Raw genomic sequence first — 56,094 nt, 5'->3', positions numbered from 1 at the left:
TGACACTAACCATCATCATTAGCTAAAGGAGCGTAGGAAAAATGGAATCCGCCACTGAGCATCAAGGCCGCATTCTGCTGGTAGACGATGAGTCCGCCATCCTGCGTACCTTCCGTTATTGCCTGGAAGACGAAGGCTACAGCGTCGCCACCGCCAACAGTGCCGCGCAGGCCGATGCCTTGCTGCAACGCCAGGTGTTTGACCTGTGCTTCCTTGATTTACGCCTGGGTGAGGACAACGGCCTCGACGTATTGGGACAGATGCGTATCCAGGCGCCCTGGATGCGCGTCGTCATCGTCACCGCCCACTCGGCTGTGGACACTGCCGTCGATGCGATCCAGGCCGGGGCCGCCGATTACCTGGTCAAGCCCTGCAGCCCGGACCAATTGCGCCTGGCAACCGCCAAGCAACTGGAAGTACGCCAGCTGTCCGCCAGGCTCGAAGCATTGGAAGGCGAAGTGCGCAAGCCAAAGGACGGCCTCGATTCCCACAGCCCGGCGATGAAAGTGGTCCTTGAGACTGCCCGTCAGGTTGCCAGCACCGACGCGAACATTCTGATTCTCGGCGAGTCCGGCACCGGTAAGGGCGAACTCGCACGGGCCATTCATGGCTGGAGCAAACGCGCGAAAAAATCCTGCGTCACCATCAACTGCCCGTCGCTGACCACCGAACTGATGGAAAGCGAACTGTTCGGTCACAGCCGCGGCGCGTTCACCGGAGCCAGCGAAAGCACGTTGGGTCGGGTCAACCAGGCCGATGGTGGCACGCTGTTTCTTGACGAGATCGGCGATTTTCCCCTCGTTTTACAACCAAAGTTGTTGCGTTTCATCCAGGACAAAGAGTACGAGCGGGTCGGTGACCCGGTAACCCGTCGTGCCGATGTACGTATTCTCGCGGCCACCAACCTCAATCTTGAGGACATGGTGCGCGACGGGCGCTTCAGGGAAGACCTGCTGTATCGCCTGAACGTCATTACCTTGCACCTGCCGCCACTGCGCGAGCGGACCGAGGACATCCTGACCCTCGCCGACCGCTTCCTGGCGCGCTTCGTCAAGGAGTACGCGCGCCCTGCGAGAGGATTCAGCGATGAGGCTCGCGAAGCCCTGCTAGGCTATCGCTGGCCAGGCAATATTCGCGAGCTGCGCAACGTGGTGGAGCGCGCCAGCATCATCTGCCCGCAGGAAAAAGTCGAAATCAGTCATTTGGGCATGGCCGAGCAACCGACCAACAACGCGCCGCGCATTGGCGCCGCGCTGAGCCTGGACGAACTGGAAAAGGCCCACATTGGCGCAGTATTGGCCACCGCCGACACACTCGACCAAGCGGCCAAGACCCTGGGTATCGACGCCTCTACGCTGTACCGTAAACGCAAGCAATACAACCTGTGAGCGGCACCTTATGAAACTGGCGATGAAGCTCCGTACCCGGCTGTTTCTCAGCATTTCGGCGCTGATCACCGTGGCATTGCTGGGATTGTTGCTTGGCCTGGTCAGTGTGTTGCAAATGGCCAATACCCAGGAACAATCGGTACGCGACAACTTCGTATTGCTGGACCTGGGCCTCAAGTTGCGCCAGACGCTGGGCGATCAACTGATGATCATGCTTGAGGAAAAGCCCGACCTGGCGGCGCTGGAAGAGTCCAAACGCGAGTATTTCGAGTTGTTGGACGAAGGTATCGCCCATGAGCGGGAACTGGATGACCCCGCAACCAGCTTCACCCGCGCCAAAGCCGACTACGTCAGTTTCCTCCAGGCCTTCGATGCCTCTCGCCAGCAACCGACACAGCTGACCGGCATCCAGGACCTCACTGAAAAATTCAACGTATTGCGTGGAGGCCTGATCGAGGGGTACCGACATGCCCTTAATAAAATCGGCGATACCCAGGACCGCGCCCGCGAACGCGCGCTACTGATTTCCGCCTTGCTGGGGCTGGTGGGATTGGCAGTGCTGATTATCGGCTTCGTGACCGCCCATGGCATCGCCCGACGTTTCGGCGCACCGATCGAAGCCTTGGCTGCTGCGGCCGACGACATCGGCCAAGGCAATTTCGAGGTGACCCTGCCGATCTCGTCAGCGGCGGAACTGAATCTGCTGACGCGCCGCTTCGGCATCATGGCCCAGGCGCTGCGCGAACATCAGGCGACCAATATCGATGAATTGCTCGCCGGGCAGCAGCGCCTGCAAGCGGTGCTCGACAGCATTGACGACGGCTTGCTGATGATTGATCGCCAAGGCCGGCTGGAGCATTTGAACCCGGTGGCCCAACGTCAGCTGGGCTGGGACGAGGAGCGCCTGGGCCAAGGCCTGGGCGAGGCGCTTGGACGTGTGGAATTGGATGAAGAGCTGCAACTGGTGTTACGCGGAGGCACACAAGAACGCGCGCCTGATGACTTGGGCATTGAGGTGGATGGCGAATCGCGAGTGCTGACCTATAGCCTGACACCGGTGATCCACACCCAAGGCCAAATCCTCGGGGCAGTAATGATCTTGCATGACGTCACCGAGCAACGGGCCTTCGAACGCGTGCGCAGCGAGTTCGTCCTGCGGGCGTCCCATGAGCTGCGCACCCCGGTGACAGGCATGCACATGGCGTTCGGGTTGCTGCAGGAGCGCATGCATTTCGCCGAGGACTCCCGCGAGGCGGACCTGCTCAACACGGTCAATGAAGAAATGCAGCGGCTGATGCAGCTGATCAATGACCTGCTTAATTTCTCCCGCTACCAGAACGGCTTGCAAAAGCTCACCCTGGCGCCTTGCTCCATCGAGGAACTGTTGGAGGCGGCGAGGATGCGGTTTGCAGCGCAGGCCGAGGGCAAGGGCATCGAGTTGCTTGTGGAAATCCAGGGTCCTTTGCCGCGCCTGCACGCTGACGCCGCGCAGTTGGACCGGGTCCTGGACAACCTGATCGATAACGCAATGCGCCACACCAACGACGACGGCCAGATTCGTTTGCAGGCCCGACGCCATGGCGAGCGGGTGATTATCAGTGTTGAAGATAACGGCGAGGGGATTGCCTACGGCCAGCAAGGACGAATCTTCGAACCTTTCGTCCAGGTCGGACGCAAGAAGGGCGGTGCCGGGCTCGGGTTGGCGCTGTGCAAGGAGATCGTCCAGCTCCACGGTGGACGCATGGGCGTCTATTCCCGGCCAGGGCAGGGCACCCAGTTTTATATGGCCCTGACAGTCTGAGCAGGCGTCAGGCTTCGTCGTCCAGGCGTCGTACAAGCCGACGCCGCCCGCGGGTAATCAATTCGATCAGTTGCACCGCGCTGAGCGCATGGGCGAACAACCACCCCTGACCAAACTTCACGCCTTCGCTGCTCAAATACGACGCCTGGGCCTCATGTTCGATGCCCTCTGCAATCACCTTGAGCTGCAATGCATGGGCCATGCGAATGATGTGCGGGGCCACGCCACTGCTGGCGGCATCATGACCCAGGGCGTCGATGAACGCCTTGTCGATCTTCAGGCAATCGACCGGCAGTGTTTGCAGGTAAGCCAGGCTGCAATAACCCGTGCCGAAATCATCGATCAGTACCTGATGCCCTACATCACGCAACGACTGCAGGTTGTCCCGGGCGACCAGCGCATCGACCAGCCCGCGCTCGGTCACTTCAAAGGCAATCTGGTGCGCCGACACGCGATGCAGCGCCAGCAAACGGGCGATCACTTCGCCGATGCGCGGCACCATCACGTCACATGCCGCCAGGTTCACCGAGATGTACAAGTGGGGATTGGCCCGCAATAGCTGGCCCAACTGATCGAATAACCGCTGGAGAACAAAATCGGTTATCTGGCGGATCTGCCCGGTGTCTTCAGCCATCGGTATGAACAAGTCTGGACTGGTGAGGGTCCCGTCGGGCCGACGCCAGCGCAGCAGGGCTTCGGCGCCTACGCAGTTGCGGCTGTGCAGGTCGAAAATCGGTTGGTAAAGCACCTGCATTTCACCGCGCCGGATGGCCCCGTGCAGTTCCGCGTCCATGGATTGGCGCTGACGAGCCAGCAACAGGACCTGGAAGCCAATGCCCAGCCCCAGCATCAGGCTGATGGGCAGCATCCACCAGGCTTTGGTCGGAATCTGCAGGCTGCTGCGCGGCGCTATCAACACCAGTTGATATTCCGGATTGTCGGTCGACATTCTGTAGATCAGCCGGGTCTGCGTGACTTGCAAGGCGCTTTGGCTTTTGGGTGGCCAAGGTTCCGTCGGCGGCCAACGCTGCGGGGTGCCCAATACCGGAATGGCTCGCTCACCTTGATCAAGAACCACCAGCAGACTGCTGCCCGGGGGCAGATCGACAACGTCGGTCAGGTGTCCGCGAGACGTCGCGACCCGGAAATTGCCGCGCCCCAACATCAACGCCGCGCGATTTTCGTCAGGCTCCGTGGTGGTGTTGAGCCAGTAACTGTAGGCCGGACCCCGCAAGTCAGGTGGGCGAACCCACGACAAACCGCTCTGGCGCGGGCGATTGGAGCATACGCCGCTGCTGTCGATATAAGCCGCCTCGTAGACAAAACGATAGTTGAAGCTCACCTGTTGCAGGGTGGCGATCATGTCATCGTTGCAGCCGCGCAAGGGTTGAGCCTGCAAGTCGTCGAGGCTTTCGCGCAGTTGCCCGAAAAGCTGTTCCAAGCGTTGCAGGAAGCGTTCGCCCTGGGCATTCATCTGTTCGCTTTCACGCTGCTGGATCTGCTGTACTACCACGAACAGGCTTCCCGCCAGCAACAGTACCGTACTCAGGGCAGCCGCTATCATCGCCAGTAAGATAGGGCGATGGAGCCAGCTTTGCAGAGTCTCGCGGGCAGCCGTCATTATTGGTAATCCGAAAGTTACCAATGAGTTATAGCTTCTGTTTTGAATTTAGCCCGGCCAGTCAGACGGGCGTCATTATTTTGTCTGGTTGAGCACCTGCAAAATCGCCGCGCTTTGCGCGTCTGGCACGCCGTCGAACCGGGCCGGGCGGTAGCGCATCTGGAAGGCCGCCAGGACCTGATGAGTGGCAACGTCCCATTCGCCAGTGCGTGGAGTGGGGTAGCCGAGGCGGGCCAGCTCGGCCTGGAACCAGCTGGCGCTCGGTGGCTGCTCGGCGTAAGCGGCTTGCTGCCGTGCCACAGCCAGCTCGTCTGGCCAGACGCCCAGGCCGGACTGTGCCAGGCGCTTCCACGGAAACAACGGCCCCGGATCCAGCTTGCGCATGGGCGCAATGTCGCTGTGCCCAATGATATTGACGGGGTTGATCGCGTTACGTCGGGTGATGTCCTTGAGCAAGGCAATCAAGGATTGCACTTGGGCCTCGCTGTAGGGGAACCAGAGACGCCCGGTCGGCGTGTCGATATAGCCCGGATTGACGATTTCAATCCCGATGGAGCTGGAATTGAGCCATGTCCGGCCCTGCCATTCGCTTTCGCCGGCATGCCATGCGCGCCGGCTTTCATCGACCAGCTTGTAGATGGTCGCGTCCTTATCGTCGCCGATGAGGTAATGGGCACTGACTTCGCCGTGGGTCAGCAGCGACAGGGAACGCTCAAGGGAAGCCGAGGTGTAGTGCACCACGACAAACTGGATGCGGCTGTCATGATTGACGGACGGATGGCTGGTGTCGAGCTGGGGACCGCTCGCGCAACCGGCCAGGACAAGCAACGCAACGAGGAGCGGGAGAAGTTTCATGGCGAAGGCGTACACGCAGGGAAATAATGCAACAGTGTAACGTATAGCCTCGTGGATGACCGACCGAAGCCCAGATATTAAACAAAATGGAACAATGGCCTCAGCCTAGCTCCACTCGGTTACGCCCGGCATTTTTGGCACGATAAAGCGCTTGATCGGCTCTTTTAAGCACCGTATCGCTGTGCTCTCCCGGCTTGAACGCCGTCATGCCCATGGACACCGTGACCGTTACCGGTTCGCCCTTGAAATGGAACGGACAGGCTTCGATGGCCGCACGCAAGGCTTCGGCCAGTTTCGCCCCCGCCGCCAGCGGCGTATCCGGTACCAGCAAGACAAACTCCTCGCCGCCAAAGCGGGCGATGAAGTCCCCGCCGCGCACACGCTTGCGCAACACCGAGGCGATGAGTTTCAGCACACGATCGCCGGCCAGATGGCCATAGTTGTCGTTGATCCGCTTGAAGTGATCGAGGTCGAGCATGGCAATCAACAAGCTGTTGCCGTGTTGCTGCCACTCGCCAACTTCCCGTTCGAGGCGCTCGGTCCAGGCCGCCCGGTTAGGTAAACCGGTCAGCGGATCGACCAGCGCCTTTTGCCGCTGCTCTTCCAGGTTTTCCCGGACGATCAGCGCGTCCTGCTCCATCAGCGCAACCCGCTCGGCAAGGCTTTTCAGGCGAGCCGAGACCTCATGCTCACGCTGGGCACGCTGCTTCTGATGCTGGTCCATCGTGCCGAGCAGGCCTTCGAGGTGATTTTCCAAAACTTGCTTGAGGCCTTCCAGATCGTCGGCTTGCTGCATACTGCTCTGCAAGCCATCGACCTGCTCGCGGATCTGCGTGTCCATTTCCATGGAGGCGGACAGATTGTCGGCATGATCTTCGCTGGCGGCCTGCAAGGTGCTCTGGAATGACTCCAACCGATCATTGAGTCGCTGCAGATAGGCTTCGAATTCATGCTGGCCGCTGTCGGTGATCGCCAGCATCAAGACCGCAAGATCATCGAGGATCGGCAGCAGTTCATACCAGTTCAAGCCGTTTTGCAGGCGCTCACGCATGGCTTCCGCTTGGGGTCGGTGACGCTCGGGCAGCGTCAGGTCACCCAGCAGGCCCAGCAGGGTGTCTTCGATATGCCTGGCGACCGAGCTGTAGGAGGGCTCGGGGGAGTCGGGCAGGGCATAGTGAGCCTCTTCGGAATCAACCGTTGCGGGAAGCTCGGTCGGTTCTGCGGGCGCAACCGGTGTCTCGTCGAGCGCAGGCGCCTCTGGCGTCAACTCGTCGGGATTTTCTTCCGGTGTCGGCGCTGGTTCGACGTGTTCACTGCCGGTTAGCGCCGGCTCCAAGCTCGGCGGCTCCACTGGCTTGGCCGATACCGGCGCAGGGGCGGGCTCCTCGACGGGCGCGGTGGATATGACCGGCTCGGGCGGCGTATCGGGCGCGTGGACTGGCTCCGCTATCGGTGAGGGAGCGGGCGCAGGGGTCTCGGAGATTGCGCTGGCTTCCGGCTGTGGAGGGGCGAGCGGTGCGGGGGCCGGCAACGCTGTTTCTATTGCGGACGCTGCGCTCGTCTGCACAGGCGCGGGCGGCTGGGGCGGCACCTCTTCATGGCCATGGCCACCGAACAATCGTTGCAGCAGGCCCGGGCGGCTCGGCTCATCAGGCGTATCCAGCACGCTCAAGGCCTTGCCCTGCAAGCTACTCAATTCGCTGAGCAACAGGGGGATTTCCCGAGCCTGGCCGACCCGCGCCTCCAACTGCTTGGAAAATTTCTTCAAGGGCCGGCTGACGTCCTTCGGCAGCGGCAACGTTTGCAGCTGGGCGACCAAGGCGGTCAGGGCGGCGCTCATTTGTTCGACCCTAGTCTCGCGGCGCTGCTCGGAATCGAGTACGGCTTTCTCCAGCCGCGGCAACAGGGCGGCGAGGGCCGCGTCCATATCGTCGGTGCGCACCACTTCGCGCATCTCTTTCATACACTGGTCTACAACCCGGTCAGTGCCCTCGGCGGCCAACGTACTGCGCACCAGGCCGCGACGCAGCAAGTCGAGCCGAGCGTCCCAACGGCGCTCAAGCTTTTCCTGCTGTTCGATGCTCTTGAGGTATTTCTCTCTCCAGCGTTCGGCGTCGTCGCTCATTCATCGGATCCGCGAGGGGCAGGACTCAGGGCGGGAAACGCGTCAGCCGTGAGCGAACCCGGCAAACGTATTTCAACCGCGACTGGCAGGTGATCGGAAATCGGCTGGGCCAATACCTCGAAACGTTCGAGGGTCAGGGTCGGGCTCAGCAGGATATGGTCCAGGCAACGCTGGGGGCGCCAGCTGGGAAATGTCGCTTCCAGTTGCGGGGCAAGCAGCCCAAGGTCGCGCAGAGGAGAGGTCTGCAGCAAATCGTTGGCATGGGTATTCATGTCGCCCATCAATACCTGGTGCTTGTAGCCACCAATCAGCTCACGAATATAGGCCAGTTGCATCGTTCGGGTACGAGCACCGAGGGCCAGGTGCATCATCACCACGACCAACGCCTCCGGCCCTTCGCCAAAACGCGCCAGGATCGCTCCGCGCCCCTTGGGGCCCGGCAACGGATGGTCTTCGATCGCCCACGGCCGCAGGCGACTCAGCACGCCGTTACTGTGCTGCCCGAGCCGGCCGAGGTTACGATTGAGTTGTTGGTACCAATAAGGAAAGGCGCCCAGTTGGGCGAGGTGTTCGACCTGATTGACGTAGCCGGACCGCAGGCTTCCGCCGTCGGCCTCTTGCAGCGCGACCAAGTCGAAGTCCTTCAACAGGTCGCCGATTTTCTGCAGATTGCCGGCACGTCCGGTGTGCGGCAGCAAATGTTGCCAGCCGCGGGTAAGGTAATGCCGGTAGCGCTCGGTACTGATGCCGACCTGAATATTGAAACTGAGCAACCGCAGGCGGCTGTCAGCCGGCAGGCCCGTGGATGCGACATGATGCTCGTTGACCCGTGGTTCATGTAGGCCAACGATGCGTTCGGTACTCCAGCGGGCCATGGGCGAGGGCCGCGCTTAGTTGGCGGCAGCCTTGGGGGCCGCTCGCTCTTTGGCGATCAGCTTGTCGGCCAGTTGCAGCGCTTCATTCGCACCGCCAGCAGAGCCGATGTCAAAGCGGTATTTGCCATTGACGACCATGGTCGGTACGCCGGTGATTTCGTATTTCTTCGCCAGCTCTTTGGCCTTGTTGATCTGGCCCTTGATAGCGAAGGAGTTGAAGGTTGCCAGGAATTTGTCCTTTTCGACGCCTTGGGTGGCGAGGAACTCGGCCATGTCCTCAGGATCGGTCAGGCGCTTCTTTTCGTTCTGGATGGCATTGAACACTGCTGCGTGGACTTGATGCTCGACACCCATCGCTTCAAGGGTCAGGAACATCTGGCCGTGGGCATCCCATGGGCCACCGAACATGGCCGGGATGCGCACGAAGTTGACGTCCGAAGGAAGCTTTTCAACCCATGGGTTGATGACCGGCTCGAAGGCATAGCAATGCGGGCAACCGTACCAGAACAGCTCCACCACCTCGATTTTGCCAGGCACGGCAACCGGTACGGGGTTGGCCAATTCTACATACGGCGCGGCGGGGGCTTCAGCCGCTTGGGCAGTCACGCCAAACAGGCTGGCGGCGACGAGCGCGGCGCTGATGATCAGATTACGCATGCTTTACTCCTGGACAATGAGGTGGCCTCGCGGGGCGTGTTTTTCAGACAGGCCGCCGCGGGTTCAGTTTCGCTAGTGTAACGGCAGCGGCCACAAAAAAGGGCGGCCAAAGCCACCCTTTTGATGTTTGCATCGACAGATTAATCGAGCGTTAACGTTGCAAGGGGCATCCCTCGCAACGGCCTTAGTGCAGGCCCTGGATGTAGCTGGAGACGGCCGCGATATCTTCGTCGCTCAGCTTGCGAGCGATGGTGCGCATGGTCATCGCATCGCCATCATTGGCACGACCGCCTTCTTCCTTACGGAAATCGGTCAGCTGCTTGGTGATGTATTGGGCATGCTGGCCGCCCAGGTGCGGGAAGCCGGCGGCAGCGTTGCCTTTGCCATCTGGGGAGTGGCAGCCCGTGCAGGCTGGCAGGCCTTTTTCCAGATTGCCACCCCGGAACAGTGCTTCGCCGCGCGCAACGAGTTTTGGATCGGCAGCACCTACGCTACCCTTCTGACTGGCGAAATAAGCCGCCATGTCCGCCAGGTCCTGATCGTTCAGATTGTTCAGCAGGCCCGTCATTTCCAGCACGACACGCTTGCCGTCCTTGATTTCCTTAAGCTGCTTGGTCAAGTAACGCTCGCCCTGGCCCGCCAGTTTCGGAAAGTTGGGCGCCATGCTATTGCCATCCGGGCCGTGGCAGGCCCCGCATACGGCCGCTTTCGCCTGACCGGCAGCGGCATCGCCAGCGGCGTGGGCTACGCCGGATATCCCCAAGGTCAACAGCAGACTCACGATCAGTTTGTTCATCAGCTAATCCAACTACGGCTAAGGGTTAAAGAGTTATGGGCCGGGTTTACTCGCTCATCCACTGGATGATGGCTCGGTAATCCTCGGCACTGCAGTCCATGCACAAACCACGCGGCGGCATCGCCTTGAAACCCTGGGTCACGTGTTGCACCAGCGTCTCCATACCTTTCGCCAGCCTCGGCGTCCAAGCTGCCTGATCACCCTTGCGGGGCGCCATGGGTAGTTGGCCGGAATGACAGGCACCACAAACACGGTTGTACACAGCTTCCGGATCCTGTGTAGCCTGAGCGCTGTAAAGCGGCATCAAGACACCGGCAGCTAGCAGCCATTTCGTCATAAAACGACCTTTTCAGGGTTGAGAGCGAGCTGCGTTCTAGTGCGCAATTTCGGTCGGTCGCTCCCGTGAGCTTCATCCTACGCTGGGACAAAGCGCACACAAAATCTGCGGCATTATATACTGGCGTCACTGAAACGGAAACGACACAGCTTGCCGCGTCCATTCCCGACGCCGCCCACATCGGAAATCCCATGCAACTGAAGAACCCCATCCTTGGCCTGTGCCAACAGTCCACCTTCATGCTCAGCGCCGCCAAAGTCGACCAGTGCCCCGACGACGAAGGTTTCGAAGTGGCCTTTGCCGGGCGTTCCAACGCCGGCAAGTCCAGCGCGCTAAACACCCTGACCCATGCCAGCCTGGCACGCACCTCGAAAACCCCAGGCCGCACACAGCTCTTGAACTTCTTCAAGCTAGACGATGAACGGCGTTTGGTCGACCTGCCCGGTTACGGTTATGCCAAAGTGCCGATTCCGCTCAAGCAGCATTGGCAGCGCCACTTGGAAGCCTACTTGGGCAGTCGCGAGAGTTTGAAAGGGCTCATCCTGATGATGGACATCCGCCATCCGATGACCGACTTTGACCTGTTGATGCTCGATTGGGCAGTCGCCAGCGGCATGCCGATGCACATTTTGTTGACCAAGGCCGACAAGCTTACTTACGGCGCAGCCAAGAACACGCTGCTCAAAGTGCAATCGGAAATCCGCAAGGGATGGGGCGACGCGATCACCATCCAGCTGTTTTCGGCGCCCAAGCGTATGGGCCTGGAAGAAGCCTATACGGTGCTGGCCGATTGGATGGAACTGGCCGACAAAGGCAGCGACGAAGCTGAATAAGCCAAATCGCAGGCAAAAAAAACCCCGGACTTCTTATGGGGAGGGGGAAGTTCGGGGTCCAAGTTCCGGACCGCTAGGGCGGGGTCCAGATATCTGCCAACACTTAACACAACATAGGAGCATTGAAGGGCTTCACCAGCCATTCAGAACCTCTGAGTAGGATTTCACGGTTTTAGTTCAGATTATTTTTGGAAATATCCCTAGGAATTTTCCGACCTAACGAAGGAATCCCTGGCTTTGCAGGGATTCCAAGTGGCAAGGAGGCTCGTTCTCTCACCACAAGAAACCCGAGACTCAGTGCGCCTCGTCCCAATTATTTCCCACCCCTACTTCCACCAGCAGCGGTACATCCAACGTGGCCGCGGCGCTCATGTGCAGGCGAACCTCCTCGCGCACCTGATCGACCAAGTCTTCGCGCACTTCCAGCACCAATTCGTCGTGTACCTGCAGGATGACTTTCGCATCCAGACCTGACGCCGTCAGCCAGCGATCCACAGCCACCATGGCCTTCTTGATGATGTCGGCGGCGGTACCTTGCATCGGTGCGTTGATCGCCGTGCGTTCAGCACCTTTGCGCAGCGCCGGGTTCTTCGCGTTGATGTCCGGCAAGTACAGCCGACGGCCGAAGATGGTTTCGACGAATCCTTGCTCGGCTGCCTGGGCACGGGTGCGCTCCATGTATTCCAGCACACCAGGGTAGCGGGCGAAGTAGCGGTCGATGTAAGCCTGGGACTGCTTGCGATCGACACCGATCTGCTTGGCCAGGCCGAAGGCGCTCATGCCATAGATCAAACCGAAGTTGATCGCTTTGGCACTACGACGCTGATCATGGGTGACGGCGTCCAGCTCGACCCCAAAGACTTCGGCAGCGGTGGCTCGGTGTACGTCAAGGTCGTTGCGAAACGCGTGGAGCAACCCTTCGTCCTTGGCGAGGTGGGCCATGATCCGCAGTTCGATCTGCGAATAGTCCGCCGCCAGCAGCTGGTAGCCTTTCGGCGCGACGAACGCCTGGCGGATGCGCCGGCCTTCGGCAGTGCGAATCGGAATGTTCTGCAGGTTCGGGTCGATGGACGACAGCCGCCCGGTCGCGGCGACCGCTTGCTGGTAATTGGTATGGACGCGGCCGGTGCGGCTGTTGATCTGCTCGGGAAGGCGATCGGTGTAGGTGCTCTTGAGCTTGCTCAGGGAGCGGTACTGCATCAACACCTTGGGCAGCGGGTAATCCTGCTCCGCCAGTTCGGCGAGTACCGCTTCGGCAGTGGAGGCCTGGCCCTTGGCGGTTTTGCTGAGCACCGGTAAACCGAGCTTTTCGTACAGGATCACGCCCAACTGCTTCGGCGAGCCCAGGTTGAATTCCTCGCCGGCGATGGCAAACGCCTCACGCTCCAGCGCCACCAGTTTTTCGCCCAACTCGACGCTTTGCACGCCCAGGAGGTTGGCATCGACCAACGCGCCCTGGCGCTCGATGCGCGCCAGGACCGGCATCAACGGCATTTCGATTTCGTTGAGGACTTTGTCCAGGCTCGGCGTGGCGGCCAATTTTTCCTGTAGGGCCTGGTGCAAGCGGAAGGTCACGTCGGCGTCTTCAGCGGCGTAGGGCCCGGCCAGTTCCAGGGAGATCTGATCGAAGGTCAACTGCTTGACCCCTTTGCCGGCGATGTCCTGGAAATCCGTCTTGCTTTGGCCCAGGTATTTCAGCGCCAGGCTGTCCATGTCGTGGCGAGTCGCGGTGGAGTCCAGCACATAGGATTCAAGCATGGTGTCGAAAACGATACCTTGCATGAAAACGCCATTGCTCTGATCACCGCCAATGGCGCAATTGGCCAGGATGTTGGTTTCGAACTTGGCATGCTGGCCGACCTTGAGCTTGTTCGGGTTTTCCAGCAACGGCTTGAGAGCGTTGAGCACCGTGTCGCGGTCCAGCTGCTCCGGCACGCCCATGTAGGAATGGGTCAGCGGGATATAAGCCGCCTCAAAAGGGGCCACGGCGAACGACAAGCCAACGAGCTGCGAATGCTGGGCATCGCCACCGTTGGTTTGCGTGACCAGGGAAAACAGCGGCGCCTGTTCAAGCTTGGCCAACCAGGCATCGAAGCTCGGCTGATCGAGAATGACCTCGTACTTCGCCTCAGCGCCCCCCGGGAGCTCGTCGGCAACTTCAATGATTTCCTGCCCGGCACGCTTGGCGTCACGCTGGTTATCTTCGAACCAGCTCTTGAACTCCAGCAGCGTGTACAACTCGGCAAGCTTCTCGTGATCCGGCGCGCCCATCTGCAAGTCGTCGAGTCCGATGTCCAAGGGAACGTCGGTCTTGATAGTCGCCAACTCGTAGGAAAGAAGCGCCATTTCCTTATGCTCTTCCAGCTTGGCGGCCAACGTCTTGGCGCCCCGAATCGGCAGCGTCGCAACGATATCCAGTTGCGCATACAACTCGGCCAGGCCACCGTTGACTCCCACCAACAGGCCGGAAGCGGTTTTTGGCCCGATGCCCGGCACACCCGGAATGTTGTCGGACGAATCGCCCATTAATGCCAGATAGTCGATGATCTGCTCCGGAGCGACGCCAAACTTCTCCTTCACGCCAGCCACGTCCAGTGAGCTACCGGTCATCGTGTTGACCAAGGTAATGTGGCCATCGACCAACTGCGCCATGTCCTTGTCGCCAGTGGAGATCACCACTGGACGGTCGGCGGCGGCGCTACTGCGGGCCAGGGTGCCGATCACGTCGTCGGCTTCGACGTTGTCCACGCACAGCAGCGGGAAGCCCAAGGCTTTCACACTGGCGTGCAGCGGCTCGATCTGCACGCGCATGTCGTCGGGCATGCTCGGACGATTCGCCTTGTACTCAGCGTACAGCGCATCGCGAAATGTCCCACCCTTGGCGTCGAATACCACCGCGAACGGGCTGTCCGGATACTGCTTGCGCAGGCTCTTGAGCATGTTCAACACGCCCTTGACCGCGCCGGTCGGCAGGCCTTTGGAAGTGGTCAGCGGTGGCAGCGCGTGAAAGGCGCGATACAGATAAGAAGAACCGTCCACCAGGACGAGGGGGGCTTGGCTCATGAGCAGGATCAACCTTTTCGGCGGGTCCGGGGCTAGAATAGCGGGACCGTTGACGACAAAGGGACAAGGTTATCATGCGTACACTAAATCGCCTGTTACTGGCTGGCTTGTTTGCATTCACCCCGCTGGCCGTCATGGCCGCGGACGAAGCACCTTCGGCGGACCCGGATGTCACCATCCGCACCGAAGGCGACAGAACCATTCAGGAATATCGGCAAAACGGCTTTTTGTACGCGATCAAGGTCACGCCCAAAAACGGCAAGCCTTACTTCCTCGTGCGCGCTGACGGCACCGATGCAAACTTCATCCGATCGGACCAGCCGGATATGCTGATCCCTTCGTGGAAAATCTTTGAGTGGTAATACCGCTCTCGACTTCAACCGGCGCTCGATGAAGAGCGCCCGTACTGGCAGTTTTAACCATGTCTGTGTTCACGCCCCTGGCTCGGCCCGAGCTGGAAACCTTTCTCGCCCCTTATGGGCTCGGCCGCCTGCTTGATTTCCAGGGGATTGCCGCTGGCAGCGAAAACACCAACTTCTTTATCAGCCTGGAACGGGGCGAATTTGTCCTGACCCTGGTCGAGCGCGGCCCTGTGCAGGAGATGCCGTTCTTTATCGAGCTGCTGGACGTCCTGCACGACGCCGACCTGCCGGTGCCTTACGCCTTGCGCACCACCGACGGCGTCGCGCTGCGGGAACTGGCGGGGAAGCCGGCGCTGCTGCAACCGCGCCTGGCGGGCAAACACATCAAGCAGGCCAACGCCCAGCACTGCGCCCAGGTCGGCGAATTGCTCGCGCACCTGCACCTGGCCACCCGCGACAACATGATCAAGCGCAAGACCGACCGCGGCCTGGACTGGATGCAGGAGGAGGGCGCCAAGCTGCTCTCGCACCTCGATGCCGAGCCCCGTCGGCTGCTTGAGGCGGCGCTTGATGAAATCACGCTGAAAAAGGTCGGCATCCTGGCGTTGCCGCGCGCCAACATCCATGCCGATCTGTTCCGCGACAATGCGATGTTCGAAGGCACGCACCTTACCGGCTTGATCGACTTCTACAACGCCTGCTCCGGGCCGATGCTGTATGACGTCGCCATCGCCTTGAACGATTGGTGCTCGGATGACGACGGTGGGCTCGATGGCCCCCGGGCGCGAGCGTTGCTGGGCGCTTATGCGGCGCTACGGCCGTTCACCGCCGCCGAGGCCGAGCTGTGGCCCACCATGCTGCGCGTGGCGTGCGTGCGGTTCTGGCTGTCACGGTTGATCGCCGCCGAATCGTTTGCCGGGCAGGATGTGCTGATTCACGATCCGATGGAATTCCAGCAGCGGTTGGCGCAGCGGCAGACGGTTCATACGGTGTTGCCGTTCGCCCTATAACAACCAGCGGACCTGAATGCCTTCGTGCCGAGGGAGCTTGCTCCCGCTGGGCTGCGCAGCAGCCCCAAGATTTTGCGGTCGCTGCGCAACCGAGCGGGAGCAAGCTCCCTCGCCACAGGTTCGGCATTAGCAGACTATAGCGACTCCAGGCACCCCGCCAAATCATTCCCCAACTTCTCCAACAACTGCTCATACCCCTGCGCCGTCGCCGGGGTGTAACCCCCAAGTGCATCCAGCTCCGCCAGTTTCACCGGCAGGCCGGCCACCAGGGTCTCGGCCAGGCGCGGGCGCAGGGGCGGTTCGCTGAAGACACAGGTCTTGCCCACGGCTTGCAAGCGCGTACGCATCGCCGCCACGTGCTGGGCACCAGGCTGGACTTCGGCGGCCACGGCGAAAACCCCGGCGTGCTTGAGGCCGTAGTTGTCTTCGAAATAATCGAACGCTTCATGGAAGACAAAATACGGTTTGCCCGCGACCCCAACCAGACGTGCCTTGAGACGCGCATCCATGGCATCGAGGCGCTGATTGAAGCCCTTGAGGTTGCTCTGATAGCGGGCCGCGTTTGCCGGATCCGCTGCGCTCAGGTCAGCTGCCATCTTGGCAGCGATCACCCGCGCATTAAGCGGAGAGAGCCAAAGATGAGCGTCCACCGTGCCGGGGCGATGGTCGTGATCATGCTCATCGCTGCCGTGATCCTCATCTTCGTGGGAGGCGCTGTCGTCGGCGAAATGACGCAACTTGAGCCCTGGCAGGTCCTGCACTGCAACGGAAGGCAGCGTACGACCGTTCAACACACGCGGCAGGAAACCTTCCATGTCAGGGCCGATCCAGTACAACAGGTCCACCGACTGCACCTTGCGTACATCCGATGGCCGCAACGCATAGTGGTGCGGCGAAGCCCCTGGCGGCAGCAATACTTGCGGAACGGCCACGCCGTCCTGCACGGCGGCGGCAATCAGTTGCAGCGGCTTGATACTGGTGAGGACCTTGACGTCGGCCTGAACCGAGCCAATCAGTAGAAAATTTACGACAAAAGCGACAAACAGCGAAAAAATTCGGGACACGATGACCACTCGGAGAGACGAGAACGGGTAACATAATAACGTCTCTCACTAAACTCGTCGCTGCCCATGCCCATTACGCCCCTTGCCAGTCGTCCACATGATCACTCCCACTGCGTGCACAGCGCCTTGTCCGAGGCCGACGCCATCTGCGCGCGCCAAGGGTTGCGCCTGACCGCCCTGCGGCGGCGCGTGCTGGAATTGGTCTGGCAGAGCCACAAGCCGCTGGGCGCCTACGACATTCTTGCCGTGCTCAGCGAGCAGGACGGTCGCCGCGCCGCGCCGCCAACCGTCTATCGGGCGCTGGATTTCCTCTTGGAAAACGGCCTGGTGCATCGCATTTCGTCCCTGAACGCCTTCGTTGGCTGCAACCATCCGGAGCACGCCCACCAAGGCCAGTTCCTGATCTGCCGTGAATGCCACGCCGCCATCGAGCTGGAACAGAAGTCCATCAGCGATGCCATCATCGCCAGTGCCAAGGACGTCGGCTTTGTGGTCGATACCCAGACCGTCGAAGTGGTTGGCCTCTGCTCCGGCTGCCAGGGGGCCTGATGAGCAATGCGTTGATCCACCTCGAACAGGTGGCCGTGACGTTCGCCGGGCAGAACGTGCTGGACAACATTCACCTGAGCGTCGAACCGGGGCAGATCGTGACGTTGATCGGCCCCAACGGTGCCGGCAAGACCACCCTGGTGCGGGCCGTGCTGGGTCTGCTCAAGCCCGACAGCGGCAGCGTCTGGCGCAAGCCCAAGTTGCGTGTCGGCTACATGCCGCAAAAGCTTCATGTCGATGCGACCTTGCCACTGTCGGTGCTGCGCTTCTTGCGCCTGGTGCCTGGGGTGGATCGCGAACGAGCCTTGGCGGCCTTAAAGGAAGTCGGTGCCGAGCAGGTCATCGACAGCCCGGTGCAAAGCGTTTCCGGTGGCGAAATGCAGCGCGTATTGCTGGCCCGCGCCCTGTTGCGCGAGCCCGAATTGCTGGTGCTCGACGAGCCCGTACAAGGCGTTGACGTGGCCGGCCAAGCCGAGTTGTACAGCTTGATTACCCGTTTGCGCGACCGCCACCGCTGCGGCGTGCTGATGGTCTCCCACGATCTTCACTTGGTCATGAGCACCACCGACCAGGTGGTTTGCCTCAACCGTCACGTCTGCTGTTCCGGGCATCCCGAGCAAGTCAGCAGTGATCCGGCGTTTGTCGAGCTTTTCGGAAAGAACGCACAAAGCCTGGCGATTTATCATCATCACCATGACCACGCCCATGATCTGCATGGCTCGGTGGTCAGTGCCTCACCTGTTTCTACCCACGCTCACGGAGATGGCTGCAAGCATGGCTGATTTTCTGTTGTATGCCCTGCTCGCAGGCCTGGCCCTCGCACTGGTGGCGGGCCCCCTGGGTTCATTCGTGGTCTGGCGGCGCATGGCCTATTTTGGCGACACCTTGTCCCACGCAGCGCTGCTCGGCGTGGCGCTGGGGTTTTTGCTGGATGTCAGCCCGGCTATCGCCGTGACCGTTGGCTGCCTGTTACTGGCGGTGGTGCTGGTCACCCTGCAACAGCGCCAGCCGCTGGCGTCCGACACACTGCTGGGCATCCTGGCACCGAGCACGCTGTCCCTCGGGCTGGTGGTGCTCAGCTTCATGCGTGACGTGCGGATCGACTTGATGGCCTATCTGTTCGGCGATCTCTTGGCGATCAGCCCGACGGATCTTTCATGGATCCTCGGCGGCAGCGCAGCAGTGCTGCTGTTGCTGGTCGCGCTGTGGCGTCCGTTGCTGGCGGTCACCGTCCATGAAGAGTTGGCACGGGTCGAAGGCTTGCCCGTGGTGGGCTTGCGGCTGGCGCTGATGTTGTTGATCGCGGTGGTGATCGCCGTGGCGATGAAGATCGTCGGTGTGTTGCTGATTACTTCATTGCTGATCATCCCGGCAGCTGCCGCGCAGCGTCACGCCCGCTCGCCTGAACAGATGGCCCTGGGCGCGAGCCTGCTGGGCATGCTCGCCGTGTGCGGCGGGCTGGCGTTGTCGTGGTTCAAGGACACCCCGGCCGGCCCGTCGATCGTGGTCAGCGCCGCGGCGTTGTTTCTGCTGAGTTTTGTCCTGCCTCGTCGAGGGGTGTAGACTTGCTCGCTTTTTGCGCAAATAGAGAGTCGCAGGAATGAACCCGTTCGCCTCCCGTTATCTGCTCCTTGTCGCGTTTTCCCTGTTGCTGGGCGCCTGTCAGAGCACGCCGCCGGTCACCCAGGCTCCCGATACACGGGGCCCGGCCATCGCGCAGCTTGAACAAAGCCTGGCTGCCAATGAACTGGCCACCGCCGAAAATCAATTGACCGCGTTACAGGCTCAATCGCCCGAAGATCCCTCGCTGGAACCCTATCAGCGCCAATTGGCCGAGGCGTATTTGCGCCGCAGCCAGATCGACCTGCAAAAAGGCGACGTGAACGCCGCCGCCACGGCGCTGAGCCGGGCACGTGCGCTGATGCCAAAAGCGCCAGCGCTCACCGGCGAAGTCAACAGCGCAATCGCCGAAGCCCGTAAGGCCGAACTGGAAAAAGCCGAAGCCGCGCTGCAGGCCGCCGAAGCAAAACCAGTCGCCAAGGTGATCGATCCGAGTGCGCAAAGCACCACGGTTGCATTGAACATCGGCGATATCCAGAAGATGCGTCATCAACTGGACGCCATTGCGGCAGATGTAGTGAATTATCAATGTGATGTCAGCATCCAGGCGCCGCGCACCGATGATTACCCTTGGCTGGCCACCTTGCTGACCAAGCGGGTCAAGAAACTTGATCCGGGATTTGATTTGAAACTGCAGAAGCAGATTTTGCGCAGTGTGCCGGCGCAGGTTGTTCTAACGCCGCGTAAGCAGTAAAAGCATCGCGAGCGGGCTCGCTCGCGATAGCGCCCTACCAGACAGCAAATCTCCTTAAGCTGGAACTGCCTTCGCCTTCGGCTCCCGCGTCCAGACCCGATGCTGAGCAATCGCCGCAAAAAACCGCGAAAAACCGCTCGCATCCGCATCTTCGATCAACCCCGCGTCCACCTCCAGCTTCAACTCCACCAACAACTGCCGGGCCTCACCATGAAGCCCAATGGCTTTCAGATGCTTGTAGGCCTCCAGCACGTAGTGCAACGCCACGCCGTCGCGACTCAAGGCCTTGATCGACTCCGCGCCACCGGGCACGAACACCGCGTCGAAGGCAATCGACGGCAACCCTTCCATGGACGCATCTACCGCCAACGTCTGCCCATCGGCGGTGGTGACCGGCGCCGAAGTTGGCCCCAGCACTTTGGCGTGGGCGCCCTCAGCCTTCAGGGCCTGCTTGAGCGCATCGATGATCGCCCCATCGACACCGTTAGCCACCAACACCGCCACTTTGCGCGTCTTGATGTCGCCGGACAGCAGGTTCGCCTGGCTTAAGGCGGGGGATTGCTCCAGCGAAGGCGTCGGAACATCGACAGTACCGGCGGTCGGTGCCGGCAAGCCGAGGTTTTTCGCGACCCGCCCGGCCAGTTTCAAGTCAATGTTGGCGAGGATTTCATTCACCTGCCGCGCCCGGATGAACTCCCGCTCCACCTTCCCCAGCTCGAAACTGTAGGCCGCGATGATGTGCTCTTGCTCGTGGGGGCTCATGCTCTTGTAGAACAGCCGCGCCTGGGAGAAATGATCACCGAACGAATCACTGCGTTGGCGGATCTTGTGGGCGTCGATGCGCTCCGGATAACTTTCGAAACCGCCATCCTGCGGGCCGGGCGGAGTTTCCTTCGGCCAGCCGCCGTCAATGGAGTTCGGCTCGTAGGAAGCGCGCCCCTTGTCGATAGTGGTGCGGTGCATGGCATCCCGCTGGCCGTTGTGCACCGGGGTGATTGCCCGGTTGATCGGCAGCTCATGAAAATTCGGCCCACCGAGTCGGCTGATCTGCGTATCGGTGTAGGAAAACAGCCGGCCTTGCAGCAATGGGTCGTTGCTGAAATCGATGCCCGGCACGATATGCCCGGGGCAGAACGCAACCTGCTCGACTTCGGCGAAAAAGTTGTCCGGGTTGCGGTTCAGCACCATCTTGCCCAGGGGCGTGATGGGCACCAGCTCTTCGGGAATGATCTTGGTCGGGTCGAGCAGGTCGAAGTCGAACTTGTGCTCGTCTTCCTCGGCGACAATCTGTACGCCAAATTCCCACTCGGGGTAGTCGCCCATCTCGATCGATTCCCACAGATCGCGACGGTGGTAGTCAGTGTCCTTGCCCGCGAGCTTCTGGGCTTCGTCCCATACCAGGGAACAGGTCCCGGCCTTGGGCCGCCAATGGAACTTGACGAAGCTGCTGCGGCCTTCGGCGTTGATCATGCGGAAGGTGTGCACGCCGAAACCCTGCATGGCGCGCAGGCTTTTCGGGATTGCCCGGTCGGACATCGCCCAGATCACCATATGAGCGGATTCAGGCACCAGTGACACAAAATCCCAGAACGTGTCATGGGCCGAACCGCCGGTAGGAATTTCGTTATGGGGCTCGGGTTTCACCGCGTGGACGAAGTCTGGAAACTTCACCGCATCCTGTATGAAAAATACCGGCATGTTGTTGCCGACCAAATCGAAGTTGCCTTCGTCGGTGAAAAACTTCACAGCAAAGCCACGCACGTCCCGCACGGTGTCGCCGGAACCCCGTGGACCTTGCACGGTGGAAAAGCGCACGAACACCGGGGTTTTCTTGCTCGGGTCTTGTAGGAAACCGGCCTTGGTCAGTGCTGAATGCGCTTCATAGGTCTGAAAATAACCATGGGCGCCGGTGCCACGGGCGTGAACGATGCGCTCGGGAATACGCTCATGGTCAAAATGCGTGATTTTTTCACGCATGATGAAGTCTTCAAGCAGGGACGGCCCACGCGGTCCGACGTGGAGGGTGTTCTGGTTGTCGGCGATTTTCACGCCTTGGTTGGTACGCAAGGCCTGTTCGGTGGCGTCGGAGCGAAACTGCTCAAGACTCTCGAGCTTGGCGTTGGTATTGCTGCGATCCAGCGTGTCAGTCCCGGCCATTTGGCTGGGGGCGGCAGGTTTTTTAGTGCTCATCAGGCATGACTCCTCGTTGCGATCCCCGCCGTGGCCAGGACCCGTGAGTTCGATGCGCCAGGCACGGTACCCGGGCATATGTGGAGTTGCTTAATGAGTGACCGATGCCGTTTCGCTGTGTTCCTTTTTTATGTCCTTTGATCGCCTTATTGCCAAATGACTGGTCCTATCTCAAATAAATGCTAAGAACCTCTATACGGACAGGCTAAAATGCGCGCCCGGCTTACCGCTGATCCTTTTCCAACGCGCCCCACAAGGTTCGCTACGTGATCGAGTTTCAAAACGTCCATAAAACCTACCGGGTTTCCGGTAAGGATATCCCCGCCCTGCACCCAACCAATCTGACGATTGAGAACGGCCAGGTCTTCGGCCTGATTGGCCACTCCGGTGCGGGAAAAAGTACCCTGCTGCGTCTGATCAATCGCCTGGAAGATTCCACGGGCGGCAAGATCATCGTCGACGGTGAAGAAGTCACTGCCCTGGACGCCAGCAGCCTGCGCCGCTTCCGTCAGCAAGTCGGGATGATCTTCCAGCACTTCAACTTGCTGGCGTCCAAGACCGTGGCCGATAACGTCGCGCTACCGCTGACGTTGGCCGGTGAATTGTCCCGCAGCGAAATCGACCGCCGCGTCGCCGAGCTGCTGGCACGGGTGGGCTTGTCTGACCACGCCCGCAAATACCCGGCACAATTGTCCGGCGGCCAGAAGCAGCGCGTCGGCATCGCCCGCGCCCTGGCGACCAAGCCAAAAATACTATTGTGCGACGAAGCCACCAGCGCCCTAGACCCGCAGACCACCGCCTCGGTGTTGCAATTGCTGGCGGAGATCAACCGTGAGCTGAAGCTGACCATCGTGCTGATCACCCATGAAATGGACGTGATTCGCCGCGTTTGCGATCAGGTGGCGGTGATGGACGCCGGCGTGATCGTCGAGCAAGGCCCGGTGGCCGAGGTGTTCCTACATCCGAAGCACCCGACCACCAAGCGTTTCGTCCAGGAAGACGAGCAAATAGACGAAAGCGAACAGCGCGACGACTTCGCCCACGTGCCAGGGCGCATCGTGCGTCTGACGTTCCAGGGCGAAGCGACCTACGCGCCGCTGCTCGGCACAGTCGCCCGGGAAACCGGCGTGGACTACAGCATCCTGGCCGGTCGTATCGACCGCATCAAAGACACCCCCTACGGGCAACTGACCCTCGCCATTACCGGCGGTGACATGGAGGCGGCGTTTGCCCGCTTCACCGCGGCCGATGTCCACATGGAGGTGCTGCGCTGATGGAACTGTTGAATTCGTTTTTCTCCAACATCGACTGGCTGGAAATCTGGCTGGCGACCGGCGACACTTTCCTGATGCTGTTCGGCTCGCTGCTGTTCACCGTGCTGCTCGGCTTGCCGCTGGGGGTGTTGTTGTTCTTGTGCAGCCCGCGCCAACTGCTCGAAGCACGGGGTCTTTATGCGCTGCTGTCGCTGATCGTCAACATCCTGCGTTCGTTGCCGTTCATCATCCTATTGATCGTGATGATCCCGTTCACGGTGTTGATCACCGGCACCTCCCTGGGCGTAGCCGGCGCGATCCCACCGCTGGTGGTCGGCGCGACACCGTTCTTCGCCCGCCTGGTGGAAACCGCACTGCGAGAAGTCGACCGCGGCATCATCGAAGCGACCCAGGCCATGGGCGCCACCACGCGGCAGATCATCGTCAACGCCTTGCTGCCGGAAGCCCGCCCAGGCATTTTTGCAGCGATTACGGTGACAGCGATTACGCTGGTGTCCTACACGGCCATGGCCGGTGTGGTCGGCGCCGGAGGTTTGGGTGACCTGGCGATCCGCTTCGGCTACCAGCGTTTCCAGACCGACGTCATGGTGGTCACGGTGGTGTTGCTGCTGGTGCTGGTGCAAGTCCTGCAAACCGTGGGCGACAAGTTGGTTGTGCATTTCTCTAGAAAATAAGGCCTCGCGCCAATAAACATGAGCCGGCCATTCGCTGGCAGGCGCCGAGAGCAGGCGCCCCTCAAGGAGTTAGCTGAATGAAAAAACTACTGGTTGCCTTCGCTGCCGCCGCAGCGTTTTCCGCCCACGCCGCCGACACCCTGACCGTCGCGGCCACGCCGGTGCCGCACGCGGAAATCCTCGAGTTCGTCAAACCGGCATTGGCCAAACAAGGCGTGGACCTCAAGGTCAAAGTCTTCACCGACTACATCCAGCCGAACGTACAGGTTGCGGAAAAGCGCCTGGACGCCAACTTCTTCCAACACCAGCCGTACCTGGATGAGTTCAACAAGGCCAAGGGCACGCACCTGATGAGCGTGGCGGGTGTGCATCTGGAACCACTGGGCGCGTATTCCAGCAAGTACAAGGCGCTGACAGAACTGCCGGGCGGCGCTAACGTGGTGATCCCGAACGACGCTACCAACGGCGGCCGTGCGCTGTTGTTGCTGGCCAAAGCCGGGTTGATCAAGCTCAAGGATTCGAACAACATCCTGTCGACGACCAAGGACATTACCGAGAACTCGAAGGATTTGAAGTTCCGTGAGCTGGAAGCGGCGACTATTCCGCGAGTGCTGACCCAGGTGGATCTGGCGTTGATCAATACCAACTATGCGTTGGAGGCCAAACTTGATCCTTCCAAGGATGCGCTGGTTATCGAAGGTAACGATTCGCCTTATGTGAACATCCTGGTGGCTCGTGAGGATGATAAGGACAGTGAGGCGATGAAGAAACTGGTTGCAGCGCTGCATACGCCGGAAGTGAAAGCGTTTATTCTCGAGAAGTACAAAGGCGCGGTTTTACCGGCGTTTTGAGCTGATCGGGTGTGAAAGACGGGACTGCGTGAAAACGAGGTCCCGTTTTTTTATCTAACGGCGTTGCGCGCAACCTGTCACAGCCATATGGACAATCCCATTCGGCCAATAAGGAACACCAATAAAAAGAGAAACAAGATACGAATTAATCCACTCCCATAGCGCAAAGCCAAAAAAGTGCCTGCCAGCGCACCCACCATATTACACACCGCGACCAGTCCACCAATTACCCACAGCACATGACCTGAAGGTATGAAAAATAGCAGCGCCGCGCTAAACGTTCCCAGGTTAACCAGTTTTGCTGAAGCGGATGCATTCAGAAAATCGTAGCCAAAATATTTAACGAAAACAAATAACAAAAAACTACCACTGCCGGGTCCAAAAACTCCGTCATAAAATCCTATTAAGGCTCCAAAAAAAACCCCAAGTAGCACTTCTCTGGATCCGCACTGAGCGTCCGAGTGAACAAGCCCTAGATCCTTTTTTGCGAATGTATAAACAGCCATTACCACCAATACAAAAAATACAAAATACTCCATTATCGTCTTGGGAACGAGCGAGACGGAAAAAGCACCCACAAACGAAAATACAAAAGCCGAGAGCATCGTTGGAAGCATCAGCTTCCACACAATTTTTATCCGTTTAACGTAACTAAATATAGAAGAAAGATTTCCTGCAAGTACAGCCAGCTTATTCGTGCCAAAAACTGTGCTCAGCGAGTGCTGAGGCAATGCATGCAGTAGCGCTGGTACTTGAACCAGCCCACCTCCCCCCACGGCAGCATCGATCATCCCCCCGCAAAAAGCAAAAAACCCCAACGCAACCATGGCGTATTCAATTTGCATAAAAATCATCCATTACTAATTTCAATTACAGCAGCGCTTCATACAGGGCATGGAAAGCTCTTCCGACACGCTGATTGTAATCAAGCATAACGACCTTGAGCTGATCAATATCAAGCCTCAGGTCGACAAGACGACCGAAAGCTTGCGCTGCGGCTAAAGCATGTAATCCATGCTTATTTTCCACTTCTCCAGAATGCACCATGACATAGCTCTTTGCTTCGCGAAGATTGCAACGATCCAACATTCAAGTCACCATTAAGTGCAGGTAAACAATAGAAACCATAGGCAAGGCGCACAAGCCGGCGGATTCCGGCGTAGTTGTAGGCAAAGGCGCAAGGATGAGTAGCCTAGTGGAAGGATTGGCGGTGGGAGGTAAACAGGGCTCGGTTTTGACCCGAAAATTGGAGCTAGTCGGGTTTACGATTGGGGTTTGAAGTGGGTGATACGGTTTTGTCTGTAGGGATTTTTCTGGGTGGGTGGGGGCTGCTTTGCAGCCCAGCGGGAGCAAGCTCCCTCGCCACGTTTGACCGGTTGGGGATTCGGCGAGGGCGGCGGGAACGATGCAGGCTTTATCAGCAATCACTTCCCGAACCTCTATCCGCATTTGTCCATTGTTCGGGTCGAATGAACCCTAGGATCTGCTTCATTGTTCTACAACCCTCATGATAAATTCCCGCCGCGACCTCTAATCAATAGAGGGCATTCAGGGAGAGAAGTAAGTGATCAAGTCTTTGTTGGTTGGGGCATTGCTGGCAATGGCATCCGCATCGGCATCCGCGATGAGTTGCGATAACCCTAGAAACGCCTATGACAGAACCTATTGCGCGTCGCTGAAAATGGTTCAGTCGGATCAGGACATCAACGATCAATACAAGAAGACGATGAGTGCCCTGAACCCGGATCAAAAGAAAAAGGTGAAAGCCGCTCAAATCCAGTGGATCAAGATTCGTGACAGCGCTTGTTCCAACGATGGCCTGCTCTACCTGGATTGTGCCAATGAGAAGACCGAGGCGCGTATCGTCATACTCAAAGCTGTCGAGCGCGAGTGCCGTGCTGCCGGTTGCGACGACGCCAAGCTGTCGCAAGTCGAGTAGGCCGTAGCCAATGAGCACGTTGGGCTTGCAGTCGTATCCCACGAAAAACCCGACGTAAAGCGTCGGGTTTTTGGTGGGGGCTGCTTCGCAGACCAGCGGGAGCAAGCTCCCTCGCCACGGACGGTTTGTGGTCCTCCATAGCGTTTGGGGTTAATTCCCCTCGCCACAGTAATTCAGTTGTTTGCATTGGTGGCAGGGTGCCACAATCTCCGTTTTCGTTGCATCACGATCAGGTGGATCACATGGATGGCCCAGGATCTCGTAATGGTCAGGATTCCTTCATAGCCGAGCAGGTACGAACTGATCGGTTGCAACAACTGTTTCGCCAATCTGTTTCTGCGGTGTTCGGCAGTTATCTCGCGGCCATCATGCTGAGTTGGCTGTGTTGGGATCGGTTTGAGCACAGCGTCATTCTTTCGTGGATTGTCATCCTGACCGCATCGACGCTGTTGCGTATCGCGATGTTCGTCGCCTATTTCCGCAGCGACGAAAGTGAGCGCACACCTCAACGCTGGGAGCGCAGGTACTGGGTCACGCTGGTGTTATCCGCCGGTATCTGGGGCGGCGGGGCGTTTGTGCTCATGCCGGCGGACGATCTGTTGTCCCAGGCGTTGGTCATGCTCTTTACCGTCGGCATGTCCGTCAGCGCGGTGTCCTGCTACTCGGCCTACCGAAATATGACACTGGTCTCCATTGGCCTGGTGCTGTTTCCGTGCACCGCTTGGCTGCTGTTTCAGCCGTCCCCGATCCAGGTCGGCATGGCCCTTTCAATCCTGGTATTTGCGGCATTTGCGGCCCGCGCCACGCACAAAATGTCCCAGTCCCTGGAAATCGCCTTTCGGCTCACCCGTGAAATGGAGCAGGCGAACAGTATTTCAACCCGTGCCGCCCAAACCGATGAACTGACCGGCCTGAAGAGTCGACGGGCTTTTTTCGAGCATGCCCAGCAGCTTTATGACGAATGTAAGACCAACCGGCGGGGGTTGTGCGCGGTCATGTTGGACATGGATCACTTCAAGCACATCAACGACACCTACGGCCATCAAGTGGGCGATCAGGTTTTGCGCGAGATGGGGGGGGTCATCAGTTCGTCGTTTCGGGCGACGGATATCCATGGCCGGCTCGGTGGGGAAGAGTTCGCCATTCTGCTCCCGGACACGTCTATTGAGGTTGCAACCCAGATTGCAGAACAGCTCATCGATACGATTGCGGGGTTGATGATCGAGCCTGTTCACGGCATATCCGCCAGCCTTGGCGTGGCGTCGACGGGGGCCTGTAATAAGGACCTTCACAGCTTGATGAACGATGCGGATAAGGCCCTGTATCGAGCGAAGGCGCTGGGGCGCAATCGAGTGGCTGTTGCTTAGTCGGTTTGGCTTTGTATCATCAGTCGGAATTTGATCGTGTCCATGCTCTGCGTCACCTTCCAGAAGCGGGAGCGGAGCGTCCCTGACGGCATTCCCACGCAGGAGCGTGGGAACGATCGAGAGGCCTATATTCTGCTTTGAACTCCCTGTCTCCGAAGGCCTGCAATTGCGCTGGCCCTGCTGATACACCCTAGAATCTCCTTCCCCTTGGCTCGCCTCGCGGCCCACACAAGCTGGCGACACCTAAAAATAAATTTCTTTCTAGATCAATTGGTTAATTCAAAGCAGGTAAATTTTTCGAAATTTATCTTGCGCGCTAATTATTGATCCGTTAACTTTATCGCAACTGGTTAGCGCACAAACATTTAGTGCAGACCAAAACGATCAAACCCATCAGCAAAAGAGGAATCACCATGAACGTTCTCTACACCGCAGTCGCAACCTCCACCGGTGGCCGTGATGGCCGTGCTGTTTCAAGCGACAAGATTCTCGACGTGAAACTGGCCACGCCAAAAGCCTTGGGCGGTGCCGGTGGTGAGGCCACCAACCCTGAGCAGTTGTTCGCTGCCGGCTACTCGGCCTGCTTCATCGGCGCATTGAAGTTTGTCGCCAGCCAAAGCAAACGCAGCATTCCGGCTGACGCCTCGATCACGGCACACGTCGGCATCGGCCAGATCCCTGGCGGTTTCGGCCTGGACATCGACCTGCACATCAGCCTGCCAGGTCTCGATCAAGCCGATGCTCAAGCGCTGGTCGACGCGGCTCACCAGGTTTGCCCGTACTCCAACGCAACCCGCGGCAACGTCGACGTCCGTTTGCACGTCGCCGTCTAACTCACTTCACTTCATCTACGAATAAAAGGATCAGGATATGGACATTTTCAGCAAAACACTCGTTGGCTCGCTTCTGGCACTGTCGCTCGGCAATGCGTTCGCGAATTCTTTTGTTCAACCTACATTCGCTGAGGGCGGTTCGGATCGCCTGATCGAAAAACGAATAGCCGAAGGTGGCTCCGATCGGCTGATCGAGAAACGCATAGCCGAAGGCGGCTCGGATCGCCTGATCGAAAACCGGGTAGCCGAAGGCGGCTCGGATCGGCTGATCGAGAAACGCGTAGCCGAAGGTGGTTCCGATCGCCTGATCGAGTTACGGGTAGCCCAAGTTGGCTCGGATCCCGTGAACGAGAACGGCTAGCTAAAGGGGCCCGGATCGCCTGCACACAGGGTGGGCTGAATCCCTTCAACGCTACGAAACTTGGTCAGATCAACCAATGTTGCTTCCAAAAGAAAAAACGCCGCTTCTCTCGGATGAGGAAGCGGCGTTCTTTTGCACTGTGTCATCGGGTCCGTGCAAGGGCACTCTGCTCATGCTTTTGGCGATGCAGCTAAACGATGCTGTCCACCACACCGCCATCAACTCGCAGCGCCGCTCCGGTGGTGGCCGAGGCCTGTTCCGAGCTGGCGTAGATGATCATGTTGGCGACTTCCCCTACCCGTGCCGCGCGCTGGATGATCGAGGTGCTGCGGTGCTCGTTGACTAAATCTGCCGCGACCTTTTCCAGGCTTTCCCCGCTGCGCTCGACGTCCGCCTGGAGCATCTTGGCAACGCCTTCGGAAAGTGTCGGCCCAGGCAATACCGAGTTCACCGTTACGCCCGTGCCGGCGAGGCGTTTGGCCAGGCCGCGAGCAATTGAAAGCTGGGCGGTCTTGGTGAAGCCGTAGTGGATCATGTCGGCGGGAATGTTCACGCCCGACTCCGATGAGACAAACACGATCCGCCCCCAACCACGCTCGACCATGCCCTGCGCGTAGGCCCTGGAAACACGCACGCCCGACATCACGTTGGTTTCGAAGAAACGCTGCCATTCGCTGTCCGGCGTCTCGAAGAAGTCTTCCTGCTTGAAAATGCCCAGGTTGTTGATGACGATATCAAAACTTGGATGCTTGGCGATCAATGCCTTGCAGCCCGGCTCGTTGCTGGGGATTTATCCCCGCTGGGTTGCGCAGCAGCCCCAAACTACTCGCAGCGCCACAATCCACAGGCGAGCGCTTCGCACTCGAGCGGGGATAAATCCCCCCGCCACAATTAGGATCCTTGCCACAAGTAAGGCCAGTGCCAGGATTGATTCCCAGCCTTCAGTACCACCGCGCCTCACCCGGCGGGCGTTTCTTGAAGCGTTTCATGCTCCACATGTACTGGCTCGGATATGCCCGCACGTAGCGCTCTACCACCTTGCTCATGGCCGCGCAGGCGGTTTCCGTGTCGGTGCTGTACATCGCGTCCGGGGCAGCTTCGAGGATGACTTTGTAGCCCGAACCGTCCGGCAAGCGCAGGGCGTGGAGGAAGACGCCGACGGCCTTGCCGCCAGCGAGCATGTTTGGCACGAATTTGCTGGTCAAGGCCTGGGTGGCGAAGAAGGGCACGAAGATACCGGCGGATTCGGACGGTTCCGGGTCGGCGGGGATACCGACCTGGCCGCCTTTGCGCACTTCCTTGATGACGCTGAGGATGCCTTCCTTGGTCGAGGCCGCGACTTTATTGCCCAGTTGGACGCGCTGCTTTTGCAGCAATTCATCCACCGCCTTGAGCTTGGGCGGACGGTAGAAAATGATCGGTTTACATTGGCTGCAATAGAAGTGATTGAGCACTTCCCAGTTGCCCAGGTGGCTGGTGATGCCCACTACGCCTTTGCCCGAGGCCAGTGCTTCTTTCAACACGTCCAGACCTTCGACTTCGCGCACCAGTTCGATGGAGCGCTGGGCCGGCCAGATCCAGGCGCAGGCGCTTTCGGTCAGGGATTTGCCGATGTCCTTGAGACTTTGGCCCACCAGGCGCTCGCGCTCGGCCGGGTCCATTTCCGGGAAACACTTGGCGAGGTTGATTCGCACTACGTCGCGAGAACGGTTGGGACATTTCCACATCAGCCAGCCAATGGCCGAGCCCACCGCCTGCACCGCCCGCCAAGGCAGCAGCGCAAACAACCGCAGAGCGCCAACCAGCAAGGCGCCTTTCAACTTATCCACAGGTCACTCCTGAATTCATGGGCGTGTCGCGAGCCGGCTATTCTAACCACCGTTTGCCAGCTCGGCGTAGCGGTCGCAGTCCTGGGTGTGGTCCATGACCATGCCCGATGCCTGCATCAGCGCATAACAGATAGTGGGTCCGACGAAAGTAAATCCGACCTTTTTCAGGCCTTTGCTCATTGCCAGCGCTTCAGGCGTGATGGCCGGCACTTCGGTGCGGTCCTTGAAATGATTGATGATGGGCTTGCCGCCCACGAACGACCAGAGCAACGCCACCGGGTCTTCCAGCGCCAGCCAGGCCTGGGCATTGCGGCGGGCGGCCTTGAGCTTGAGGCGGTTGCGGATGATGCCGGGATCGAGCATCAGCTCGTCGATTTCGGCGTCGCTCATTTGCGCCACTCGCTGCACATCGAAGCCGTACAACACTTCCCGGTAGCGCTCACGTTTGCGCAAAACGGTGATCCAGGACAACCCGGCCTGGAACCCTTCGAGCAAAAGCAACTCGAACAAACCCTGCGCATCGCGCAGCGGCGTGCCCCACTCCTGATCGTGATAAGCCATGTACAACGGATCGTCAGAACACCAAAAGCAGCGTGGCATAAGGCTCCAGGGGGCGTGCGCACGGACGAATCGGGTATACTCCCGCTCTTTAAATCGCAGCCCAAGAAACAGGTGAATTTCGTGAGCCAGCCTACGCCAGCCGTGCGTACCTTCCAAGACTTGATCCTCGCCCTCCAGCAATACTGGGCCGAGCAAGGTTGCGTGGTACTTCAGCCCTACGATATGGAAGTAGGTGCCGGCACTTTCCACACTGCCACGTTTCTGCGTGCCATCGGCCCGGAAACCTGGAACGCCGCCTACGTGCAGCCGAGCCGCCGGCCGACTGACGGCCGCTACGGCGAAAACCCGAACCGCCTGCAGCATTACTACCAGTTCCAGGTCGTGCTGAAGCCGAACCCGGAAAACTTCCAGGAACTCTACCTGGGCTCCCTCAAGCACGTCGGCCTTGATCCGCTGGTGCACGACATTCGTTTCGTCGAAGACAACTGGGAGTCGCCAACGCTGGGCGCCTGGGGCCTGGGCTGGGAAGTCTGGCTCAACGGCATGGAAGTGACCCAGTTCACCTACTTCCAGCAAGCGGGCGGCATCGAGTGCTACCCGGTCACCGGCGAGATCACCTACGGCCTGGAACGTCTGGCCATGTACCTGCAAGGCGTGGATTCGGTCTACGACCTGGTGTGGGCCGACGGCCCGTTCGGCAAAGTGACCTATGGCGATGTGTTCCACCAGAACGAAGTGGAGCAGTCGACCTATAACTTCGAACACGCCAACGTCGAGAAACTGTTCGAACTGTTCGACTTCTATGAAAGCGAAGCCAAGCGTCTGCTCGAACTGGACCAGCCGCTGCCGTTGCCGAGCTATGAAATGGTGTTGAAGGCGTCCCATACCTTCAACCTGCTGGACGCACGCCGGGCGATTTCCGTGACCGCGCGCCAGCAATACATCCTGCGTGTACGCACCCTGGCGCGTTCCGTCGCGCAAGCCTATCTGCTGGCCCGTGCCAAGCTGGGCTTCCCGATGGCGACCCCGGACCTGCGTGATGAAGTGTTGGCTAAGCTGGAGGCTGCACAATGAGTGCTCAAGATTTTCTGGTTGAACTGGGCACCGAAGAATTGCCACCCAAAGCCCTGAACACCTTGGCCGATGCGTTCCTGGCCGGTATTGAAAAAGGCCTGCAAGGCGCTGGCCTGAACTTCGAAACCAAACACGTCTATGCCGCACCGCGTCGCCTGGCCGTGCTGATCACCGCCCTGGAAACCCAGCAGCCGGACCGCAGCATCAACCTCGACGGCCCGCCACGCCAGGCCGCGTTCGATGCCGATGGCAATCCGACCCAAGCCGCGCTGGGCTTCGCCAAGAAGTGTGGCGTGGACCTGAGCGAAATCGACCAGAGCGGCCCGAAGCTGCGTTACAGCCAGAGCATCAAGGGCAAGCCGACCGCCAGCCTGTTGCCGACCATCGTAGAAGATTCGCTGAACGACCTGCCGATTCCCAAGCGCATGCGCTGGGCGGCGCGCAAGGAAGAGTTCGTGCGTCCGACTCAGTGGCTGGTGATGCTGCTCGGCGACCAGGTCATCGACTGCACGATCCTGGCCCAGAAGGCCGGTCGTGATTCCCGCGGCCATCGCTTCCATCATCCGCAGAGCGTGCGCATCACCTCGCCGGCCAATTACCTGGCCGACCTGCGTGCCGCCTACGTGCTGGCCGACGCCAACGAACGCCGCGAGCTGATCAGCAAGCGCACCGAAGAGCTGGCCACCCTGCAGGAAGGCACCGCCATCGTGCCGGCCAACTTGCTGGACGAGGTGACCGCGTTGGTGGAATGGCCGGTGCCGCTGGTGTGCTCGTTCGAAGAACGTTTCCTTGAAGTGCCTCAGGAAGCGCTGATCACCACCATGCAGGACAATCAGAAATACTTCTGCCTGCTGGACGCCGACGGCAAGTTGCTGCCGCGCTTCATCACGGTCGCTAATATCGAAAGCAAGGATCCGCAGCAGATCATCGCCGGTAACGAAAAAGTCGTTCGCCCGCGCCTGACCGACGCCGAATTCTTCTTCAAGCAGGACAAGAAACAATCCCTGGAAAGCTTCAATCTGCGTCTGCAGAACGTGGTCTTCCAGGAAAAACTCGGCAGCGTCTACGACAAGGCCGAGCGCGTTTCCAAGCTGGCGGCATTCATCGCCCCGCGTATCGGCGGTGACGCCCAGCGCGCGGCCCGTGCCGGCATCCTGTCCAAGTGCGACCTGTCCACCGAAATGGTCGGCGAGTTCCCGGAGATGCAAGGCATCGCCGGCTACTACTACGCCCTCAACGACGGCGAGCCGCAAGACGTAGCGCTGGCGCTGAACGAGCAATACATGCCACGCGGTGCCGGCGCTGAATTGCCGACCACCCTGACCGGGGCGGCCGTGGCGATCGCCGACAAGCTCGACACCCTGGTGGGGATTTTCGGCATCGGCATGTTGCCCACCGGCAGCAAAGACCCTTATGCCTTGCGTCGCGCGGCGCTGGGCGTGCTGCGGATCCTGATCGACAAACAACTGGACCTGGACTTGAACGACGCCGTGGCGTTCGCCGTCAATGCGTTCGGTAGCAAGGTCAAGGCCGCAGGCCTGGCCGATGCGGTGCTGGAGTTCGTCTTCGACCGCCTGCGAGCGCGCTATGAAGACGAAGGCGTCGATGTCGCAACCTACCTGTCGGTGCGTGCCTTGAAGCCAGGCTCGGCCTTGGACTTTGACCAGCGCGTACAAGCAGTGCAGGCGTTCCGTAAGTTGCCGGAAGCCGCCGCGCTGGCTGCGGTGAACAAGCGGGTATCAAATCTGCTGGGCAAGGCCGAAGGCAAGATCGCGGCCACGGTTGAAGCCAAGTATTTCGATAACGCCAACGAGTTCTCCCTGTACTCAGCGATCCAGCAGGCAGACCAGGCGGTTCAGCCGATGGCAGCGGCGCGTCAGTACAGCGAAACCCTGGCGCGCCTGGCGGCATTGCGCGAACCAGTTGATGCGTTTTTCGAAGCGGTGATGGTCAATGCCGAAGACGCCAATGTGCGGGCCAACCGCTATGCGCTGCTGGCGCGGCTGCGTGGCTTGTTCCTCGGTGTTGCCGATATTTCGCTGCTGGGGTAAATCTTGAAGCTGCTGATTCTCGATCGGGACGGAGTGATCAATCACGACTCCGACGCTTACATCAAATCGGTAGAGGAGTGGCTGCCGCTCCCCGGTTCGATCGAAGCCATCGCGCAGCTGAGCAAGGCCGGCTGGACCGTGGCGGTTGCCACCAACCAGTCGGGCATTGCTCGCGGTTACTATGACCTCACCGTCCTTCAGGCCATGCATGATCGCTTGCGCGACTTGGTGGCGGAGCAGGGCGGTGAAGTCGGATTGATCGTCTATTGCCCGCACGGGCCAGACGACGGCTGCGATTGCCGCAAGCCCAAGCCAGGCATGTTGAACACCATTGCCGCTCATTACGATGTGGCGTTGGCAGGTGTGTGGTTCGTCGGCGACAGCCTCGGTGACCTGGAGGCAGCCAAGGCCGTCGATTGTCAGCCAGTTTTAGTAAAGACCGGGAAAGGCGAAAAGACTCTGGGCAAGACCCTGCCGGTGGGCACCTTGATTTTTGACGACTTGGCGGCGATTGCCGCTGAACTTATCCACAATTAGAGCTCCCAAGACAACCTGATCAAGGATTGTTCGGGAAGCGCTTGAACAGGCGGGCATTGCCCGCAACGGTAAACGCCGCTATGTCGATATTGCAGGCCATCAGAGCCTTTCTCTTTTACCTGCTGTTGGGCACCAGTTCCTTGCTGTGGTGCTCCCTGAGTTTTTTTATCGCGCCTTTCTTGCCGTTCAAGGCGCGCTACCGTTTCATCAATGTGTACTGGTGTCGTTGCGCACTATGGCTGAGCAAGGTGTTCCTGGGCATCAGCTATGAAGTCAAAGGCGCCGAGAACGTGCCTGACCGGCCGTGCGTCATCCAGTCCAACCACCAAAGCACCTGGGAGACCTTCTTTCTCTCGGCCTACTTTGAACCTTTGAGCCAAGTGCTCAAGCGTGAGTTGTTGTTCGTGCCGTTTTTTGGCTGGGCAATGGCGATGCTGCGCCCGATCGCCATTAATCGTGACAACCCCAAGGTTGCACTCAAGCAGGTCGCGCAAAAAGGCGATGAATTGCTCAAGGATCACGTCTGGGTGTTGATCTTCCCGGAGGGCACGCGTGTGCCTTATGGCACGATTGGCAAGTTTTCCCGTAGCGGTTCCGCATTGGCGGTGAACGCAAGCCTGCCGGTGCTGCCAATTGCACACAATGCGGGAAAATTCTGGCCCAAGACGGGCTGGCTCAGGACGCCGGGGATTATCACCGTAGTGATTGGCCCGCCGATGTATGCCGAGGGCAGCGGGCCTCGCGCCGTAGCCGAACTGAACGACCGTGTACAGGCGTGGAATGAACAGACCCAACGGGAGCTCGGTTCACTGCCTCCAGCGCCTGCTGCGCCCGCAACGACGGACAAGGTTGCCGTCTGAAAATTGTGGATAACCTGTGTACCGTTTCGTCTGATTCCGTTACTTTTGTTCCATAACATCTTGTTTTTATTACATATTTACTAAAGATATAAAACAGCCGTAAAGGTGCATAAGTTTTTACAGCCTCGTAAAGGAGCGCGGTCTGCGGTATCGCCGCAGACTGGGATTTCCAGTCAGTCGTTCAACAGCGGAAACCGCAAACTGAAGGTGGTCCCTTCGCCTACTACGCTGCGACACTCTATATTCCCACCATGACGGTCCACTACCGCCTTCACCATCGATAAACCCAAACCGATGCCATCCACTCCATGGGCGGAAGAGAAGCGCCGGTACTGGATGAACAAATCCGGCAGCTCTTCGCCGCCAATGCCCTTTCCTTGGTCAACGACGTGACACGCCAACCAACCCTGCATGCAACGAACCTGTAGGGAAATGCGCGTTTGTGTCGGGCTGTACTTGATGGCGTTTTCGAGCAAATTGAACAGTGCCCGGGTGAGCAAGGGTTGATCGGCACTGACCATGGCTTCTTCATCGTCCAGCTCGTGCTCCAACTGGATATTTTTTGCCTGTGCGATCGGCAACGCCTGGTCAATCACATCCAGAATCAGCATGGCGAACAGCGTAGGCCGAAATTGGTAGGTCTCGGATTCAGCCTTGGCCAACTGCACAAAACCGTCCGTCAGGTCCAAGGCGCGGCGCACCTGGCGTTCGATCTGGTCGAATAATGGATTCTCCAAGTCGGCCTCATGCCGCTGCACATCGAGCAATGCCAGGATGGCCGAGTGAGGCGCGCGCAGGTCATGTGACAGGAACCGGAGCATCACGCTGCGCTGCTCTTCGGCTTCACGCTCGGCACTCAAGTCGGTCAGGCTCAGCAACCAGCCCACGGGAACGTCATTGTCAGCCGGTAACAGCGCGGCCCTCTCAAGGCGTAGGCTGCGCTCGCGAGTGTCGCGAAATTCTACCAGCGGCAACGTGGACAAACGGTGGACAGGGGAGTGCGCCAATGCCGGATAGCCCAGCCGAGCCAATTCCTCCAGCACGTCGCCGCCCGCCAAAGCATGACCGAACAACTCGCGAGCCTTGCGGTTGCCGAGCAATATCTTGCCCTGCGGATCGCTGATCATGGTGGCCACGGGCAAATATTCCAGGCCATCCGCAATAAAGCGACGCGTATCCCGCGTCCGGCTCATGGCCTGTTCCAATGCCATGATTTGTCCCTGCAAACGATCAGTGCCGGTGTAAGAGGCCCGACGACGCTCCGGAAATACCTTCGGCTCCGCATCCAGGCGCGCCAGTTCCCAGCCAAAATAAGCCAGCACTACACTCAGACGTCGCCAGTTCCAGATCAGATAGCCAAACAGCATTCCCAATAAACTGGACACCGGTGACCACCACCAATCCCACGCATCCACCAGCGCGCCGATCAACAGGGCTACGCCCATCCCCGCTAGCGTCGTTCCCATGGCAAGGCGAGGGCGCCACAACAGCAGGCCCAATACAACGCCAACCAGACAGGCTGACAGCAAGGCGCCGACTGGCCCACTGCGAGTGGGTTGCATAGAAAACGAAAGCAGCGCTGTCAGGGGCAACAAAATCACACTTATCCACAACCACTCACGCACCAATTGTCGAAACAATCGTTGCACTTGGGTGGGTTCACGGCTTTCACGACGACGTGGATTAGTCATAGGCACCTTGGCTGAACACAAGGAGGTAGATTGCGTGATGCATCATGCGGCGTACCGACAGGCAGGAAGCCCAAGACTATAGCCGACTCGATGGGTGGTGCGCTGCTGCCTTTCCCTCTGGGCCACGAGCCGGTATTGTCGCAGCAGCGACAGGAGGAAGGTTGCGTTACCTCCTGAGATGTCCGTTATTTTCGAGATCAAGGAAATCGCATTCCATGCGAGTCGCCATTCTGGATGATGAACCGGCCGAACTGCGCCGGGTAGAACACACGCTTCAACAAATACCGGGCAGGGGAGAACAAACCTGGACCCTGCACCGCTTTGAAAGAGGCGAAGACCTGCTGCGGCAATTGCGCCGGGAAACCTTCGACTTGTTGATTCTTGACTGGCAATTGCCGGACATAAGTGGGCTTTCGCTGCTGCGCTGGACCCGCGAGCACATGGATTCGCCACCGGCCGCCATCATGCTGACCAGCCGCGACGGCGAGCACGACATCGTCCAGGCCCTCAACGCCGGCGCCGACGACTATGTGAGCAAACCCTTCAGGCCCAACGAACTCAAGGCACGAGTCACTGCGGTGCTGCGGCGCCACAACCTGCAACGCGCCCCGGCCAGTGACGTGTTGGTGTTTAACGATTTGGAGTTCGACGACGCTGAGCTGACCGTCACTCGCGCCGGTATTCCCATTAGCCTCACCGAACGAGAGTACCGCTTGGCTCGCTGCCTGTTCGCCAACCTGGGCCGGCCGTTGTCCCGGGAGTATTTCTACGAGCGCTTCTGGACCCATGAAGAAATGACCTCGTCGCGCCCGCTCGACACTCACATCTATCGCCTGCGCAACAAACTCGGGCTGACGGCGGATCGGGGTTGGCAGCTGCTGACCATTTACGGTTATGGATATCGGTTGGAGAGTGTGGCGGCGGGCAGTGAGGCCTCGGTGGCGAGTGCCTAAAAAAAAGGCCAACGCATAAGCGTTGGCCTTTTTAGTTGAGCGGGGCACGCTGGATCAGAAGTCCAGGTTAGACACCGCCAACGCATTGCTCTCGATGAAATCACGACGAGGCTCGACCGCATCACCCATCAAGGTGTTGAAGATCTGGTCCGCGCCAATGGCGTCTTCGATGGTGACTTTCAGCATTCGGCGCGAACTCGGGTCCATGGTGGTTTCCCACAATTGATCCGGGTTCATCTCACCCAACCCTTTGTATCGCTGGATAGTGTGGCGCTTGGTGCTTTCGGCCATCAGCCATTCAAGGGCTTCCTTGAACTCGGTCACGGCTTTCTTGCGTTCGCCACGCTGGATGTACGCCCCATCGTCCAGCAGCGTGCTCAGTTGCGCGCCGAGGGATACCACAGTCTTGTAGTCGTTGCTGCCGAAGAAGTCGCGGTTGAAGGTGACGTAGTTCGACAGACCGTGGGAGATCAGTTCAACCTCCGGCAGCCAGACGTTACGTTCACGGTCTTCACGCAGGCTGGCTTTGTAGACCAGGCCGGATTTTTCCACGGTACGCAGGCGTACTTCGTACTGGGCCAGCCAATCCTGCATCGCTGCGTGATCGGACAGCTGCTCCAGGCTAACGGCCGGCAGGTAGATGAAGTGCTCGGTCAGTTCCTGTGGGTACAGGCGTGACAGGCGCTTGAGGGTTTTCATCACCAGGCGGAAGTCATTCACCAGACGCTCAAGGGCTTCACCGGAAATGCCCGGGGCATCTTCGTTCAGGTGCAGGCTCGCGTCTTCCAGGGCCGACTGCGTCATGTACTCTTCCATGGCGTCGTCGTCCTTGATGTATTGCTCTTGCTTGCCTTTCTTGACCTTGTACAGCGGCGGCTGGGCGATGTAGATGTAGCCGCGCTCGATCAGCTCCGGCAGTTGACGGAAGAAGAACGTCAGCAACAGGGTGCGGATGTGCGAACCGTCGACGTCGGCGTCGGTCATGATAATGATGTTGTGATAACGCAGCTTGTCGATGTTGTACTCTTCACGACCGATGCCACAGCCCAGCGCGGTGATGAGCGTGCCCACCTCCTGGGAAGAGATCATCTTGTCGAAGCGCGCCTTCTCGACGTTCAGGATCTTGCCCTTGAGCGGCAGGATGGCCTGGGTGCGACGGTTGCGGCCCTGCTTGGCGGAACCGCCAGCAGAGTCACCTTCCACGAGGTACAGCTCGGACAGGGCAGGGTCCTTTTCCTGGCAGTCAGCCAACTTGCCCGGCAGGCCGGCGATGTCCAGCGCGCCTTTGCGGCGGGTCATCTCACGGGCCTTGCGCGCGGCTTCACGGGCACGGGCGGCGTCGATCATCTTGCCGACCACCAGCTTGGCTTCGTTCGGGTTCTCCAACAGGAAGTCGGAGAAGTACTTGCCCATTTCCTGTTCCACTGCGGTCTTCACTTCGGAAGACACCAGCTTGTCCTTGGTCTGGGAACTGAACTTCGGATCCGGCACCTTCACCGAGATGATCGCGGTCAGGCCTTCACGGGCGTCATCGCCGGTGGTGGCAACTTTGTGCTTTTTCGCCAGACCTTCCTGTTCGATGTAGTTGTTCAGGTTACGCGTCAGCGCCGAACGGAAGCCCACCAGGTGAGTACCGCCGTCGCGCTGCGGAATGTTATTGGTGAAGCACAACAGGTTCTCGTTGAAGCTGTCGTTCCACTGCAGGGCGATTTCCACGCCGATGCCGTCTTCACGCTGGACGTTGAAGTGGAACACCTGGTTGACCGGGGTCTTGTTGGTGTTCAGGTATTCAACGAACGCACGCAAGCCGCCTTCATACTTGAACAGTTCTTCCTTGCCGCTGCGCTCGTCCTTGAGGACGATGCCGACACCAGAGTTGAGGAAGGACAGTTCACGAATCCGCTTGGCCAGGATGTCCCAGCTGAAATGGATGTTCTTGAAGGTTTCGCTCGAAGCCTTGAAGTGGATCTGGGTGCCGGTGCTTTCGCTGTCGCCCACGATCGCCATCGGAGCCTGAGGCACACCGTGAACGTAGGTTTGTTCCCAGATCTTGCCGCTTCGGCGAACGGTAAGAACAAGCTTTTCGGACAGGGCGTTCACAACGGAAACACCTACACCGTGAAGACCGCCGGATACTTTGTAGGAGTTGTCGTCGAATTTACCGCCGGCGTGCAGCACGGTCATGATGACCTCGGCCGCGGATACGCCTTCTTCTTTGTGCACGTCTACCGGGATGCCACGGCCGTTGTCGCGAACGGTGATGGATTCATCCGGGTGGATAATGATGCTGATGTCGTCGCAATGGCCGGCGAGGGCTTCGTCGATGGAGTTGTCGACCACCTCGAACACCATGTGGTGCAGACCGCTACCATCGTCGGTGTCGCCAATGTACATACCGGGACGTTTGCGTACGGCATCCAGGCCTTTAAGCACTTTAATGCTTGTTGAGTCGTACGTATTTTCTTCGCTCAATGCCTTCACTCCCGATGGTCGTGGGTCTGGGTGATACGGCCCTGTTCCACGTGGAACAGAGCGACTGGCGTTTCCGTCTGCCAGCCTTCCCTCAATAATTCGTGGTCTACACAAGTGATGAACACTTGGCAGCGTAAGTCTTCCAGCAAGCGGCACAGCGCGCGGCGGTGGGCTTCGTCCAGTTCGGACGGCAAGTCATCCACCAGATAAATACACTGACCGCGACGGGCCTGGCTGACCAGATGTCCCTGGGCAATACGCAAGGCACACACCACCAGTTTCTGCTGGCCTCGGGACAAAATGTCCGCGGCATTGTGTGCGCCGAATCTGAGACGCAAGTCTGCACGTTGTGGTCCGGCCTGGGTATGGCCCATCTGCTGATCACGCTGAAGCGAGCCAGCCAATACGGCACTCAACTCCCGGTCCTTGTCCCAACCTCGGTAATAGCTGAGCGTCAGGCCCTCAAGCTCAACCAGTTCGCTCAAGGTCTGTTCAAAGACCGGTTTCAAGGCTTTGATGTAAGCACGGCGGTATTCATCAATTTCAGCGCTGGCCTGGCACAGTTCCCTGTCCCAAACCGCCTGTGAAACGGCGTCAAGTGTACCATGTCGTAGCCAAGAGTTTCGCTGGCGCAGCGCCTTCTGCAAGCGCTGCCAAGTCGCCATGAAGCGTGGTTCCACGTGGAACACGCCCCAATCGAGAAACTGCCGACGAATTTTCGGCGCGCCTTCCAGCAGTCGGAAGCTATCCGGGTTGATCAGCTGCAGCGGCAGGATCTCTGCCAGTTGCGCGGCGCTACGGGCATTCTGCCCATCGATGCGGATCTGGAACTCGCCTTGCCGGTCCCGCGAGATCCCCAGGGCACTGTGGCCACCTTCCGCCAGTTCCACCTGTCCGAACACCGTGCACGCAACTTGATCGTACTGGATGACCGGTAACAGACGGCTGCTTCGAAACGAACGGGCAAGCCCGAGCAGGTGCACGGCTTCCAGGACGCTGGTTTTGCCGCTGCCGTTGGCGCCGTAAAGGATATTGATGCGGGGGGAAGGGGAGAAGGTCACCGGGTGCAGATTGCGCACCGCGGTGACCGAGACGCGACTTAAGGACATCTAGCTGATTCTGATTACAGACGCATCGGCATGACAACGTAGGCCGAATCGTCGTTATCGGACTCTTGCACCAGCGCACTGCTGTTGGAGTCAGACAGGATCAGTCGTACCTGCTCAGTGGTCATTACGCCCAGCACGTCGAGCAAATAGCTAACGTTGAAGCCGATTTCCAGAGAGCCACCGTTGTAGTCCACACCTACTTCTTCTTCCGCTTCTTCCTGCTCCGGGTTGTTCGCCTGGATCTTCAGCTGACCATTGGCCAATTGCAGGCGAATGCCACGGTACTTCTCGTTGGACAGAATCGCCGTTCGGCTGAAGGCTTCGCGCAGTGCCTGCCGGTCACCCAGCACCAGTTTGTCGCCACCTTTGGGCAGCACACGTTCATAATCCGGGAACTTGCCGTCTACCAGCTTCGAAGTGAAAGTAAATTCACCCGTGGTCGCACGGATGTGATGCTGGCCCAGCACGATGCTGACGTTGCCGTCGGGCTCAGTCAGCAGGCGCGCCAGTTCAAGGATGCCTTTGCGCGGTACGATCACCTGATGACGGTCCGGCTGACCGATATCGGCCTGCATCGAGCACATCGCCAGGCGGTGACCATCGGTGGCCACGGCGCGGATGATACCGGCGGAAACCTCCAACAGCATGCCGTTGAGGTAATAACGCACGTCCTGCTGCGCCATGGCGAAACTGGTGCGCTCAATCAGGCGACGCAGTTTGCTTTGCTCAAGGCTGCAAGTCAGCGAGCCTGGGCCTTCTTCAACGGTCGGGAAATCATTCGCCGGCAGGGTCGACAAAGTAAAGCGGCTACGCCCCGCCTTGACCACCAGCTTCTGCTCGTCGACCTTGATATCGATCAGCGCGTCGTTCGGCAGGCTCTTGCAGATGTCCATCAGCTTGCGCGCCGGCACCGTGATGGCGCCTGGATCGGCCGGCTCTTCGAGTTGGACACGACCAACCAGTTCGACTTCCAGGTCGGTACCGGTCAGCGATAATTGCTGGCCTTCGACAACCAGCAGCACGTTGGAAAGTACCGGCAAGGTCTGGCGGCGTTCGACAACGCCCGCGACCAGTTGCAGGGGTTTCAACAGGGCTTCGCGTTGAATGGTGAAATGCATGGTCTAGTCCCTTGCCTTAATAAGCTGCGCTGGTGGTCATCAAGTGGTCAGTGTACGCAGCAGGTTCTTGTAGTCCTCGCGGATGTCCGCGTCGGATTCCTTAAGTTCATTGATCTTGCGGCAGGCGTGCAGCACCGTCGTATGGTCGCGGCCGCCAAACACATCGCCGATTTCCGGCAGGCTGTGGTTGGTCAGTTCCTTGGACAAGGCCATGGCCACCTGTCGTGGACGCGCCACCGATCGCGAACGGCGCTTCGATAGCAGATCGGAAATCTTGATCTTGTAGTATTCAGCAACGGTGCGCTGAATGTTATCCACAGATACCAGCTTGTCCTGAAGCGCCAACAGATCCTTCAGCGATTCGCGAATCAGCTCGATGGTGATATCGCGGCCCATGAAGTGCGAGTGGGCGATAACGCGTTTAAGTGCGCCTTCAAGCTCACGCACGTTTGAGCGAATACGCTGGGCGATGAAGAAAGCCGCGTCATGAGGCAACTCGACCTTGGCCTGGTCGGCCTTCTTCATCAAGATCGCGACCCGGGTTTCCAGCTCCGGTGGCTCGACGGCTACCGTCAGGCCCCAGCCGAAACGCGACTTCAAACGTTCTTCCAGGCCTTCGATCTCTTTCGGGTAGCGGTCGCTGGTGAGAATGACCTGCTGGCCACCTTCAAGCAATGCATTGAAGGTGTGGAAAAACTCTTCCTGTGAACGTTCCTTGCGAGCGAAGAACTGAATATCGTCGATCAGCAAAGCATCCACCGAACGGTAGAAACGCTTGAACTCGTTGATGGCGTTCAGTTGCAGCGCCTTGACCATGTCGGCCACGAAACGCTCCGAATGCAGGTAGACGACCTTGGCATTCGGGTTCTTCTTCAGGAGATGGTTGCCCACAGCGTGCATCAAGTGGGTTTTACCCAAGCCTACGCCGCCATAAAGGAAGAGCGGGTTATAGCCATGCTTGGGGTTATCCGCCACTTGCCAGGCCGCCGCTCGGGCCAGCTGGTTGGACTTACCCTCGACGAAGTTTTCGAAGGTAAAGGTGCGGTTCAGATAGCTGGTGTGCTTGAGCGCACCTTCTACCTGAACGGTGCGTTGTTCTGCCCGTACCGGGGCCTGCTGGGAGCTTGCACCCGCCATGGGGTCGAAGCTGTCCCTTGAGGGTTCTTCGCTGACCTCGGCGGTTTTTTGTGCGTTGCGTTTGCTTGAAGTAGGCGTGGGTGCCGGCGCGGCATGGTTGTTGACTGGCGCGGCGGCAGCCTGGGCTTGGGACGCAGAGGCGGCCAGTGGCGCATTGGGAGCCGCCCGCGGCGCCGAGCTGCGTTTGCTGCCTATTAATAACGACAGCGCGGGCGCCATGCCGTTGCCATGCTCGTCGAGCAGTTCCATGACCCGGCCCAGGTACTTTTCGTTGACCCAGTCGAGAACGAAACGGTTCGGTGCATAGACACGCAACTCGTCGCCTTCGGCTTCGACCTGTAGTGGACGGATCCAAGTGTTGAATTGTTGGGCAGGCAGCTCATCGCGCAAAAGCTCCACGCACTGCTGCCAAAGTTCCACTGACACGGATATCCCCTAAGTCGAAAGCCGGTGAGGCAAAAACAAGCGGACATTGTAGCGATCAGTCGTTCACTTATCCACATAGAGGTTGCTCAACGACCATGATTTATCAACGCCTTACCCATGAGAAAGGCGACGGGCGGTCGGCAGCTAAGCCCTGTGGATAAGCCGCCCTAAGGCCGTTGCACAACTGGGGGTTAAAGTCAGTGGATAAGCGCCCTGTGGATAAATACCTATTCCACCCACAGCTTATCCGACAGTGCAGCACAGGGATGCCACCGCTTTCCCCTGTAGTTGTCATTCTCTGTACGCCCCATAAAACAAGGGCTGAGCTAAGTTATCCACAGACGAAGGCCGGCCTTGCTTTTATAAGCTTTACAGAAAAGCTTTAAATAATTCCCTTCTTTATTTCTATATCTAGCGCAGCGTGATGAATCCTCCCAAAGCGCCTGGATATCTATTTAAAGGAAACGCTGGTTGGAAATTGACCTAGAGGCTTGCTTTCTCTAGAATCCCCGGTCTCTTAAAACGGGGGCCATTCCGGCCCGTTGTGGACGAACCAGGTAACACGACATGAAACGTACTTTCCAACCAAGCACTATCAAACGCGCTCGTACCCACGGTTTCCGTGCTCGCATGGCTACCAAGAACGGTCGTGCCGTCCTGTCGCGTCGTCGCGCCAAAGGTCGTGCGCGTCTGGCAGTTTGATAATCCGGCACTGGAGGTGAGTCAGGACTTCAGTCGGGAAAAGCGTCTGCTTACCCCCCGGCATTTCAAGGCAGTCTTTGACTCCCCTACCGGCAAGGTTCCGGGGAAAAATCTCCTGCTCCTTGCGCGCAGTAACGATCTCGATCACCCCCGACTCGGGCTGGTTATCGGGAAAAAGAGCGTAAAGCTCTCCGTTCAGCGCAATCGCCTCAAACGTCTGATGCGCGAATCGTTTCGCCTGAACCAGGATTCACTGGTCGGCTGGGACATTGTTATCGTCGCGCGCAAAGGTTTGGGTGATGTAGAAAACCCCGAATTGATTCAGCATTTCGGCAAGCTCTGGAAACGCCTGGCTCGTAACAAGCCAGCACCGGCAGTCAACACCGAAACTGTAGGGGTAGACAGTACCGATGCGTAAACTGGCACTCGTTCCGATCCAGTTTTACCGCTACGCCATTAGTCCTCTGATGGCCAGCCACTGTCGTTTCTACCCCAGTTGTTCCTGCTACGCGTATGAAGCCATAGAAAATCATGGCCTTCTGCGCGGTGGCTGGCTGACCTTTCGTCGTTTAGGTCGCTGTCATCCGTGGAATCCCGGCGGTTATGACCCGGTTCCGCCTATCCCTACCTCCCGTTCTTCTTCGATGGCCGAGTAATCATGGATATCAAACGCACGATCCTGATCGTCGCCCTGGCAATCGTGTCCTATGTCATGGTCCTTAAATGGAACCAGGACTACGGTCAGGCTGCCCTGCCGACTCAGAATGTTGCAGCCAGCAATACCGCACCGAGCCTGCCGGATACAGCAACTGGCAGTAGCACCGCCAGCAATGACGATGTCCCGCGCGCGGCAAGCGACACCAGTGCTCCAGCCGAAGCCCCCGTGGCGGCCAGCAAGGACCTGATTCAGATCAAGACCGACGTGCTCGAGCTGGCAATCGATCCACAAGGTGGCGATGTCGCCCAGTTGAAGCTGCCTTTGTATCCGCGTCGCCAGGACCATCCGGAAATCCCGTTCCAGTTGTTCGACAACGGTAACGAGCGCACCTATCTGGCCCAAAGCGGCCTGATCGGCGCCAACGGTCCCGATGCCAACCCGGCCGGTCGTCCGGTTTATTCGGCGGAGAAGAAGGTTTATCAACTGGCTGACGGTCAGGACCAACTGGTCGCCGACCTGAAGTTCAGCAAGGATGGCGTCAATTACATCAAGCGTTTCACCCTGAAGCGCGGCATGTATGACGTGACTGTGACTTACCTGGTCGACAACCAGAGCGCCCAACCGTGGTCTGGCGCGATGTTTGCGCAGCTCAAGCGTGACGCCAGTGATGATCCTTCTTCCAGCACCGCCACCGGCACCGCGACTTACCTGGGCGCGGCCCTGTGGACAAGTTCGGAGCCGTACAAGAAAGTGTCCATGAAAGACATGGACAAGGCGCAGCTCAAGGAAACCGTCCAAGGTGGCTGGGTTGCCTGGTTGCAGCATTATTTTGTAACCGCGTGGATTCCGCAGAAAGGCGAAAACAACCTCGTCCAGACGCGTAAAGACAGCAAAGGCAACTACATCGTCGGTTACACCGGCCCGGCGCTGACCGCCGCGCCAGGTGCGAAAGTCGAAACCAGCGCCATCCTGTACGCCGGGCCAAAAAGCCAGGCTGTGCTCAAGGAGTTGTCCCCAGGCCTGGAACTGACTGTGGATTACGGTTTCCTGTGGTTCATTGCCCAGCCAATCTTCTGGCTGCTGCAACATATCCACAGCATCGTCGGTAACTGGGGCTGGTCGATTATTTTCCTGACCATGCTGATCAAGGGGATCTTTTTCCCACTGTCGGCGGCCAGCTATAAATCCATGGCGCGCATGCGTGCCGTGGCGCCGAAACTGGCAGCGCTGAAAGAGCAACATGGCGATGATCGGCAGAAAATGTCCCAGGCCATGATGGAGCTGTACAAGAAAGAGAAGATCAACCCGCTGGGTGGTTGCTTGCCGATTCTTGTACAGATGCCGGTATTCCTCGCGCTTTACTGGGTTCTGCTGGAAAGCGTGGAGATGCGTCAGGCACCGTTCATGCTGTGGATTACCGACCTGTCGATCAAGGATCCGTTCTTCATCCTGCCGATCATCATGGGCGCGACCATGTTCATCCAGCAACAGTTGAACCCGACACCTCCGGATCCGATGCAGGCGAAGGTCATGAAGATGATGCCGATTATCTTCACCTTCTTCTTCCTCTGGTTCCCAGCGGGTCTTGTGCTGTACTGGGTTGTGAACAACGTGTTGTCCATCACCCAGCAGTGGTACATCACGCGTAAGATCGAAGCGGCTGCGAAAAAAGCCGAGGCGTAACTTGCTCTGTGGATAACCACACAAAACGCCCCCTAGTGGGGCGTTTTGCTATCTGTCACTTTTGTCTGGATACCGGTTTATGAGTGCTCCGCGTGAAACCATCGCTGCTGTCGCCACCGCCCAAGGTCGCGGCGGCGTTGGCATTGTTCGTATCTCCGGTCCCTTGGCCAGTGTAGCGGCCAAGGCCATCAGCGGTCGCGAACTCAAGCCGAGGTTCGCTCACTACGGCCCGTTTCTCGATGCCGAGCAGCAAGTGCTCGACGAAGGCCTGGCCTTGTATTTCCCTGGGCCGAATTCATTCACCGGCGAAGATGTGCTGGAGCTGCAAGGCCACGGCGGTCCCGTGGTTCTGGACATGCTGCTCAAGCGCTGCCTGGAACTGGGTTGCCGACTGGCACGGCCAGGAGAATTTAGTGAGCGAGCGTTTCTCAATGACAAACTCGACCTGGCCCAAGCCGAAGCCATCGCCGATCTGATCGAAGCCAGTTCTGCACAGGCCGCACGCAACGCATTGCGTTCGTTGCAGGGCGCTTTTTCCCTGCGCGTGCATAACCTCACCGAACAATTGATTGGCCTGCGCATCTACGTCGAAGCTGCAATCGACTTTCCGGAGGAAGAAATCGACTTCCTCGCCGATGGCCACGTGCTGGGCATGCTCGACAAGGTTCGCGAAGAGTTATCCACAGTACTGCGTGAGGCAGGGCAAGGTGCTCTGTTACGTGATGGGATGACCGTGGTGATCGCTGGAAGGCCAAACGCGGGCAAATCCAGCTTGTTGAATGCGCTTGCTGGTCGCGAGGCAGCCATTGTGACGGAAATTGCCGGCACTACCCGGGACATTCTCCGTGAACATATCCACATCGACGGCATGCCGCTCCACGTGGTTGATACCGCAGGTCTGCGCGACACCGATGACCAGGTGGAAAAAATCGGCGTTGAACGTGCGCTCAAGGCCATCGGGGAAGCTGACCGGGTATTGTTGGTGGTGGATGCCACCGCGCCAGAAGCAGACGACCCATTCGCGCTGTGGCCCGAATTCCTCGAAGTCCGCCCAGACCCAGCGAAAGTCACCTTGATTCGCAACAAGGCCGACCTGACCGGGGAGGCGATTGCCCTCGAAGTCAGCGAGGACGGTCATGTGATCATCAGCCTGAGCGCAAAGTCGGCGGGTGAAGGACTGGAACTGCTGCGCGAGCACCTCAAGGCTTGCATGGGCTATGAGCAGACCTCGGAAAGCAGCTTCAGCGCTCGCCGGCGACACTTGGAAGCGTTGCGCCATGCCAGCGCTGCCTTGGAACACGGTCGCGCGCAGCTGACCTTGGCGGGGGCTGGCGAGTTGTTGGCCGAAGACCTGCGTCAGGCACAACATTCCCTAGGGGAAATTACCGGGGCTTTCAGCTCCGATGACTTGCTGGGCCGGATCTTTTCCAGCTTCTGCATCGGTAAATAGCCCGCCTTAACACCGGGTTTGCCCTCGAAACCTATCGAGCGCAACGCAAACCCGGTCCTCCCTGTCTTTTTTTAAACCGATTGCCCTTGATGGCGGCTTGCCTGTGGACGCTACCGCGGCTCCGTAGCGGCCGTTTTCTGTGGATTAAGGCCTGTGAATAACTGCCATTGAGGCCGGTTGATAAACCGCCTCAAAAGCTGAAGATAACCGTGTCTGTGGATAACAATCCCTTTAATCCACAGGCTTACACCGGTTATCCAAGCCTCTCCTGGCCACATGACCACAGGGTTTTGAATCGCTGTACACAGCGTAAATAAAGGCTTACAAAACTTTATCCACAGATTTGTGGCTCAGTAAGAATAAACATAAAAACAAAGGTTTTATAAATTTCTCTCTTTTTTATTTATTTAATCGCCAGTTCTCCACAGCTGGTTAAATTTTGTGCAAAGGGTTCTTTAGGAAGTGCTAAGTCCCTATACTTGCCGACCTGGTTCGAAAACCGCCCAGGACTCGACCCAAATCTATTTCCGAATTACCTGAATAAAACAGGCACGAGGTGCGTGGTGGATTTCCCTTCCCGTTTTGAAGTGATCGTCATCGGCGGCGGTCATGCCGGTACCGAGGCAGCACTTGCATCAGCACGCATGGGCGCAAAAACCCTGCTGTTGACGCATAACGTGGAAACCCTCGGTGCCATGAGTTGCAACCCCGCTATCGGTGGGATCGGCAAGAGCCATCTGGTCAAGGAAATCGATGCCCTTGGCGGTGCGATGGCGATGGCCACCGATAAAGGCGGCATCCAGTTTCGCGTTTTGAACAGCCGCAAAGGCCCAGCGGTGCGCGCTACTCGCGCCCAGGCCGACCGAGTTTTGTACAAGGCCGCTGTCCGTGAAATCCTGGAAAACCAGCCGAACCTGTGGATATTTCAACAAGCGGCCGATGACCTGATCGTCGAGCAAGACCAGGTGCGCGGTGTCGTCACGCAAATGGGCCTGCGTTTCTTCGCCGATTCCGTCGTGTTGACCACCGGTACGTTCCTTGGCGGACTTATCCACATCGGTTTGCAGAATTTTTCCGGCGGTCGCGCCGGTGATCCGCCGTCGATTGCCCTGGCTCACCGTCTGCGTGAGTTGCCATTGCGTGTCGGGCGCCTGAAAACCGGTACGCCACCTCGCATCGACGGCAAGTCGGTGGATTTCTCGGTGATGACCGAGCAGCCTGGCGATACGCCGATCCCGGTGATGTCGTTCATGGGCAACAAGGAACAGCATCCACGGCAAGTCAGTTGCTGGATCACCCATACCAACGCACGCACCCACGAAATCATCGCGGCGAACCTCGATCGTTCGCCGATGTATTCCGCCGCCGGTGAAATTGAAGGTGTCGGCCCACGTTACTGCCCGTCGATCGAAGACAAGATCCATCGCTTTGCCGACAAGGAAAGCCACCAGGTCTTCATCGAGCCGGAAGGCCTGACGACCCATGAGCTTTATCCGAACGGGATATCCACCTCGCTGCCGTTCGATGTGCAATTGCAAATCGTGCAATCGATTCGCGGCATGGAAAATGCCCACATCGTTCGCCCGGGCTACGCCATCGAATACGACTATTTCGACCCGCGAGACCTGAAGTACAGCCTGGAAACCAAAGCGATCGGCGGTCTGTTCTTTGCCGGACAGATCAACGGCACCACCGGTTACGAAGAAGCCGGTGCCCAAGGACTGTTGGCAGGTGCCAACGCCGCCCTGCGCTCCAAGGGCAAAGAAGCCTGGTGCCCGCGCCGCGATGAGGCGTACATCGGTGTGCTGGTAGATGACCTGATTACCCTGGGCACCCAGGAACCGTATCGGATGTTCACCTCTCGCGCCGAATATCGCCTGATCCTGCGTGAAGACAACGCCGACCTTCGCCTGACCGAGAAAGGTCGTGAGCTAGGCTTGGTGGATGACGTGCGCTGGGCCGCGTTCTGTAAAAAACGCGAGAGCATCGAGCTGGAAGAGCAGCGCCTGAAAAGCACCTGGGTTCGTCCTGGTACCGAGCAGGGCGATGCTATCGCGGTGAAATTCGGCACGCCGTTGGCCCACGAATACAACTTGCTCAATCTCTTGAGCCGCCCGGAAATCGATTACGTCGGGCTGGTGGAAGTCACCGGCCACGGTGCCGAGGATCCGCAGGTGGCCGAACAAGTCGAAATCAAGACCAAGTACGCCGGCTATATCGACCGCCAGCAGGACGAAATCGCCCGTTTGCGCGCCAGCGAAGACACCAAGCTGCCTGTGGATATCGATTACACCGGCATTTCCGGATTGTCGAAAGAAATCCAGAGCAAGCTCGGTGCGACCCGTCCAGAGACCTTGGGCCAGGCTTCGCGCATTCCCGGCGTCACCCCGGCGGCGATTTCGCTGTTGATGATACATCTGAAAAAACGCGGCGCGGGCCGCCAGTTGGAGCAAAGCGCTTGAGTTCGATGGTTACCTCGCAACATGCCGAAGAGTTATCCACAGGTGCCCGTCAGCTCGGCGTCAGCCTGACCGAAGCCCAGCATGCGCAGTTGCTGGCTTATCTGGCGTTGTTGATCAAGTGGAACAAGGCCTACAACCTGACCGCCGTGCGCGATCCGGATGAAATGGTTTCGCGGCATTTGCTCGACAGCCTCAGCATCATGTCCTTCATCGAAAAAGGGCGCTGGCTGGATGTCGGCAGCGGCGGAGGCATGCCGGGCATCCCGCTGGCGATCCTTTTTCCTGACTCACAAGTGACCTGCCTCGACAGCAACGGCAAGAAAACCCGCTTTCTGACCCAGGTCAAACTCGAACTCAAACTGGATAACCTGCAAGTTATCCACAGTCGCGTCGAAGCGTTCCAGCCTGCCGAGCCGTTCAACGGGATCATCTCCCGAGCTTTCAGCAGCATGGAGAACTTCAGCAACTGGACTCGCCACCTGGGCGATGCCGATACGCGCTGGCTGGCAATGAAGGGCGTTCATCCGGCCGATGAGCTGGTAGCATTGCCGGCAGACTTCCACCTCGATAGCGAACACGCCCTGGCCGTACCCGGTTGCCAAGGCCAACGCCATCTGCTGATACTGCGCCGCACGGCATGATTGGGAATACAAGCAACAATGGCTAAGGTATTCGCGATAGCGAACCAGAAAGGTGGTGTGGGCAAGACCACCACCTGCATCAACCTCGCAGCTTCCCTGGTCGCTACCAAGCGACGGGTGCTGTTGATCGATCTCGATCCACAGGGCAACGCCACCATGGGTAGCGGTGTGGATAAACATGGCTTGGAAAACTCCATCTACGACGTCCTGATCGGCGAATGCGATTTGGGCCAGGCCATGCATTTTTCCGAACACGGTGGTTATCAGCTGCTGCCGGCCAACCGTGACCTCACGGCGGCGGAAGTGGTGCTGCTGGAAATGCAGATGAAGGAAAGCCGCCTGCGCAGCGCACTGGCGCCGGTCCGCGAGAACTACGACTACATTCTGATCGACTGCCCTCCGTCGCTGTCGATGCTGACCCTCAACGCCTTGGTGGCTGCCGATGGGGTCATTATTCCCATGCAGTGCGAATACTTCGCCCTCGAAGGGTTGAGCGACCTTGTGGATAACATCAAGCGCATCGCCGAGTTGCTGAATCCAGAGCTGAAAGTCGAAGGCCTACTGCGCACGATGTATGACCCGCGCTTGAGCCTGATGAACGACGTATCGGCCCAGCTCAAGGAGCACTTCGGCGAGCAGCTCTACGACACCGTCATTCCGCGCAACATCCGCCTGGCCGAAGCACCGAGCTACGGCATGCCGGCCCTGGCCTATGACAAACAATCCCGTGGTGCGCTGGCTTACCTGGCCCTGGCGGGCGAGATGGTTCGCCGTCAGCGTCGTCAGCCACGCATCGCTGCAGCCCAGCCAACTTAAGGAAACCCCATGGCCGTCAAGAAACGAGGTCTCGGACGTGGACTGGATGCGCTGCTCAGCGGCCCCACAGTCAGCTCGCTGGAAGAGCAAGCCGTGCAGGCTGACCAGCGCGAATTGCAGCACTTGCCCCTGGACCTGATCCAGCGTGGCAAATACCAGCCGCGCCGGGACATGGACCCGCAGGCACTGGAAGAGCTGGCGCAATCGATCAAGAGCCAGGGCGTGATGCAACCGATCGTGGTCCGGCCGATCGCCAATGGGCGTTTCGAGATCATCGCTGGCGAACGTCGCTGGCGCGCCAGCCAGCAGGCTGGCCAAGAGACCATTCCGGCGATGGTCCGCGATGTACCGGATGAGACCGCCATCGCCATGGCATTGATCGAAAACATCCAGCGCGAAGACCTCAACCCGATTGAGGAAGCCGTGGCCCTGCAACGCTTGCAGCAGGAATTCCAACTGACCCAGCAACAAGTCGCCGAAGCAGTGGGTAAATCCCGGGTGACCGTGGCCAACCTGCTTCGGTTGATTGCGTTGCCGGAAGTCATCAAGACCATGCTGTCCCACGGTGACCTGGAGATGGGGCATGCCCGGGCATTGCTCGGTTTGCCGGAGAATCAACAAGTCGAAGGGGCGCGACATGTTGTCGCACGCGGTCTGACCGTGCGCCAAACCGAGGCACTGGTTCGCCAATGGCTGAGCGGTAAACCGGCCCCTGTCGAAGCGCCAAAGACCGATCCGGACATCGCTCGCCTCGAACAGCGGCTGGCCGAGCGCCTGGGCTCTGCGGTGCAGATTCGCCACGGAAAGAAGGGCAAAGGTCAGCTGGTGATCGGATATAACTCTCTCGACGAGTTGCAGGGCGTGCTTGCGCACATTCGCTGAAACAATTGCTCTTGTAGCGCGCAGTCGGAAATCACTACCTGAAGGTTGAATAGGGGCAGAACCGCCCCTATACTCTGCGCGCATTTTGTCGGCACAAATTATGCCAAGTTATTGAATTTCGGCAGCCGACCCTTGGAGAGCAAAAGCGATGGAAACACGCACGCCAAACCGCTTGCCGTTCCATCGTCTGGCAGTTTTCCCGGTATTGATGGCCCAGCTTGTCGTTGTACTGATCGCCGCGTTGGCGCTTTGGCAATGGAAGGGAGTCGTCGCCGGATACTCAGGTCTTTGCGGAGGCCTGATAGCCTTGCTTCCCAATATTTACTTCGCTCACAGGGCATTTCGGTTTTCCGGCGCCCGAGCAGCCCAAGCCATCGTCCGGTCTTTTTATGCCGGCGAGGCAGGGAAACTGATTTTGACGGCAGTGCTGTTTGCACTGACGTTTGCAGGTGTGAAGCCTTTGGCGCCGCTGGCTGTATTCGGCGTGTTCCTATTGACCCAGATGGTCAACTGGTTCGCTCCCCTGCTAATGAGAACAAGACTTTCGAGACCTTAGGGCGTTTGAGGCAACCATGGCAGAGACAACCGCTTCGGGCTATATCCAGCACCACTTGCAGAACCTGACCTTCGGTCAGCTACCCAATGGCGGCTGGGGCTTTGCTCACACCGCAGCAGAAGCCAAAGAAATGGGCTTCTGGGCTTTCCACGTCGATACCCTCGGCTGGTCGGTCGCGTTGGGTCTGATCTTCGTTTTCCTTTTCCGCATGGCGGCAAAGAAAGCGACTTCCGGTCAGCCTGGTGCACTGCAGAACTTCGTTGAAGTATTGGTCGAATTCGTCGATGGCAGCGTGAAAGACAGCTTCCATGGCCGTAGCCCGGTGATTGCGCCGCTGGCACTGACCATCTTCGTCTGGGTGTTCCTGATGAACGCCGTCGACCTGATACCGGTCGACTGGATTCCTCAGCTGGCCATCCTGATCTCCGGCGATGCGCACATCCCGTTCCGCGCCGTGTCGACCACCGACCCGAACGCGACCCTGGGCATGGCGTTGTCGGTTTTCGCACTGATCATTTTCTATAGCATCAAGGTCAAGGGCATCGGCGGCTTCATCGGCGAACTGACCCTGCACCCGTTCGGCAGCAAGAACATCCTCGTTCAAGCCCTGCTGATCCCGGTGAACTTCCTGCTGGAATTCGTGACCCTGATCGCCAAGCCTATCTCTCTGGCCCTGCGTCTGTTCGGCAACATGTACGCCGGCGAACTGGTGTTCATCCTGATCGCTGTGATGTTCGGCAGCGGCCTGCTCTGGCTCAGCGGCCTGGGCGTGGTGCTGCAATGGGCGTGGGCTGTGTTCCACATCCTGATCATCACCTTGCAGGCGTTCATCTTCATGATGCTGACCATCGTCTACCTGTCGATGGCGCACGAAGAAAACCATTAAGGCCAGTCTCGACTAGTCTGATGTCCTTCCCGGTCAAACGGGAAGGGGCCCGTACCGGGCTCGATGAAACGATTTGTTTTACCGCTTTAATCTAAAAAACCTAAACCATACGACGTAAAAGTCGGGAGGAAAGATGGAAACTGTAGTTGGTCTAACCGCTATCGCTGTTGCACTGTTGATCGGCCTGGGCGCACTGGGTACCGCAATTGGTTTCGGCCTGTTGGGCGGAAAATTCCTGGAAGGCGCCGCGCGTCAGCCAGAAATGGTTCCAATGCTGCAAGTGAAAATGTTCATCGTTGCCGGTCTGCTCGACGCCGTAACCATGATCGGTGTTGGTATCGCTCTGTTCTTCACCTTTGCGAACCCGTTCGTTGGTCAGATCGCTGGCTGATTACTCGGAT

52 protein-coding genes and 1 pseudogene are annotated in these 56,094 nt (G+C 58.8%); 33 read left to right on the top strand and 20 right to left on the bottom strand.

What is annotated here, in order from left to right; all coding sequences use genetic code 11:
- Positions 1–41 precede the first annotated feature (41 nt).
- Positions 42–1,388 carry a sigma-54-dependent response regulator transcription factor AlgB gene (gene algB, locus J3P95_RS00265; protein ID WP_434559776.1) on the top strand — a complete coding sequence of 449 codons (1,347 nt, stop codon included), beginning with the start codon at positions 42–44 and terminating at the stop codon, positions 1,386–1,388.
- A 10-nt stretch (positions 1,389–1,398) separates the two neighbouring features.
- The gene (locus J3P95_RS00260) at positions 1,399–3,189 is read left to right on the top strand and encodes an ATP-binding protein (protein ID WP_434559774.1); all 1,791 of its coding nucleotides are present in this window, start codon (positions 1,399–1,401) and stop codon (positions 3,187–3,189) included.
- A 7-nt stretch (positions 3,190–3,196) separates the two neighbouring features.
- On the opposite strand, the gene J3P95_RS00255 is transcribed toward J3P95_RS00260, so the two are convergent.
- The 7 genes from J3P95_RS00255 to J3P95_RS00225 all read right to left on the bottom strand — a co-directional run bounded on the left by J3P95_RS00255 (position 3,197) and on the right by J3P95_RS00225 (position 10,455).
- Positions 3,197–4,810 (bottom strand): EAL domain-containing protein, encoded by a 1,614-nt coding sequence (locus J3P95_RS00255; RefSeq protein ID WP_434559772.1) that lies wholly within the window; start codon positions 4,808–4,810, stop codon positions 3,197–3,199.
- Positions 4,811–4,885: 75 nt separating this feature from the next.
- The gene (locus J3P95_RS00250; protein ID WP_434579214.1) at positions 4,886–5,665 is read right to left on the bottom strand and encodes an N-acetylmuramoyl-L-alanine amidase; all 780 of its coding nucleotides are present in this window, start codon (positions 5,663–5,665) and stop codon (positions 4,886–4,888) included.
- A gap of 100 nt (positions 5,666–5,765) precedes the next feature.
- Entirely contained in the window at positions 5,766–7,790 is a 2,025-nt protein-coding gene (locus J3P95_RS00245; RefSeq protein WP_434579216.1) for a diguanylate cyclase, read from the bottom strand.
- A complete protein-coding gene (locus J3P95_RS00240; RefSeq protein WP_186614197.1) occupies positions 7,787–8,665 on the bottom strand; it encodes an endonuclease/exonuclease/phosphatase family protein in 879 nt (292 codons plus the stop codon). The genes J3P95_RS00245 and J3P95_RS00240 overlap by 4 nt, the downstream gene beginning before the upstream one ends.
- Positions 8,666–8,680: 15 nt before the next feature.
- A complete protein-coding gene (locus J3P95_RS00235) occupies positions 8,681–9,322 on the bottom strand; it encodes a thiol:disulfide interchange protein DsbA/DsbL (RefSeq protein WP_434559766.1) in 642 nt (213 codons plus the stop codon).
- Between the two features lie 184 nt (positions 9,323–9,506).
- Positions 9,507–10,118, bottom strand: coding sequence for a c-type cytochrome (locus tag J3P95_RS00230; RefSeq protein ID WP_434559764.1), 612 nt, complete (start codon positions 10,116–10,118; stop codon positions 9,507–9,509).
- Between the two features lie 46 nt (positions 10,119–10,164).
- Entirely contained in the window at positions 10,165–10,455 is a 291-nt protein-coding gene (locus tag J3P95_RS00225; RefSeq protein WP_186614191.1) for a c-type cytochrome, read from the bottom strand.
- Positions 10,456–10,646: 191 nt separating this feature from the next.
- On the opposite strand from J3P95_RS00225, the gene yihA reads away from it, so the two are divergent.
- Positions 10,647–11,288, top strand: a complete 642-nt coding sequence (yihA, locus tag J3P95_RS00220; RefSeq protein WP_434559762.1) for a ribosome biogenesis GTP-binding protein YihA/YsxC — start codon at positions 10,647–10,649, stop codon at positions 11,286–11,288.
- Between the two features lie 294 nt (positions 11,289–11,582).
- On the opposite strand, the gene polA is transcribed toward yihA, so the two are convergent.
- A complete protein-coding gene (polA, locus tag J3P95_RS00215; protein WP_434579220.1) occupies positions 11,583–14,351 on the bottom strand; it encodes a DNA polymerase I in 2,769 nt (922 codons plus the stop codon).
- A 74-nt stretch (positions 14,352–14,425) separates the two neighbouring features.
- On the opposite strand from polA, the gene J3P95_RS00210 reads away from it, so the two are divergent.
- On the top strand, positions 14,426–14,713 hold the full coding sequence (locus J3P95_RS00210; RefSeq protein WP_434579222.1) for a DUF2782 domain-containing protein: 288 nt from the start codon (positions 14,426–14,428) through the stop codon (positions 14,711–14,713).
- A 59-nt stretch (positions 14,714–14,772) separates the two neighbouring features.
- Positions 14,773–15,723 carry a homoserine kinase gene (locus tag J3P95_RS00205; protein WP_186633395.1) on the top strand — a complete coding sequence of 317 codons (951 nt, stop codon included), beginning with the start codon at positions 14,773–14,775 and terminating at the stop codon, positions 15,721–15,723.
- Positions 15,724–15,857: 134 nt separating this feature from the next.
- Here the strand turns inward: J3P95_RS00205 and J3P95_RS00200 are convergent, their stop codons facing one another.
- Entirely contained in the window at positions 15,858–16,787 is a 930-nt protein-coding gene (locus J3P95_RS00200) for a zinc ABC transporter substrate-binding protein (protein ID WP_434559756.1), read from the bottom strand.
- 66 nt (positions 16,788–16,853) lie between these two features.
- Here J3P95_RS00200 and zur point away from each other — a divergent pair, with 66 nt between their 5' ends.
- Genes zur through J3P95_RS00180 form a run of 4 tightly spaced genes read left to right on the top strand, consistent with a single transcriptional unit; the run spans position 16,854 to position 19,650 of the window.
- Positions 16,854–17,336: a zinc uptake transcriptional repressor Zur gene (gene zur / locus J3P95_RS00195; RefSeq protein ID WP_018602776.1), complete on the top strand. Its 483-nt coding sequence runs from the start codon at positions 16,854–16,856 to the stop codon at positions 17,334–17,336.
- Positions 17,336–18,118: a zinc ABC transporter ATP-binding protein ZnuC gene (znuC, locus tag J3P95_RS00190; RefSeq protein WP_434579225.1), complete on the top strand. Its 783-nt coding sequence runs from the start codon at positions 17,336–17,338 to the stop codon at positions 18,116–18,118. Before zur ends, znuC begins: the two co-directional genes overlap by 1 nt.
- Positions 18,111–18,899, top strand: a complete 789-nt coding sequence (gene znuB, locus J3P95_RS00185; RefSeq protein WP_186614181.1) for a zinc ABC transporter permease subunit ZnuB — start codon at positions 18,111–18,113, stop codon at positions 18,897–18,899. Before znuC ends, znuB begins: the two co-directional genes overlap by 8 nt.
- A gap of 37 nt (positions 18,900–18,936) precedes the next feature.
- Entirely contained in the window at positions 18,937–19,650 is a 714-nt protein-coding gene (locus J3P95_RS00180; RefSeq protein ID WP_434579228.1) for a PA5502 family lipoprotein, read from the top strand.
- Between the two features lie 54 nt (positions 19,651–19,704).
- Here J3P95_RS00180 and katE read toward each other — a convergent pair whose 3' ends face one another.
- Positions 19,705–21,840: a catalase HPII gene (katE, locus tag J3P95_RS00175; RefSeq protein ID WP_434579230.1), complete on the bottom strand. Its 2,136-nt coding sequence runs from the start codon at positions 21,838–21,840 to the stop codon at positions 19,705–19,707.
- Positions 21,841–22,106: 266 nt separating this feature from the next.
- On the opposite strand from katE, the gene J3P95_RS00170 reads away from it, so the two are divergent.
- The 3 genes from J3P95_RS00170 to J3P95_RS00160 all read left to right on the top strand — a co-directional run bounded on the left by J3P95_RS00170 (position 22,107) and on the right by J3P95_RS00160 (position 24,639).
- A complete protein-coding gene (locus tag J3P95_RS00170) occupies positions 22,107–23,114 on the top strand; it encodes a methionine ABC transporter ATP-binding protein (RefSeq protein ID WP_434579232.1) in 1,008 nt (335 codons plus the stop codon).
- Positions 23,114–23,788, top strand: coding sequence for a methionine ABC transporter permease (locus J3P95_RS00165; RefSeq protein ID WP_186614173.1), 675 nt, complete (start codon positions 23,114–23,116; stop codon positions 23,786–23,788). Before J3P95_RS00170 ends, J3P95_RS00165 begins: the two co-directional genes overlap by 1 nt.
- Positions 23,789–23,865: 77 nt before the next feature.
- A complete protein-coding gene (locus J3P95_RS00160; RefSeq protein ID WP_434579234.1) occupies positions 23,866–24,639 on the top strand; it encodes a MetQ/NlpA family ABC transporter substrate-binding protein in 774 nt (257 codons plus the stop codon).
- A gap of 77 nt (positions 24,640–24,716) precedes the next feature.
- Here the strand turns inward: J3P95_RS00160 and J3P95_RS00155 are convergent, their stop codons facing one another.
- Both J3P95_RS00155 and J3P95_RS00150 read right to left on the bottom strand, forming a co-directional pair.
- Positions 24,717–25,484, bottom strand: a complete 768-nt coding sequence (locus J3P95_RS00155; protein WP_434559744.1) for a sulfite exporter TauE/SafE family protein — start codon at positions 25,482–25,484, stop codon at positions 24,717–24,719.
- A gap of 25 nt (positions 25,485–25,509) precedes the next feature.
- Positions 25,510–25,728 (bottom strand): hypothetical protein, encoded by a 219-nt coding sequence (locus J3P95_RS00150; protein ID WP_434559742.1) that lies wholly within the window; start codon positions 25,726–25,728, stop codon positions 25,510–25,512.
- A 475-nt stretch (positions 25,729–26,203) separates the two neighbouring features.
- Between J3P95_RS00150 and J3P95_RS00145 the strand changes: the two genes are divergently transcribed.
- The 4 genes from J3P95_RS00145 (at position 26,204) to J3P95_RS00130 (ending at position 29,139) form a co-directional block, all read left to right on the top strand.
- Entirely contained in the window at positions 26,204–26,578 is a 375-nt protein-coding gene (locus J3P95_RS00145; protein WP_434559740.1) for a lysozyme inhibitor LprI family protein, read from the top strand.
- 242 nt (positions 26,579–26,820) lie between these two features.
- A complete protein-coding gene (locus tag J3P95_RS00140) occupies positions 26,821–27,945 on the top strand; it encodes a diguanylate cyclase (RefSeq protein ID WP_434579236.1) in 1,125 nt (374 codons plus the stop codon).
- A 413-nt stretch (positions 27,946–28,358) separates the two neighbouring features.
- On the top strand, positions 28,359–28,778 hold the full coding sequence (locus J3P95_RS00135) for an organic hydroperoxide resistance protein (RefSeq protein WP_434559736.1): 420 nt from the start codon (positions 28,359–28,361) through the stop codon (positions 28,776–28,778).
- A 37-nt stretch (positions 28,779–28,815) separates the two neighbouring features.
- A complete protein-coding gene (locus J3P95_RS00130) occupies positions 28,816–29,139 on the top strand; it encodes a hypothetical protein (protein ID WP_434579238.1) in 324 nt (107 codons plus the stop codon).
- A 190-nt stretch (positions 29,140–29,329) separates the two neighbouring features.
- Here the strand turns inward: J3P95_RS00130 and J3P95_RS00125 are convergent.
- The 3 genes and pseudogenes from J3P95_RS00125 to J3P95_RS00115 all read right to left on the bottom strand — a co-directional run.
- Positions 29,330–29,911, bottom strand: a pseudogene (locus J3P95_RS00125) (SDR family NAD(P)-dependent oxidoreductase); the annotation flags it as partial.
- 169 nt (positions 29,912–30,080) lie between these two features.
- A complete protein-coding gene (locus J3P95_RS00120; RefSeq protein WP_434559732.1) occupies positions 30,081–30,968 on the bottom strand; it encodes a lysophospholipid acyltransferase in 888 nt (295 codons plus the stop codon).
- A 42-nt stretch (positions 30,969–31,010) separates the two neighbouring features.
- Complete coding sequence (locus J3P95_RS00115; protein WP_434559730.1) at positions 31,011–31,568, bottom strand: DNA-3-methyladenine glycosylase I; 558 nt, start codon at positions 31,566–31,568, stop codon at positions 31,011–31,013.
- Positions 31,569–31,649: 81 nt separating this feature from the next.
- Between J3P95_RS00115 and glyQ the strand changes: the two genes are divergently transcribed.
- The 4 genes from glyQ to J3P95_RS00095 all read left to right on the top strand — a co-directional run bounded on the left by glyQ (position 31,650) and on the right by J3P95_RS00095 (position 36,051).
- Positions 31,650–32,603 carry a glycine--tRNA ligase subunit alpha gene (glyQ, locus tag J3P95_RS00110; RefSeq protein WP_434559728.1) on the top strand — a complete coding sequence of 318 codons (954 nt, stop codon included), beginning with the start codon at positions 31,650–31,652 and terminating at the stop codon, positions 32,601–32,603.
- Entirely contained in the window at positions 32,600–34,654 is a 2,055-nt protein-coding gene (gene glyS, locus J3P95_RS00105; RefSeq protein WP_434579241.1) for a glycine--tRNA ligase subunit beta, read from the top strand. Before glyQ ends, glyS begins: the two co-directional genes overlap by 4 nt.
- A 3-nt stretch (positions 34,655–34,657) precedes the next feature.
- Entirely contained in the window at positions 34,658–35,191 is a 534-nt protein-coding gene (gene gmhB / locus J3P95_RS00100; RefSeq protein ID WP_434559724.1) for a D-glycero-beta-D-manno-heptose 1,7-bisphosphate 7-phosphatase, read from the top strand.
- A gap of 80 nt (positions 35,192–35,271) precedes the next feature.
- On the top strand, positions 35,272–36,051 hold the full coding sequence (locus tag J3P95_RS00095; protein ID WP_434559722.1) for a lysophospholipid acyltransferase family protein: 780 nt from the start codon (positions 35,272–35,274) through the stop codon (positions 36,049–36,051).
- A 173-nt stretch (positions 36,052–36,224) separates the two neighbouring features.
- On the opposite strand, the gene J3P95_RS00090 is transcribed toward J3P95_RS00095, so the two are convergent.
- Positions 36,225–37,742, bottom strand: coding sequence for an ATP-binding protein (locus J3P95_RS00090; protein ID WP_434579244.1), 1,518 nt, complete (start codon positions 37,740–37,742; stop codon positions 36,225–36,227).
- A gap of 215 nt (positions 37,743–37,957) precedes the next feature.
- Between J3P95_RS00090 and J3P95_RS00085 the strand changes: the two genes are divergently transcribed.
- Positions 37,958–38,695, top strand: coding sequence for a response regulator transcription factor (locus J3P95_RS00085; protein WP_434579246.1), 738 nt, complete (start codon positions 37,958–37,960; stop codon positions 38,693–38,695).
- A 54-nt stretch (positions 38,696–38,749) separates the two neighbouring features.
- Here the strand turns inward: J3P95_RS00085 and gyrB are convergent, their stop codons facing one another.
- Genes gyrB through dnaA form a run of 4 tightly spaced genes read right to left on the bottom strand, consistent with a single transcriptional unit; the run spans position 38,750 to position 44,957 of the window.
- Positions 38,750–41,167, bottom strand: a complete 2,418-nt coding sequence (gene gyrB, locus J3P95_RS00080) for a DNA topoisomerase (ATP-hydrolyzing) subunit B (protein WP_434559714.1) — start codon at positions 41,165–41,167, stop codon at positions 38,750–38,752.
- Between the two features lie 5 nt (positions 41,168–41,172).
- The gene (recF, locus tag J3P95_RS00075) at positions 41,173–42,276 is read right to left on the bottom strand and encodes a DNA replication/repair protein RecF (RefSeq protein ID WP_434579249.1); all 1,104 of its coding nucleotides are present in this window, start codon (positions 42,274–42,276) and stop codon (positions 41,173–41,175) included.
- 14 nt (positions 42,277–42,290) lie between these two features.
- A complete protein-coding gene (dnaN, locus tag J3P95_RS00070; RefSeq protein WP_434559710.1) occupies positions 42,291–43,394 on the bottom strand; it encodes a DNA polymerase III subunit beta in 1,104 nt (367 codons plus the stop codon).
- A 39-nt stretch (positions 43,395–43,433) separates the two neighbouring features.
- Complete coding sequence (gene dnaA / locus J3P95_RS00065; protein WP_434579251.1) at positions 43,434–44,957, bottom strand: chromosomal replication initiator protein DnaA; 1,524 nt, start codon at positions 44,955–44,957, stop codon at positions 43,434–43,436.
- Between the two features lie 567 nt (positions 44,958–45,524).
- Between dnaA and rpmH the strand changes: the two genes are divergently transcribed.
- From rpmH to atpE, 12 genes are all read left to right on the top strand, one after another.
- Complete coding sequence (gene rpmH / locus J3P95_RS00060; protein WP_003213577.1) at positions 45,525–45,659, top strand: 50S ribosomal protein L34; 135 nt, start codon at positions 45,525–45,527, stop codon at positions 45,657–45,659.
- Between the two features lie 16 nt (positions 45,660–45,675).
- Positions 45,676–46,077, top strand: coding sequence for a ribonuclease P protein component (gene rnpA / locus J3P95_RS00055; RefSeq protein WP_039593248.1), 402 nt, complete (start codon positions 45,676–45,678; stop codon positions 46,075–46,077).
- Entirely contained in the window at positions 46,070–46,315 is a 246-nt protein-coding gene (gene yidD / locus J3P95_RS00050) for a membrane protein insertion efficiency factor YidD (RefSeq protein ID WP_010465488.1), read from the top strand. The genes rnpA and yidD overlap by 8 nt, the downstream gene beginning before the upstream one ends.
- 2 nt (positions 46,316–46,317) lie before the next feature.
- Positions 46,318–48,000, top strand: a complete 1,683-nt coding sequence (yidC, locus tag J3P95_RS00045) for a membrane protein insertase YidC (RefSeq protein ID WP_434559706.1) — start codon at positions 46,318–46,320, stop codon at positions 47,998–48,000.
- A gap of 79 nt (positions 48,001–48,079) precedes the next feature.
- Positions 48,080–49,450, top strand: a complete 1,371-nt coding sequence (mnmE, locus tag J3P95_RS00040) for a tRNA uridine-5-carboxymethylaminomethyl(34) synthesis GTPase MnmE (protein ID WP_434579254.1) — start codon at positions 48,080–48,082, stop codon at positions 49,448–49,450.
- Positions 49,451–50,013: 563 nt separating this feature from the next.
- Positions 50,014–51,912 carry a tRNA uridine-5-carboxymethylaminomethyl(34) synthesis enzyme MnmG gene (gene mnmG, locus J3P95_RS00035; RefSeq protein WP_434559702.1) on the top strand — a complete coding sequence of 633 codons (1,899 nt, stop codon included), beginning with the start codon at positions 50,014–50,016 and terminating at the stop codon, positions 51,910–51,912.
- 5 nt (positions 51,913–51,917) lie between these two features.
- Positions 51,918–52,553 carry a 16S rRNA (guanine(527)-N(7))-methyltransferase RsmG gene (gene rsmG, locus J3P95_RS00030; RefSeq protein ID WP_434581322.1) on the top strand — a complete coding sequence of 212 codons (636 nt, stop codon included), beginning with the start codon at positions 51,918–51,920 and terminating at the stop codon, positions 52,551–52,553.
- A gap of 18 nt (positions 52,554–52,571) precedes the next feature.
- Positions 52,572–53,369, top strand: coding sequence for a ParA family protein (locus J3P95_RS00025; protein ID WP_030139029.1), 798 nt, complete (start codon positions 52,572–52,574; stop codon positions 53,367–53,369).
- A gap of 9 nt (positions 53,370–53,378) precedes the next feature.
- Positions 53,379–54,251 carry a ParB/RepB/Spo0J family partition protein gene (locus J3P95_RS00020; RefSeq protein WP_003187197.1) on the top strand — a complete coding sequence of 291 codons (873 nt, stop codon included), beginning with the start codon at positions 53,379–53,381 and terminating at the stop codon, positions 54,249–54,251.
- Between the two features lie 148 nt (positions 54,252–54,399).
- Complete coding sequence (locus J3P95_RS00015) at positions 54,400–54,807, top strand: F0F1 ATP synthase subunit I (RefSeq protein WP_434559700.1); 408 nt, start codon at positions 54,400–54,402, stop codon at positions 54,805–54,807.
- Positions 54,808–54,823: 16 nt separating this feature from the next.
- The gene (atpB, locus tag J3P95_RS00010) at positions 54,824–55,693 is read left to right on the top strand and encodes a F0F1 ATP synthase subunit A (protein ID WP_434559698.1); all 870 of its coding nucleotides are present in this window, start codon (positions 54,824–54,826) and stop codon (positions 55,691–55,693) included.
- A 133-nt stretch (positions 55,694–55,826) separates the two neighbouring features.
- Positions 55,827–56,084, top strand: coding sequence for a F0F1 ATP synthase subunit C (gene atpE, locus J3P95_RS00005; protein WP_003097235.1), 258 nt, complete (start codon positions 55,827–55,829; stop codon positions 56,082–56,084).
- Positions 56,085–56,094 lie beyond the last annotated feature (10 nt).

The organism is Pseudomonas sp. Z5-35, assembly GCF_051131945.1.
Taxonomy (GTDB): domain Bacteria; phylum Pseudomonadota; class Gammaproteobacteria; order Pseudomonadales; family Pseudomonadaceae; genus Aquipseudomonas; species Aquipseudomonas marvdashtae.
Note: the sequence above shows the minus strand (reverse complement) of the source record. Positions and strands in the feature narration are given on the sequence as shown.

What these genes read in the sequence shown, in the direction of transcription:
- algB (WP_434559776.1), top strand. Translation starts at nt 42, where the DNA reads ATGGAATCCGCCACTGAGCATCAAGGCCGCATTCTGCTGGTAGACGAT.
- J3P95_RS00260 (WP_434559774.1), top strand. Translation starts at nt 1,399, where the DNA reads ATGAAACTGGCGATGAAGCTCCGTACCCGGCTGTTTCTCAGCATTTCG.
- J3P95_RS00255 (WP_434559772.1), bottom strand. Translation starts at nt 4,810, where the DNA reads ATGACGGCTGCCCGCGAGACTCTGCAAAGCTGGCTCCATCGCCCTATC.
- J3P95_RS00250 (WP_434579214.1), bottom strand. Translation starts at nt 5,665, where the DNA reads ATGAAACTTCTCCCGCTCCTCGTTGCGTTGCTTGTCCTGGCCGGTTGC.
- J3P95_RS00245 (WP_434579216.1), bottom strand. Translation starts at nt 7,790, where the DNA reads ATGAGCGACGACGCCGAACGCTGGAGAGAGAAATACCTCAAGAGCATC.
- J3P95_RS00240 (WP_186614197.1), bottom strand. Translation starts at nt 8,665, where the DNA reads ATGGCCCGCTGGAGTACCGAACGCATCGTTGGCCTACATGAACCACGG.
- J3P95_RS00235 (WP_434559766.1), bottom strand. Translation starts at nt 9,322, where the DNA reads ATGCGTAATCTGATCATCAGCGCCGCGCTCGTCGCCGCCAGCCTGTTT.
- J3P95_RS00230 (WP_434559764.1), bottom strand. Translation starts at nt 10,118, where the DNA reads ATGAACAAACTGATCGTGAGTCTGCTGTTGACCTTGGGGATATCCGGC.
- J3P95_RS00225 (WP_186614191.1), bottom strand. Translation starts at nt 10,455, where the DNA reads ATGACGAAATGGCTGCTAGCTGCCGGTGTCTTGATGCCGCTTTACAGC.
- yihA (WP_434559762.1), top strand. Translation starts at nt 10,647, where the DNA reads ATGCAACTGAAGAACCCCATCCTTGGCCTGTGCCAACAGTCCACCTTC.
- polA (WP_434579220.1), bottom strand. Translation starts at nt 14,351, where the DNA reads ATGAGCCAAGCCCCCCTCGTCCTGGTGGACGGTTCTTCTTATCTGTAT.
- J3P95_RS00210 (WP_434579222.1), top strand. Translation starts at nt 14,426, where the DNA reads ATGCGTACACTAAATCGCCTGTTACTGGCTGGCTTGTTTGCATTCACC.
- J3P95_RS00205 (WP_186633395.1), top strand. Translation starts at nt 14,773, where the DNA reads ATGTCTGTGTTCACGCCCCTGGCTCGGCCCGAGCTGGAAACCTTTCTC.
- zur (WP_018602776.1), top strand. Translation starts at nt 16,854, where the DNA reads ATGCCCATTACGCCCCTTGCCAGTCGTCCACATGATCACTCCCACTGC.
- znuC (WP_434579225.1), top strand. Translation starts at nt 17,336, where the DNA reads ATGAGCAATGCGTTGATCCACCTCGAACAGGTGGCCGTGACGTTCGCC.
- znuB (WP_186614181.1), top strand. Translation starts at nt 18,111, where the DNA reads ATGGCTGATTTTCTGTTGTATGCCCTGCTCGCAGGCCTGGCCCTCGCA.
- J3P95_RS00180 (WP_434579228.1), top strand. Translation starts at nt 18,937, where the DNA reads ATGAACCCGTTCGCCTCCCGTTATCTGCTCCTTGTCGCGTTTTCCCTG.
- katE (WP_434579230.1), bottom strand. Translation starts at nt 21,840, where the DNA reads ATGAGCACTAAAAAACCTGCCGCCCCCAGCCAAATGGCCGGGACTGAC.
- J3P95_RS00165 (WP_186614173.1), top strand. Translation starts at nt 23,114, where the DNA reads ATGGAACTGTTGAATTCGTTTTTCTCCAACATCGACTGGCTGGAAATC.
- J3P95_RS00160 (WP_434579234.1), top strand. Translation starts at nt 23,866, where the DNA reads ATGAAAAAACTACTGGTTGCCTTCGCTGCCGCCGCAGCGTTTTCCGCC.
- J3P95_RS00155 (WP_434559744.1), bottom strand. Translation starts at nt 25,484, where the DNA reads ATGCAAATTGAATACGCCATGGTTGCGTTGGGGTTTTTTGCTTTTTGC.
- J3P95_RS00150 (WP_434559742.1), bottom strand. Translation starts at nt 25,728, where the DNA reads ATGTTGGATCGTTGCAATCTTCGCGAAGCAAAGAGCTATGTCATGGTG.
- J3P95_RS00140 (WP_434579236.1), top strand. Translation starts at nt 26,821, where the DNA reads ATGGATGGCCCAGGATCTCGTAATGGTCAGGATTCCTTCATAGCCGAG.
- J3P95_RS00135 (WP_434559736.1), top strand. Translation starts at nt 28,359, where the DNA reads ATGAACGTTCTCTACACCGCAGTCGCAACCTCCACCGGTGGCCGTGAT.
- J3P95_RS00130 (WP_434579238.1), top strand. Translation starts at nt 28,816, where the DNA reads ATGGACATTTTCAGCAAAACACTCGTTGGCTCGCTTCTGGCACTGTCG.
- J3P95_RS00115 (WP_434559730.1), bottom strand. Translation starts at nt 31,568, where the DNA reads ATGCCACGCTGCTTTTGGTGTTCTGACGATCCGTTGTACATGGCTTAT.
- glyS (WP_434579241.1), top strand. Translation starts at nt 32,600, where the DNA reads ATGAGTGCTCAAGATTTTCTGGTTGAACTGGGCACCGAAGAATTGCCA.
- J3P95_RS00095 (WP_434559722.1), top strand. Translation starts at nt 35,272, where the DNA reads ATGTCGATATTGCAGGCCATCAGAGCCTTTCTCTTTTACCTGCTGTTG.
- J3P95_RS00090 (WP_434579244.1), bottom strand. Translation starts at nt 37,742, where the DNA reads ATGACTAATCCACGTCGTCGTGAAAGCCGTGAACCCACCCAAGTGCAA.
- J3P95_RS00085 (WP_434579246.1), top strand. Translation starts at nt 37,958, where the DNA reads ATGCGAGTCGCCATTCTGGATGATGAACCGGCCGAACTGCGCCGGGTA.
- recF (WP_434579249.1), bottom strand. Translation starts at nt 42,276, where the DNA reads ATGTCCTTAAGTCGCGTCTCGGTCACCGCGGTGCGCAATCTGCACCCG.
- dnaN (WP_434559710.1), bottom strand. Translation starts at nt 43,394, where the DNA reads ATGCATTTCACCATTCAACGCGAAGCCCTGTTGAAACCCCTGCAACTG.
- rpmH (WP_003213577.1), top strand. Translation starts at nt 45,525, where the DNA reads ATGAAACGTACTTTCCAACCAAGCACTATCAAACGCGCTCGTACCCAC.
- yidD (WP_010465488.1), top strand. Translation starts at nt 46,070, where the DNA reads ATGCGTAAACTGGCACTCGTTCCGATCCAGTTTTACCGCTACGCCATT.
- yidC (WP_434559706.1), top strand. Translation starts at nt 46,318, where the DNA reads ATGGATATCAAACGCACGATCCTGATCGTCGCCCTGGCAATCGTGTCC.
- mnmE (WP_434579254.1), top strand. Translation starts at nt 48,080, where the DNA reads ATGAGTGCTCCGCGTGAAACCATCGCTGCTGTCGCCACCGCCCAAGGT.
- rsmG (WP_434581322.1), top strand. Translation starts at nt 51,918, where the DNA reads ATGGTTACCTCGCAACATGCCGAAGAGTTATCCACAGGTGCCCGTCAG.
- J3P95_RS00025 (WP_030139029.1), top strand. Translation starts at nt 52,572, where the DNA reads ATGGCTAAGGTATTCGCGATAGCGAACCAGAAAGGTGGTGTGGGCAAG.
- J3P95_RS00020 (WP_003187197.1), top strand. Translation starts at nt 53,379, where the DNA reads ATGGCCGTCAAGAAACGAGGTCTCGGACGTGGACTGGATGCGCTGCTC.
- J3P95_RS00015 (WP_434559700.1), top strand. Translation starts at nt 54,400, where the DNA reads ATGGAAACACGCACGCCAAACCGCTTGCCGTTCCATCGTCTGGCAGTT.
- atpB (WP_434559698.1), top strand. Translation starts at nt 54,824, where the DNA reads ATGGCAGAGACAACCGCTTCGGGCTATATCCAGCACCACTTGCAGAAC.
- atpE (WP_003097235.1), top strand. Translation starts at nt 55,827, where the DNA reads ATGGAAACTGTAGTTGGTCTAACCGCTATCGCTGTTGCACTGTTGATC.